General features: G+C 41.1%; 41 protein-coding genes and 1 pseudogene (1 of these 42 running past the window's edge). 21 read left to right on the forward strand and 21 right to left on the reverse strand.

Features of this window, described 5'->3' with window-relative positions; genetic code table 11:
- Nucleotides 1–243: 243 nt before the first annotated feature.
- The 6 genes from V7K67_RS32005 to V7K67_RS32030 all read right to left on the reverse strand — a co-directional run bounded on the left by V7K67_RS32005 (nucleotide 244) and on the right by V7K67_RS32030 (nucleotide 5097).
- On the reverse strand, nucleotides 244–1236 hold the full coding sequence (locus V7K67_RS32005) for a phosphonate dehydrogenase (protein WP_334733234.1): 993 nt from the start codon (nucleotides 1234–1236) through the stop codon (nucleotides 244–246).
- Nucleotides 1237–1345: 109 nt separating this feature from the next.
- On the reverse strand, nucleotides 1346–2158 hold the full coding sequence (gene phnE, locus V7K67_RS32010; protein WP_334733235.1) for a phosphonate ABC transporter, permease protein PhnE: 813 nt from the start codon (nucleotides 2156–2158) through the stop codon (nucleotides 1346–1348).
- A gap of 177 nt (nucleotides 2159–2335) precedes the next feature.
- Entirely contained in the window at nucleotides 2336–3271 is a 936-nt protein-coding gene (gene phnD, locus V7K67_RS32015; RefSeq protein ID WP_334733236.1) for a phosphate/phosphite/phosphonate ABC transporter substrate-binding protein, read from the reverse strand.
- Nucleotides 3272–3318: 47 nt separating this feature from the next.
- The gene (gene phnC, locus V7K67_RS32020) at nucleotides 3319–4092 is read right to left on the reverse strand and encodes a phosphonate ABC transporter ATP-binding protein (protein WP_334733237.1); all 774 of its coding nucleotides are present in this window, start codon (nucleotides 4090–4092) and stop codon (nucleotides 3319–3321) included.
- A 64-nt stretch (nucleotides 4093–4156) separates the two neighbouring features.
- Nucleotides 4157–4783 (reverse strand): class I SAM-dependent methyltransferase, encoded by a 627-nt coding sequence (locus V7K67_RS32025; protein WP_335170028.1) that lies wholly within the window; start codon nucleotides 4781–4783, stop codon nucleotides 4157–4159.
- A gap of 143 nt (nucleotides 4784–4926) precedes the next feature.
- The gene (locus tag V7K67_RS32030) at nucleotides 4927–5097 is read right to left on the reverse strand and encodes a hypothetical protein (RefSeq protein WP_265276613.1); all 171 of its coding nucleotides are present in this window, start codon (nucleotides 5095–5097) and stop codon (nucleotides 4927–4929) included.
- 165 nt (nucleotides 5098–5262) lie between these two features.
- Between V7K67_RS32030 and V7K67_RS32035 the strand changes: the two genes are divergently transcribed.
- Genes V7K67_RS32035 through V7K67_RS32045 form a run of 3 tightly spaced genes read left to right on the forward strand, consistent with a single transcriptional unit; the run spans nucleotide 5263 to nucleotide 10401 of the window.
- Nucleotides 5263–6225, forward strand: coding sequence for a phosphate/phosphite/phosphonate ABC transporter substrate-binding protein (locus tag V7K67_RS32035; RefSeq protein WP_335170030.1), 963 nt, complete (start codon nucleotides 5263–5265; stop codon nucleotides 6223–6225).
- Nucleotides 6226–6238: 13 nt separating this feature from the next.
- On the forward strand, nucleotides 6239–8965 hold the full coding sequence (locus V7K67_RS32040; protein WP_335170032.1) for a response regulator: 2727 nt from the start codon (nucleotides 6239–6241) through the stop codon (nucleotides 8963–8965).
- Complete coding sequence (locus V7K67_RS32045; protein WP_335170034.1) at nucleotides 8962–10401, forward strand: hybrid sensor histidine kinase/response regulator; 1440 nt, start codon at nucleotides 8962–8964, stop codon at nucleotides 10399–10401. Before V7K67_RS32040 ends, V7K67_RS32045 begins: the two co-directional genes overlap by 4 nt.
- Before the next feature lie 158 nt (nucleotides 10402–10559).
- On the opposite strand, the gene V7K67_RS32050 is transcribed toward V7K67_RS32045, so the two are convergent.
- The 6 genes from V7K67_RS32050 to V7K67_RS32075 form a co-directional block, all read right to left on the reverse strand.
- Nucleotides 10560–10883: a hypothetical protein gene (locus V7K67_RS32050; RefSeq protein WP_335170036.1), complete on the reverse strand. Its 324-nt coding sequence runs from the start codon at nucleotides 10881–10883 to the stop codon at nucleotides 10560–10562.
- A gap of 2 nt (nucleotides 10884–10885) precedes the next feature.
- On the reverse strand, nucleotides 10886–11305 hold the full coding sequence (locus tag V7K67_RS32055) for a hypothetical protein (protein WP_334732339.1): 420 nt from the start codon (nucleotides 11303–11305) through the stop codon (nucleotides 10886–10888).
- A 338-nt stretch (nucleotides 11306–11643) separates the two neighbouring features.
- The gene (locus V7K67_RS32060; RefSeq protein WP_334732340.1) at nucleotides 11644–12831 is read right to left on the reverse strand and encodes a glycosyltransferase family 4 protein; all 1188 of its coding nucleotides are present in this window, start codon (nucleotides 12829–12831) and stop codon (nucleotides 11644–11646) included.
- Between the two features lie 6 nt (nucleotides 12832–12837).
- Nucleotides 12838–13926, reverse strand: a complete 1089-nt coding sequence (locus V7K67_RS32065) for a glycosyltransferase (RefSeq protein ID WP_335170038.1) — start codon at nucleotides 13924–13926, stop codon at nucleotides 12838–12840.
- 167 nt (nucleotides 13927–14093) lie between these two features.
- A complete protein-coding gene (locus tag V7K67_RS32070; protein WP_334732342.1) occupies nucleotides 14094–15017 on the reverse strand; it encodes an FkbM family methyltransferase in 924 nt (307 codons plus the stop codon).
- 12 nt (nucleotides 15018–15029) lie between these two features.
- Entirely contained in the window at nucleotides 15030–16172 is a 1143-nt protein-coding gene (locus V7K67_RS32075; protein ID WP_334732343.1) for a glycosyltransferase family 4 protein, read from the reverse strand.
- Between the two features lie 525 nt (nucleotides 16173–16697).
- On the opposite strand from V7K67_RS32075, the gene V7K67_RS32080 reads away from it, so the two are divergent.
- Nucleotides 16698–17798 (forward strand): glycosyltransferase family 1 protein, encoded by a 1101-nt coding sequence (locus tag V7K67_RS32080; protein ID WP_334732344.1) that lies wholly within the window; start codon nucleotides 16698–16700, stop codon nucleotides 17796–17798.
- 99 nt (nucleotides 17799–17897) lie between these two features.
- Here the strand turns inward: V7K67_RS32080 and V7K67_RS32085 are convergent, their stop codons facing one another.
- The 7 genes and pseudogenes from V7K67_RS32085 to V7K67_RS32115 all read right to left on the reverse strand — a co-directional run.
- Nucleotides 17898–18290, reverse strand: a complete 393-nt coding sequence (locus V7K67_RS32085; protein ID WP_334732345.1) for a tyrosine-type recombinase/integrase — start codon at nucleotides 18288–18290, stop codon at nucleotides 17898–17900.
- 107 nt (nucleotides 18291–18397) lie between these two features.
- Nucleotides 18398–20143: an EAL domain-containing response regulator gene (locus V7K67_RS32090; RefSeq protein ID WP_334732346.1), complete on the reverse strand. Its 1746-nt coding sequence runs from the start codon at nucleotides 20141–20143 to the stop codon at nucleotides 18398–18400.
- 329 nt (nucleotides 20144–20472) lie between these two features.
- Entirely contained in the window at nucleotides 20473–21603 is a 1131-nt protein-coding gene (locus V7K67_RS32095; protein WP_334732347.1) for a hybrid sensor histidine kinase/response regulator, read from the reverse strand.
- Nucleotides 21581–23074 carry a sensor histidine kinase gene (locus V7K67_RS32100; RefSeq protein ID WP_335170042.1) on the reverse strand — a complete coding sequence of 498 codons (1494 nt, stop codon included), beginning with the start codon at nucleotides 23072–23074 and terminating at the stop codon, nucleotides 21581–21583. The genes V7K67_RS32095 and V7K67_RS32100 overlap by 23 nt, the downstream gene beginning before the upstream one ends.
- 63 nt (nucleotides 23075–23137) lie before the next feature.
- Entirely contained in the window at nucleotides 23138–23593 is a 456-nt protein-coding gene (locus tag V7K67_RS32105) for a response regulator (RefSeq protein ID WP_335170044.1), read from the reverse strand.
- Nucleotides 23590–24801 (reverse strand): sensor histidine kinase, encoded by a 1212-nt coding sequence (locus V7K67_RS32110; RefSeq protein ID WP_334732350.1) that lies wholly within the window; start codon nucleotides 24799–24801, stop codon nucleotides 23590–23592. Before V7K67_RS32110 ends, V7K67_RS32105 begins: the two co-directional genes overlap by 4 nt.
- 211 nt (nucleotides 24802–25012) lie before the next feature.
- Nucleotides 25013–25543, reverse strand: a pseudogene (locus tag V7K67_RS32115) (IS630 family transposase); the annotation flags it as partial.
- A 257-nt stretch (nucleotides 25544–25800) separates the two neighbouring features.
- On the opposite strand from V7K67_RS32115, the gene V7K67_RS32120 reads away from it, so the two are divergent.
- The 14 genes from V7K67_RS32120 to V7K67_RS32185 all read left to right on the forward strand — a co-directional run bounded on the left by V7K67_RS32120 (nucleotide 25801) and on the right by V7K67_RS32185 (nucleotide 43344).
- Entirely contained in the window at nucleotides 25801–25983 is a 183-nt protein-coding gene (locus tag V7K67_RS32120; protein ID WP_334732351.1) for a hypothetical protein, read from the forward strand.
- 900 nt (nucleotides 25984–26883) lie between these two features.
- On the forward strand, nucleotides 26884–28095 hold the full coding sequence (locus V7K67_RS32125; protein WP_334732352.1) for a glycosyltransferase: 1212 nt from the start codon (nucleotides 26884–26886) through the stop codon (nucleotides 28093–28095).
- Nucleotides 28092–29219, forward strand: coding sequence for a glycosyltransferase (locus V7K67_RS32130; RefSeq protein WP_334732353.1), 1128 nt, complete (start codon nucleotides 28092–28094; stop codon nucleotides 29217–29219). The genes V7K67_RS32125 and V7K67_RS32130 overlap by 4 nt, the downstream gene beginning before the upstream one ends.
- Nucleotides 29216–29911, forward strand: coding sequence for a class I SAM-dependent methyltransferase (locus V7K67_RS32135; RefSeq protein WP_334732354.1), 696 nt, complete (start codon nucleotides 29216–29218; stop codon nucleotides 29909–29911). Before V7K67_RS32130 ends, V7K67_RS32135 begins: the two co-directional genes overlap by 4 nt.
- A 582-nt stretch (nucleotides 29912–30493) precedes the next feature.
- Nucleotides 30494–31867: a hypothetical protein gene (locus V7K67_RS32140; RefSeq protein ID WP_334732355.1), complete on the forward strand. Its 1374-nt coding sequence runs from the start codon at nucleotides 30494–30496 to the stop codon at nucleotides 31865–31867.
- Nucleotides 31864–33003 carry a glycosyltransferase family 4 protein gene (locus tag V7K67_RS32145; protein WP_334732356.1) on the forward strand — a complete coding sequence of 380 codons (1140 nt, stop codon included), beginning with the start codon at nucleotides 31864–31866 and terminating at the stop codon, nucleotides 33001–33003. Before V7K67_RS32140 ends, V7K67_RS32145 begins: the two co-directional genes overlap by 4 nt.
- Nucleotides 33004–33017: 14 nt before the next feature.
- Nucleotides 33018–33800 carry an FkbM family methyltransferase gene (locus tag V7K67_RS32150; protein WP_334732357.1) on the forward strand — a complete coding sequence of 261 codons (783 nt, stop codon included), beginning with the start codon at nucleotides 33018–33020 and terminating at the stop codon, nucleotides 33798–33800.
- Between the two features lie 110 nt (nucleotides 33801–33910).
- The gene (locus V7K67_RS32155) at nucleotides 33911–35080 is read left to right on the forward strand and encodes a glycosyltransferase family 4 protein (RefSeq protein ID WP_334732358.1); all 1170 of its coding nucleotides are present in this window, start codon (nucleotides 33911–33913) and stop codon (nucleotides 35078–35080) included.
- 5 nt (nucleotides 35081–35085) lie between these two features.
- Nucleotides 35086–36324 carry an acyltransferase family protein gene (locus V7K67_RS32160; RefSeq protein ID WP_335170048.1) on the forward strand — a complete coding sequence of 413 codons (1239 nt, stop codon included), beginning with the start codon at nucleotides 35086–35088 and terminating at the stop codon, nucleotides 36322–36324.
- 13 nt (nucleotides 36325–36337) lie between these two features.
- Nucleotides 36338–37462: a glycosyltransferase family 4 protein gene (locus V7K67_RS32165; protein ID WP_335170050.1), complete on the forward strand. Its 1125-nt coding sequence runs from the start codon at nucleotides 36338–36340 to the stop codon at nucleotides 37460–37462.
- A gap of 5 nt (nucleotides 37463–37467) precedes the next feature.
- Nucleotides 37468–38136, forward strand: coding sequence for a class I SAM-dependent methyltransferase (locus V7K67_RS32170; protein ID WP_334732361.1), 669 nt, complete (start codon nucleotides 37468–37470; stop codon nucleotides 38134–38136).
- Between the two features lie 6 nt (nucleotides 38137–38142).
- Entirely contained in the window at nucleotides 38143–38787 is a 645-nt protein-coding gene (locus V7K67_RS32175) for an acyltransferase (protein WP_334732362.1), read from the forward strand.
- 278 nt (nucleotides 38788–39065) lie between these two features.
- A complete protein-coding gene (locus V7K67_RS32180) occupies nucleotides 39066–40589 on the forward strand; it encodes a lipopolysaccharide biosynthesis protein (RefSeq protein WP_335170052.1) in 1524 nt (507 codons plus the stop codon).
- 667 nt (nucleotides 40590–41256) lie between these two features.
- Entirely contained in the window at nucleotides 41257–43344 is a 2088-nt protein-coding gene (locus tag V7K67_RS32185) for a GumC family protein (protein ID WP_334732364.1), read from the forward strand.
- A 134-nt stretch (nucleotides 43345–43478) separates the two neighbouring features.
- Here V7K67_RS32185 and V7K67_RS32190 read toward each other — a convergent pair whose 3' ends face one another.
- Together V7K67_RS32190 and V7K67_RS32195 are read right to left on the reverse strand one after the other, a co-directional pair.
- Entirely contained in the window at nucleotides 43479–44600 is a 1122-nt protein-coding gene (locus tag V7K67_RS32190) for a hybrid sensor histidine kinase/response regulator (protein WP_334732365.1), read from the reverse strand.
- Between the two features lie 585 nt (nucleotides 44601–45185).
- Nucleotides 45186–53204: a PAS domain S-box protein gene (locus V7K67_RS32195; RefSeq protein WP_335170055.1), complete on the reverse strand. Its 8019-nt coding sequence runs from the start codon at nucleotides 53202–53204 to the stop codon at nucleotides 45186–45188.
- Nucleotides 53205–53683: 479 nt separating this feature from the next.
- Here V7K67_RS32195 and V7K67_RS32200 point away from each other — a divergent pair, with 479 nt between their 5' ends.
- The 3 genes in view from V7K67_RS32200 to V7K67_RS32210 are tightly spaced (at most 33 nt apart) and all read left to right on the forward strand, a layout consistent with a single transcriptional unit that may run on beyond the window.
- Complete coding sequence (locus V7K67_RS32200) at nucleotides 53684–55738, forward strand: sensor histidine kinase (protein WP_334732367.1); 2055 nt, start codon at nucleotides 53684–53686, stop codon at nucleotides 55736–55738.
- A 12-nt stretch (nucleotides 55739–55750) separates the two neighbouring features.
- Nucleotides 55751–56890 (forward strand): hybrid sensor histidine kinase/response regulator, encoded by a 1140-nt coding sequence (locus V7K67_RS32205; protein ID WP_335170057.1) that lies wholly within the window; start codon nucleotides 55751–55753, stop codon nucleotides 56888–56890.
- 33 nt (nucleotides 56891–56923) lie between these two features.
- Nucleotides 56924–57671: the beginning of a sensor histidine kinase gene (locus tag V7K67_RS32210; RefSeq protein ID WP_334732369.1), read on the forward strand. The gene runs 887 nt beyond the window's last position; 748 of the gene's 1635 nt are visible here — the first part of the coding sequence; its start codon is at nucleotides 56924–56926; its stop codon lies off the right edge, out of view.

The following is a 57671-nucleotide window of genomic DNA, read 5'->3' on the forward strand; positions in this document are numbered from 1 at the left end:
TTCTGTGCTTCACTTTGTAACATCCTAAGATAACCAAATATAGCGATCGCTATAAGCATCGTCCAGCCAATAATTGTCGGTATTAATACTGAATTACATGAACATTCTTAGTAACTATTTTTGTCTTATTTGTAATACGTTTTGAAGTGCGGAAGATGGGTCGTTTTCATCGCTGTCTGGAACATCAAAACAGTCTGGAACATTGCAGTCTTTATTGCTTAAGGATTCTCCAAGTTACTAATTCTAACTTGGACAATTGATTGCTCCTTGAGGACAATCACCTTGTAAGGCTTGTAAAATATTTTGAGATGCTTCTATAGCTATGTCATATCGTAAATCATCCACTGCCGATCCTAAATGGGGAGTAAAAAAGGTTTGGTCTTGTTTATGTAACAAAGATGGAGGAATTTTCGATGGGCGATCTCTACGGGCCCAATCTTCTAGTTCAAAGACATCAGCTGCATAACCTGCTAAATGTCCAGAGGCTAAAGCATCACTCACCGCTTGTTCATCAACTACTGAGCCGCGACAGGGATTGATTAAAAAACTCCCTGGTTTCATACGTGCTAAAGATTTTTCATTGATCAAATGAAATGTTTCTGGTTGCAGAGGAACCATCAGCACAACAAAATCACTGGTTGCCAATAGCGTATCTAGAGAAACCTGTGACAAGCACCAAGCTGCTGCTTTTTCCTTGGGTAAAGGTATCGCATCGGTGTAAATCAAGTTCATTTCAAAACTAGAAAGCCGTTGAGCCAGAGCTTGTCCCAGACTTCCCATACCAACGATTCCCAGTGTCCGGTTTGCTAATCCCATGCCGTATAGATGGGGTCGCCAACCTGCAAACGTGCCTTGACGAATCAAGCGATCGCCTCGTAACATCTGGCGGGCTAACCCGATAATCAATCCAATGGTCAACTCAGCTGTTGGCACAGCTAATAAGCTAGGCACGATGGTGAACCAAACACCTTGACGAGTGCAAGCATCAACATCAAAGTTATCGTAACCCTTCAATGCTCCGGCAATAATCTTTAATTTTGGACAAGCTTTCAGAAACGCCTCATCGATTCGATCTGGCATAAAAACCATCAAAGCTTCAGCGTCCTGCGCCAACTTGAGAATTTCTTCACGCGGTAAAGTCTCTCTAGTTGGATTTGCAACGACTGAGCAATACTCACTTAAGTTTGTAATAATTTCCGGGTGAACCCAGTGGGTAATAACAACTTTGGGTTTCATCAGCAACCTCCTAGTACCGCAAGGCGGAATTAAAATTTAAAAATTAAAAATGAATACAGCATAAGCCTTTTGTTGATTTGGAATGGGTGGTTTATTTAGCCGTGCTGTACTAAACTAAACGTTTTCTAAGATAACTACTAAAACCATCAACCAGAATTACCATAAGCAAAATTACTAGCAACACTGCTGAAACTTCCCGATAATTGATCAGGCGAAGTGCGCCAATTAGCTCAAACCCTATACCACCAGCCCCTACTGCTCCCATAACCGTTGAGGCACGAAAATTATATTCCCATCGATAAAGGGTTAGATCCATCATTTGTGGTAATACCTGCGGCAAAATTCCGTGATAGATCACTTGCACCTTGTTGGCTCCAGCAGCTCTTGCTGCTTCTAGCGGTGCTTCGTTGACCAGTTCGATATATTCTGCAAAGAATTTGCCGACCATGCCAATGGAGTGAAATCCCACCGCCAAGGTTCCGGGTAATGCCCCAAAGCCAACGGCTGCCACAAAGATAATGCCCATAATTAGCTCTGGCACAGAGCGCAAGCTGTTGAGAATCAGCCGTGAAACTTGAAATAACAAAGGATGGGGAGTTGTATTGCGAGCTGCTAATAAGGATAGAGGCATCGAGAAAACAATAGCGATCGCTGTGCCTGCAACACTCATAGCTAGCGTATCAAATAAAGGTTTGACCCAGTTTCGGGCATCACTAAAATCTGGAGGCAGCATTTGATGCAGCAAGTTTAAGATACTAGGAATCCCATCCGAAAGGCGTTTCTCGTCCCAAAGTCCAACCAGAAAGCAACATATAGCTATAGTCAAAAGTGCGATCGCCCAGGTTACTATCGTTCTATACCATTGCCGCCGTTGTTGTTTCAGTAGCCGATCAAAAGCTGGTTTAGGATTAGGAAGTGTCACGTCGCTTCGCTCCAAATTCAAAATATCAGGAGGTCAGGAGTCAGAATTCAGAATTCAGAATACTCTACTCATAAAGGGATAGAGTTTTAATCAAGAAAACTATTTATAGCAAAGTACTAAGTAAAAACAGAATTCAGACTGAATTCTGATTCCTGAGTTCTGAATTCTTCTTATAAATTACTTTTGCAACTTGGCGATATCAAGATTAAGTATTTTTGCTAAGTCTCTGATGCTATCATAATCTTTATCTTTCGCCACTCCAAAACCATCAGCTTTGAAGGGTTTAAGAACCTCTTTATCTTTCAATGCAAAAAAGGTTGCACGAATTTTTTCTTTTAGTAGCGGTGCTAAATCAGAACGCATTGTCCAGGGATATTCAGGATACTCTTTAGACTCTGCAATCACCTTAACTTTACTAGAATCAATTACTTTGCGTTCAATTAAGGATTCAAAAATGGGTTTACTCAAGCCACCAACTTGAGCATTACCATTTTGAACTGCCAATGCTACAGCATCATGTGAACCTGTGAACGCCTCTTGATAGTCTTTTCCGCCGGGTTGCAATCCGCTATTTGCCAGCATTGATTTAGGAATCAAATGACTGGAAGTAGACGCTTGGTCTCCAAAGGCTACCGTTTTACCCTTGACTTCTGCCAGTGACTTTACACCGCTAGCTGTGTTAGCAACGATTACAGACTGATAAGTAGTTTTACCGTTTTTCTTTAAAGCTGCAAATGGCTCAATATCACTTTTTGTTTTCGCCAAAACGTAAGACAGTGGCCCAAAATAAGCTAAATCAACACGCTTGTTACTTGCTGCCTCAATCATCGAGGAGTAATCAGTTGTAACGACAAGTTCAATATGTTTTTGTAGCTTTGTCTCAAGATACTTTTTAAATCCTTCATTATTTTTGATTACAGTGGAAGGGGATTCATCAGGTAATAAAGCCACTTTCAAGGTTTGAGGGTCAGCCGACTCTGATGCGACTGCTGGACTATTGCCAGAACCTGATTGCTCATTTGCAGATTGGTTGCTAGGACTTTGACAACCGATTAAGGTAGCCATGATTAATGTCATTGAGATAAGTGATCGCTTGTTTAGTAAAACAGTCATTGAGGTTATCCTAAATTAATATAAAAACAGTACAGTAAATTTAGCCATTAGGAATTAATAGTTTCCTGAAAGCCTTCATCATAAGGACTATTTTTGTCACTATAAAGTTGCTTTAATTCGTAGGCACTGATATCTGCTGGCTTACCATCTAAGACAACCGTTCCCTGAGATAATCCAATAATTCTATCCGCGTAAATTCTTGCGAGATCGATCTGGTGCAGACTGAGGATTGCGGAAATTCCATCTTCTTGACAAGTCTGGCGCAGAAATGAGAGGATTTTGTGAGCGCTAGTGGGATCGAGACTAGCAACAGGCTCATCGGCCAAAATCAATTGTGGTTTTTGTGCTAAGGCGCGTGCGATACCAACCCGTTGCTGTTGACCTCCGCTAAGAGCATCCACTCGTGTTAAAGCTTTATGCAAAAGTCCAACCCGATCTAAACATTCTAAAGCAATATACTGATCTGCTTTGGGCAAAGGAAAGAAACTTCGGAGTGTTGAATGGTAAGCTAAACGACCCACTAATACGTTTCCAAGAGCCGTTTGCCGACTAATAAGTTGATGCTGCTGAAAAATCATTCCTGTGCGCTTACGATGTTCATACAACACCTTACGGTTATGTAGATTTCCCAATCCTTCAACTATCACAGTACCAGTTGTGGGGCGATTAAGATAGTTAAGACAACGCAGTAAAGTTGATTTACCAGAACCAGATGCTCCCAAAATAACAGTAAATTGCCCTTTTATAAAGCTCAGAGAAATAGGTTTAATCCCTATTACTCCGCCTTTATAAGTCATACTTAGATCATCAAGTTGAATCATATTTACTAATCATTTTAGGGACAAAATGCCAATTTTTATGGTAATTTTTTTGTAAAAATTTTGTTTAAGTTTTGAGTTTTGCTGTAGCTATCATTAATCCCCACACAACACCAAAGCGAATTTTGGTTGCACGACAGACCACAAAATTTTCATCTTGAAGAAAGCGGTGAAATTCATTTTGGGTATAACACTGCTTATGAGCCGGATCAAAAATCTTAAGTACTAAATCAAATATTTTACAAATTAAATAATCTTTACACCAATCTAAAATAACTACTTTACCATCAGGCTTCAAAACACGTCTCATCTCTTTTAATACAGCAAGTGGCTCATCAAAGTAATGAAACGAATTAGCAGACACAATCACATCAAAACTATTGCTGTCAAATGGCAACCTTGATGCACTTGCCATCTGAAATGAGACTTGAGGATAAGAACTACATTTGAGTTTAGCGATTGCCAGCATTTCCTCTGAAATATCTATACCGACAATTTGTTGCGATGAATACTCAGCTAGTAGTAAACGTTCAAACTCACCAGTACCACACGCAATATCAAGTACAGTATCTGTTGGTGATATTTCTACCCAAGTTTTAAGGAAAGACAGTGTGTTAACTATATAATTTCTCCAGCGTAGATCGTAAACGGCAGCTAATTGGTTGTACTGTTTGCGAACTGTGGTTTCAGTCATGCTGGTTTTTGTAATCAGGGTTTCAAATTGGCTGATCTTTTTAAGAATTGTATTGTAATATACATTGTATTGACTTAACAGAAGTAATTCCTATTAGGTAGGCAATCTCAATTTAATTGAAGCAAAATTCAGCAATCTTGACTTTACGCTTGCTTTGAGATGGTAACAATAATTAATGCCTTTAGAGGAAAGGAATTAAGATGATTTTCCGGCAGAATCGCATAACGCTTCTCCATTTGCCAGTAGTGTGAAAAACACTGAGCGATCGCTAATTTAATTTGGGTACTGAATGCTGTGGAATGTTTAGCCAGCACTGAGTAAAAATACTAGTCTATAATTCCTAATCCCTCTTTCATGTGTTCTGGTATATACAGTTCATAATGGCTATTTACTTATCAAGTTGAGAGAATGTACATCATTTTGGGATTAATAAATGTGAAACCTCTCTGAAGAGAACAGGCTCCAAAAGGATAAAAACCATGCACCAGCAACTTTTTTGTAAAGTTGTAACCAATATTCTTGGTAGAAAGACTGCTTTTTTTACCTCAGTATTAGCGATCGCCATATTTGGCATGGCCTGTACTCCAACTCGTGAAAGTTCATCTGCAACTCAGCCAAACACTGTTCAGTCGCCTGCTAGCACGACCACTGGAGAAGAACAAGCAACCATTACAATGGCGGTGATTCCCTGGCAGGTTTCAGCCGAACAAGAAAAGAGACTCCAACCTTTGTCTGACTATTTGTCTAAAGCACTAAAACGACCCTTTAAATTTGAAATTACCAAAGATTACGAAACAGCAATTGATTTATTGGTTAAAAAAAAGGTAGACATTGCCTACCTTGCACCCACCAGTTACATCGAAGCTCATCGCCGCGATCCGAAGGTTGAGCCATTGGTTGCTCAGATTAATAAAGAAACAAAGCGACCTTGGTACACAGCTGTAATTATTGCCAACAAGGAAAGTGGGATCAAAACCCTTAAGGATTTGAAGGGTAAGCGATTTGCTTTTGTCACCAAGTTATCGACATCTGGATATGTCGTACCAACAGTTCATTTTCAGGAGATAGGTATTAATCCTGAACGAGACTTTAGCTCGGTAATCTTCGCTGGCAGCCATGATAAAGCAAAACAAGCTTTAGTCAAGGGGGAAGTAGATGCGATCGCAGACGATCGTCGCTCTTATACCGATCAAGTCAATGAAAAGAAGATTGACCCCAAAAAATACACAATTATCTGGGAATCTGTTCCGCTTCCTAGCGTACCTCTTGTTGCATCTAGTAAAGTCTCCGTCGAGTTGAAAGATAACTTGAAAAAGGCATTGATTGACGCTCCAGCAGGTCTTGTAGACCCTACAGGCGGTATTGGAGTTGGCTACACTTTGGTGCAAGACGGAGATTACGACATCGTTAGAGAGTTGCAAAAACGAGTTTCCAGCAAATGAGGCTAACCAAGATATGCGGATAACGACCAAATGTATTGGATCGTCTGTGATCGTTCTGGGACTGGTTGCCTCTACCCAAATTGGAGGCGACCTCTTCATCAGGCAAGCAGAACAAAAATCACAGGATACCCAGGCAAAAACTACTCAGGCTTTGACGACTATTCTGCAAATAAACGTCTCTTTGAATAACGAAGTAGCCGCGCTGAAAGACATGATCTTGCTCAGACGCGATGCTTCCAATCTGGTGAAATACCAGGAAGCTCTATCTGGATTCACTAAAAATCTGGCTGAGTTAAAAAATTTAAAGCCAGAGCTAAATTCAGAGTTAGTCAAGATTAGCGATCGCCATAGCTTGCTTGCTAATCTAATAATCGAATTAACCAATCAATCTAACACAGATAAGCCCTTAGAATTAGCTGAATCCCAACAGGATTTTCGAGTAATCAACGCTTTTTCTCGCGATATTGAACTCTACTTAAAATTATTAACTCAAAAGCTTCAGCAACAAGATAGCTTCGCAAAGCAAGAATTTAATAACTTTAAACAGACTACTCAACTTGCCAGACAAATTCTGCTGTTGTCCATTCTGCTAGTTTTTGTCGGTCAGTTATTGCTAATCCTCTTACCAGTAATCCGCTCGATTCAAAAGCTACAACAGGGAGCAGCAAAAATTGGAGATGGAAATTTAGAATACCGCCTGAATATTCAAACCGAAGACGAAATTCAAGAACTCGCAGAAGCTTTTAACCGAATGGCAGGAACTCTAGCTGAGTCCTATCGCTCCCTAGAGTTAAAAAAAGAACTTGCCGATACAGCAAATCGTGCTAAAAGTGAATTCTTAGCTAACATGAGCCATGAGTTAAGAACTCCTCTTAACGGTATTCTAGGTTATGCTCAAATTCTCCAACGAGATAAAACTTTAGCTGATAAACAGCAAGATGGCTTAAGAATTATTCACCAATGTGGTTCACACCTATTAACATTAATTAACGACATTCTAGATTTATCCAAAATAGAAGCCCAGAGAATGGAACTTTACAAAAGTGACTTTCATTTTCCAGCGTTTCTCCAGAGTGTAGTAGAAATTTGTCGGATTCGTGCTGACCAAAAAGGCATTTCATTCATTTACCAACCAACTTCAGAACTACCTATTGGCATTTGGGCAGATGAAAAACGATTGCGACAAGTCTTAATTAATCTACTAGGTAATGCCATTAAATTTACCGAAAAAGGAGGAGTGAAATTTACTATTAGCTTTGTAGACCAATTCTTAATAGATGAAAGTAACCAAAAACCAATTCATAGAATTCGATTTCAAATCATCGATACGGGAATCGGTATGAGTCAAGAACAGGCTGAGAAAATATTCTTGCCATTTGAGCAAGTCGGAGAAGTTAAAAAGCAATCAGAAGGTACTGGGTTAGGTTTAGCTATTAGTCAGCGAATTGTGCAATTAATGGATAGTACAATCCAAGTAAAAAGTGAAATAGGTCAGGGCAGCACTTTTTGGATTGACTTGAATTTACAAGAATCAGTGGATTGGATGCAATCAGGTAGAGTGCTGCCTGCTGGCAAAATTATCGGAATTGCTACTGGAAAGAGGAAAATCCTAATTGTGGATGATAAGTGGGAAAACCGTTCTGTTGTTATCAATCTATTAGAGGAGATTGGATTTGAAATTATAGAGGCAAGTGACGGTCAGGAAGGTTTAGATAAAGCTATGCAATTTTTGCCGGACTTAATCATAACAGACTTAACAATGCCTGTCATGGATGGTTTTGAATTAACACGTCGCCTCCGCCAGCAAGATGAGTTTCAGGAGTTGACCATCATAGTTTCATCTGCTAGCGTGTTTGAATCTGACCAACACAAAAGTTTAGGAGTTGGTGCAGATGATTTTCTACCTAAACCTGTACATGCTGATGATTTAATTCAGAAGTTAGAAAAATATTTACAAATTGAATGGGTTTATGAAACTGTACCAGAAAAATCTGGAAATGGGACACTAAGCACTATCCATAACCAAAATAGTTCTGTTGTAACTCCTGAAAGCGTAATTGTTGGCATTACTGGCAATAAGCGGAAAATTTTGCTCGTAGATGATAATGGGGAAAACCGTTCTATTATTGTCAATTTATTAAGTGATATCGGTTTTGAAATAACGGAGGCAACTAATGGTCAAGACGGCTTAGATAAAGCAGTTGAGTTGAAACCTGATTTAATTATCACTGACTTGTCGATGCCAGTCATGAATGGCTTAGAAATGATTCGTCAGTTGCGTGTGTTGCCATTTGAGAATTTACCAATAATTGTTTCATCTGCGAGTGTATTTGAATCTGACCAGCATGAGAGTTTAGAAGTAGGTGGTAACGATTTTCTGCCTAAACCTGTACAAGCAGATGAATTGTTTCAGAAGTTACAAAAACATTTACAAGTTGAATGGATTTATGATGTTCCCCAGAGTCAAGAAGGAATCAAGGAAAACCAAAATCTAAAAGTTACTTCTGCTGATTTGGTATCAGACACTTGCTTAATTTCTCCACCACCTGAAGAAATCGAGAAACTATTTGAATTGGCGATGAGAGGTAATATCAAAGGCATTCGAGAGCAAGCCCAAAAATTGAAAGTTTTGGATGAGAAGTTTATACTATTTGCCGAACAATTAGAGCAACTTGCTAAAAGCTTTCAAATTGAAAAAATTAGGGAATTTATCCAACCATATCGAGGAGAACAACAATGAATATACCTGTTATGGAGACAGGGGTAATTTTGATTGTGGATGATAATCCCAATAATTTGGAAGTACTATCTGAAACATTAATGGATACAGGTTGGGAGATATTGATTGCTGTGAATGGTGAAGGAGCGATCGCTCAAGCTGAATACGCTTGTCCTGATATCATACTTTTAGATGTAATGATGCCTGGAATTGACGGATTTACAGCCTGCCAGCGTTTAAAGTTAAATCCTGCAACCTGTGATATTCCCATAATTTTCATGACAGCTCTTTCTGAAACTGTCGATAAAGTAAAGGGTTTGAGTTTGGGAGCAGTAGATTACATTACTAAACCGTTTGAGCATGAAGAAGTACTGGCTCGTATCAAGACACATCTACAAATCCGTAATCTAACTAAGCAACTCCAAATTCATAATCAGCAACTTCAACAAGAAATAGCCGACCGTCTTGCAGTCGAAACCAAGTTAAAAAAGCTGACTCAGGAGTTAGAGCAAAGGGTAGAAGAACGTACTTTTGAACTATCTCAAGCACTTGATAATTTTCAGCAAGCTCAGGTTCGTCTGGTACAACAAGAAAAGATGTCTACCCTTGGTGAGTTGGTTGCTGGAATTGCTCATGAAATTAACAATCCAGTCAACTTCATTTTAGGAAATCTTAATCACGCCTCAGAATACACCCAAAATTTTATTGATTTGTTTAAACTTTATCAACAATATTATCCAAATCCTGAAGGAGAAATTCAGCAAAAAATAGATGAAATTGATATTGTTTTTTTAATGCAAGATTCTCCGCAAATTATGTCGTCTATGTACAAAGGAACAAAGCGCCTAGCACAGATGATTCATTCTCTTAGGCATTTTTCACGTCGAGATGATTCAGTAGTACAACCTATAGATATTCATGAAGGTATTGATAGCACGCTATTGATTTTACAATATCGCTTAAAAGCAAACTCAGAACGTTCCGAAATTCAGATTATTAAAGATTATGGAACTTTGCCACCTGTAGAATGTTTTCCAGGCCCACTGAATCAAGTTTTCATGAATCTCTTTGCTAATGCAATAGATGCTATAGAGGAGTCATTTGTGACTAGGAGCAATTCTATTGCAAATTTTCCCAAAATTGCAGCAAGTAACATTCATTTGTTATCGGTAGAAAATAAAGGACAAATCACGATTCGTACTGCTCTACATCAACAAAGCTCAGTTGTAGTAATTAAAATTGCCGATAATGGCATCGGTATGACAGAAGAAGTCAAACAACGGTTATCTGAACCAATGTTTACTACCAAACCTGTAGGGAAGGGCACAGGGTTGGGTTTATCTATAAGTCGGCAAATTATTGAGGAGAAACATGGTGGGACTCTCTCTTTTGTCTCTGAGCCGAGGCAAGGCACAGAATTTTGTATTGAAATTCCTTTACTAAGTCAAAAAGCATAAATAACTACGCAGTTACAAAACAGTATAATCTACGTCGAAATACGGCGCGATCGCGAATCTCTACTTGGAGGGTTTCTATGATCGCTAAAAGGTCAGTTCCTCTCAAGTAAAAAGAACTAACTCTTATCCAGCATCCAGGGATTATTAACTATAGCGCCCTAACTATCTAATTGGTATTTAAGAGGTTGAGAATCAAGCACAGAAAGAAGTTTGGTATGTTGATTGACCAGAACTTGTATTGCGCTAATTGGGTCATGGTGAAGGCGATGTTTGCGTTGGCGAGGAGCTTCTGCCATTGCTAATCTAAGACGTTGAGTTTTGTACTCAGCTATGGGAACTTCCTGAATTTGCTCAAGTAAGTGTTTTTCGCTTTCGGCTACGAATAAAACTTGATATTGACCAAAATAGCGCAATGCGGTAGTTGACTTGCGGCCACTGATTCGCCGTTGATGACAACGCAAATGGCTGAACATCGCTTCCATTTTCAAGTTATCTGGCGGCAAGCCTGGGATATCATAGCAGTGCAATAAGTTAGCCCCGTATTTATCCCATAAAGACCCTCTGGCTGTAAGGCATCTATTGCCCAAATCAAGCCACCATGTTCAACTGCTGTAGCAGCTAATTTCTCCTGGGTATGTGCCATCGTTCCACCCAATAGTGCCAGAAATTGACGATATAACTTACCGACATTACTCTCATTAATTTCAACACCACGCTCGTTTAATGAACGTTGAATTTCTACCAACTGTTGATGCTCATGTTCATGTTGCCAACCGATAAATGCCAGTACATCTAATCCGTAAGTGCTTTGAGGCAAACTATATTTTAGTACCCCATAGGCTAAGTAGTGTTGACCAAAATATTCACATTCAGCGTTGGCACATTCTTTCCCCTTGCCTGCCACAAACACTGCCCCGCTTAGAGTTTGAATGGTTTTACGCATGTGCCAAGATGGAAGGCTAACTAATGTAGTGTCGCAATGTATACACGAATTTAGCTCACATTTTACAATTATTCGTTTGGCATCCGGGAAATGTCTTTGTGGGCGGTGGCTAGGTAACTTTACTATCACGGAGGAATGCCTGCTGGTAGGTGTTTTTCAGTTTACCTGCAAACAACACCAATTAGATAGCTAGGGAAATCAGACCATAATTCCATAAATATATTCCGCCCCTTCCATTGAGTTCGGTCAAGTTTCCTTCACTCAAACTTTCCAAGAGAGAAACGCAAAAAAGAATGTCTTTATTTGTAATTAAATTTGTTATAAACTGCCATAATTTGGCGACTTAAACGTTCGTGATTGAAATTTTCTGTCACTGTACCCCTAGCCTTTTCTGATATGACTTTGCGTTTTTCAGGGTTGTCATGCAAATCTAGGATAGCTGCTGCTAGAGCAATAGGTTCTCCTGGTGGTACAGCAATAGCATCATAGTTATGAGTAAATAGCTCGGCTGCGCCACCTGCTTTAGATACTATCACTGGTCTGCCACAAGCCATAGCTTCTACTATTGCTAGTCCAAATGGTTCTGGTTGGGTGCTGGCATGAACTACAATGTCTAACCAACGGTAAATCTCTGCTATTTCCTGCTGAAAACTAAGAAAAGAAACTTTGCTCGCAATCCCAAGATATGAGGCTTTGTTTTTTAACTCTTGCTGTGAAAATTGGGAACCGCGAGTTTTATAAATGGGTTCACCCACAATCCAGAAATGAAGGTTTAAGTTGGGATGCGCTTTCACTATGTGAGATGCTGCCTCTAGAAAAATGTCATGACCTTTCCAACGAGCAAAAGTAGCTACTAGTCCCACTCGCAGAGGAAGATGGGAAGATTGAGGAGCAGGAGAAAAGTAATCTATATCTATGGCATTGTAAATTACTTCTATCGGCAAACCAGGTAGTGTAGTTCTAGCATCTTGTGCTACAGCTTGGGAAACAGCAATTCCAAACGTGGCGCGATTATTCATCAATTTTAAAGCTTGTGCTATTAATGGTCGTGAGCCGTAGAAATCATGAATGTGCCAAACAATAGGTATACCTTTAACTCCAACTAATGCAGTTAGTAAATGGGTCTTAATACCGTTGGAGTGAATTAAGTCTGGGTTGAGTTCATACAGCAATTGATTAAATTCCCTTAGATATTTCCCTATGCTGGGCAAAATTTTGACTATTTGTGCTAATAAGATAAATATTGCGATCGCTTTACTATTACCTTTAAAGGCACTGTCACCCAGTTGATTAAATTCTTCTGGTATTTCCAGTAATGTTACCTGTACGCCTAATTTTTTAGCTTGCTCTCTTAATGGCCCATCCGTGCCTATTATTAAGTGTAGTTGCATATTTGGCTGTGCAATCAAGAGTGCAGCTAAGATAGTCAGCAAAACTCTCTCTGCACCGCCAATTACCCCTACCGGGTTAACAAATACTATTTTCATATAGTTTTAATCACTGGCTAATTTTGTATAAGATTCAGCAATAATTTGGGCATGAGCAGACCAAGAATATTTCTTCGCCTGACTCAGGCGAAGATTAATCACAGGGGCGCTAGTTGGGTTTAGCAATAGCTGTTCTAACTTCTTTACCCAAGCTGACACATCCGCAGTTGGGCAGTATACCGCCGCTTCTCCACCCACCTCACGGAGTACAGGAATATCGCTGATAATCGCGATGGCCCCGCAGGCTAAGGCTTCAATAACAGGTAATCCAAAGCCTTCTGCTTCACTTGTTAATAACACTGCTGATGCTCGTCGATAAAGGGCTGCTATAATTGGACGCTGTAAACCCTGTAGATGAATTATTGAATTGCCGATATTCAACTGAGCAATTTGTTGCTGTTGGCTTTGTGTCCACTCACCACCGACTTTGACAAGTTGCAATTTTGGATAAATAGCTTGTATCTGTGCGAACACTTCTAAAAGAATGTCAATACGCTTGCGGGGAATGCAACTACCGACATGTAGTAAAAAAGGGACTTCACCTATTTTTCCTAATATTTGTTGGTCATTATTAGTTTCGTTCTCAAGAACAATACCAAATTCTGGGGCAATACCATAGGGCGCGTACACTAGACGCGATGGTTTTACCAGTTGATAATGCTCAATTTGTTTTTTGACTTCTGTTGTGGAATAAAATACAACAGCGCATGATTGTAAACCGCGCAGAATTCTGAGAGACATTGCTTTATACCACCTAGACCGAGGTTCTTGCTCTGGCTCTACCAAAGAACGAAAGGCATCAATATCGTGACAGTATACACCTGTGCGGTCTGGAGGCAAGACATGAACTAAATGAGCATAGCTATGGTCAGCAATGTGAAATAAATCAAAATCTGTTAACCGTTGGTTGAGATAATGGGGATAGTCCCAAAATCGGTTAATCAGGCGATCGGTATTGTAGGCAAAATGCTTTTTACCGAGTCGAGGAATTTGTTTACAACGCCAGTTAAATGTTGGACAAACTTCTATAGCTTGAATAGATGCAAGATGTTCAGCTTGCAGTTCTTGGAGTAGCATCTGAGCACAGAGATCCATGCTCTGCCATTTTTCTTCAAGGTAATCGCAAATAACTGCGAGTTGTATTTGAGCCATCTTATCTATTTTGTATTGTAATTGTTAAGCTAGATAAAAAACTATATTTTTTAAACATATTTTTTAAATGTCTAACTTATATTATTAATGTGTAGGTAGACATATTTAAACTATTGAAGTGTATTTAATTTTACTAGTAGGTCAGGCAATTTCTCCTTGGGAACCATTAGTACGTCTGAAATCCCCGCTTTTACTTCCTTAATTTCAATAAAATGTTTACGCCCTACTTGTTGGTACAACTTATATTCCCAAGGAATTACTAACTCTGCTATCTCTACAAAAGAATATCCAAAATGCTGTACCCAATATGGATTAAACTCACCATAAATTATTGGGCGAGTTTTCTTAATAAAATTCAATCCTCCTAATAGAAAATCCATTTCAGCACCTTCAATATCTACTTTGATAATGTCGCATTTTGAAATATTATTTTTTTCAACAAAGTTATCTAACTTAGTGATAGGTGATGAACAAGTAGGCTTCTCTTTATTAACTAGATCTTTTTTTAATAAAAAAGCATTGCCAGTTGATGAATTATTCTGTTCATCTACCATACAAAGTTGTATTTCTCCCTCTTGGTTTCCAAGGGCAGTATTGACTGGATAAATGATATTCGTTAATTGGTTGATTTCAACTAAGTTAGCTAGACGGTTAAAATTAGATGCAACTGGTTCAAAAGCCCATATTTGAGATTTAATGGCTTTTTTTTTGAGTTTTTCTCCTAAAGATATGGAGTAAAGTCCAATATTTGCACCAACATCAAAAATTACTACTCCTGGATGGAAAAGTCTAGATAGTATCTGAATAATGCCACCATCATATTCCCCTGAAAAAAAGACTTTTTGCTCTAAAAGACTACGCAAGTCAAGACACATTATACTACCTTGCTGCATTTTAATTTTTACAAAACACTCTTCATCAGATTGATAATTTGTCATTAAAGGTATAAGTACTTTACTTAACCTATACTTGCCTTTAAAGTAAGGTAAAGAGCGTAAAATATAAGCAATGGAATTACGTAAAGCTAGTTTCATAAATCCTTGTTTTTATTTATTCAAAAGTTCGGTAAAAAATTCTAAATGCTGTTTGGCAACAGATGTCCAAGCGTACAATGTGTGTACTCGCTCTAAACCTTTAGTAGCCAGTTCTTGACGACCTGATGGGCTGTTAAGTAATTCAGAAATAGCTGCAACCCAACCCAACTCATCCTTTTCACCAACTACTAAACCAGCATCTTGAATAACATAAGGAATTTCGCCGCTATCACTGCCAATTACAGGAACACCACAGGCAAATGCCTCAATGAGCATTCGCCCAAATTGTTCTCGCCAGTTAGAGATGGTTTGACTAGGAGCGACAAGTATATCCATAGCATTGAGGTATTGGGGAACTTCACTATGTTTTACATCTGTGCAAATTCGCACCTGTTCAGGATAATGCTTTGCCCACGTTCGTAGTGATGATTCCATTGCTCCATTACCGACAAACAAAGCTCGCCAAGGAGTTTGTAAACTATCTATAACTTGCATGAGTAAATCTAATCCTTTTTCAGGAACAAAGCGCCCCAGAAAACCGATAACAGGTGTCCCTTTCTCTTCCCAAGCAAGAAATCGACGAATCTGGTGCTTGGAATCAACTGATGGGTAGAAATGGTTAACATCTACACCGAGGGGAATAAGTCGCATAGGGAGTGAATATCCTTTTCGAGGTTTTAAAGTTTCTACGACGGTCTGCCCACCAGTAATCCATCCTGTTGCTCGATTCATGGCATACTGCTCAATCCAATTAAATGGAGGTGGATATCGCTTAGATTTATTTTGAAAGCTAGAAAAAACCAGTGGAATTTTTCTCTCTGTCCACCAAGCAATCTGTCCACCAGAAAAAATATAAGGCTCTTCCCAACAATGCACCAAATCCCAGCTTTGCTCCATAATCACCTTAAGTCGGCAACCATAAGTCAAAATGTGAGCAGGCTTGCTGAAATAAACTGGTACTGCTTCTAGGTGACAGATTTCGTTAGGATCAGCCTCCAAATGTATTGATCGTAAATCTCCATGTATAAACGAAGGAGCAACCGCAGTGACTTCCCATTCTCCTTTTCCCAAAAAGGCTATTTCATTGACAAGTCGGCGGTTCAGTTTTACCACATAGGAGTGACTAATAGAAAGAAGTTTTCGTGGATGAGGCATACATCAAATTTACGTTTGTATATTGGCTTTTCATCATCACTCACTGCGGCAATTTCAATAATAGGGTTGAAGTCTAACTGACAAATTTCATCTGCATTATTTTGTATGGTTATCCAAAGTATTCTGGAGATAGCACTTTTGTCAACATTTTGCTGAACCGTAAGAAAATTGATCGGAAATTAAGGGGGTTAAGACCCGCAACATGAACATTTAGCTCAGAGTTCTGGTGACTCGACTACATTCAGTTTTTGTCAGGTGTTTTTGAAAGTTCTGAGTGGTTGGAGCCGCCGCTCAACGCCAGTTATCCCAAGTTGGGAAACCTGCCTAAGTAACTGGCTGGAATTTCTGCTAAATCACCCTTTGAAACTGTCTTAAATTTTGAATTTGGCGGAAAGTGAGCGGTTGTACTGTCACCCTCAAATTTCCCGGCTAAATTTTGAATTGTTAAGATATTTTTAATTATACTAACACCAGTATTGCAAATCACAGTATAAAATATTGACCACTGTCAATAAATATTTTCTAATGCAACCTATTGCTCCCATCATTGCAATTGTTCCCCGTCTAATGCCTGCTATTGATGGAGTAGGAGACTATGGGTTAAATATAGCAAAGCAACTGCGTCAAGATTTTGGCTGGATGACCAGCTTTGTAATTGGAGATCCTAATTGGTCTGGTGAAGCTTTTGTGGAGGGGTTTGCAGTTCATCAAGTGGCGGAATGCTCTAGTACAGCTCTTTTAAAATTATTAACCAATGAACAGCACCCAATAACTACTGTTCTTTTGCATTATGTAGGCTATGGTTATGCAAAACGAGGCTGTCCAGTTTGGTTAGTGGAAGGCTTGGAACGTTGGCGAAAAGCTACTAATTCTCGACATTTGGTAACGATGTTTCATGAAATGTATGCTTTTGGTTCAATTTGGACAAGTCAGTTTTGGACATCACCACTGCAAAGAAATTTAGCTGCGCGTCTGGTTCGCTTGAGCGATCACTGTCTTACCAACAATCAAATATATGCTGAAATTATCAGTAAATTAGGTCAAGGAAAACACTCTACAATTCCGACTTTGCCAGTTTTTTCTAATATAGGTGAACCAGAGCATCTCACCTCTTTATTAGAACGTCCTAAACGTTTAGTAGTACTCGGCAGCTGCGGACCGCGTTCTCGTGTATATCAAAACTCGCGATTGGCATTGCAACGGACTTGTTTGGAGTTAGAAATTGAGGAAATTTTAGATATTGGTTCTGCTTTAGATTTTAAAATTGAACCAGTAAATGATATTCCTATCGTCTGTTTGGGAATTAAATCTGCTCCTGATATCAGCAGTTTACTATCAAATTCAGTAACAGGTTTTTTGAATTACCCTACTGGATTACTGACCAAATCAGGAATTTTTGCTGCTTACTGCGCTCACAGATTATTACCTATATGTACATGGGATCAAGTACAAGACGTAGATAGTCTGCAAGCAGGGAAACACTACTGGCTGGGGAACAAGTATCAGCACAGGATGAATTTATCAGCAGGGCAGGTAGTAGCAGACAACGCTTATGCTTGGTATCAAAAGCACCAATTATCAGTTCAAGCTCATACTTTTGTTACTTTGATATCGTCCCGGCAGTAGGCACTATCCCCACGTACTACAATCTCGACGTTCTTCCATTGTTGCGAGAGCGATTTTTTTCGGGGGAGATGGGCAAGAATTAACCAAGGGGTTTAAACATTAATCATGCCAAAGACCTTGAAACTTGGTAGATGCAAGTTCGGTGTAACGAACAGTATGCTGAATATTTTTATGCCCCAAATAACTCTGAATTGTTCGGGTATCAATACCTCGATTCGCTAGATAATAACCTGTTCCATGCCGCAGCATATGAGCATGAATAGGGAAAGGCAAACCAGCTAATTCACCAGCCCGCTCAACAATGCCAGCGATCGTATCATGTGCCAACGGGCCAAGTCGAGACGACTGGAAAATATAGGGACTAGCAGGATAATCTCGTTGCAACTGACGGAGAGAGCGAATCTCCAAACCTGAAAGTGGATAAACTCCCCCAAACCGCTTAGATGTACCATCTGCTTTTATACTCTTACCTTTTACCTCTTTGTCTTGCACCTGAATATACTTCTAGAGTCTAATAACTTAGATACTGTCATCTTTTCTTTATTTTTCAGCAAGCCCTAACTAGATAAAATTTTTCTGGCTGGCTTTTTTCAAAAATATCAATAATGTGAGTCACATCTGCGGAATGTGGGTTCAAAGATCTCATCGGCGAGCAGTTGAGTGGCTGCTTGGCTGGGCAACGGTTTAGAGAATAAGTAACCCTGTCCCAACTTACAGTTCAATTCTTTTAATTTTTCCAGTTGAACTGAGGTTTCTATTCCTTCTGCCACGATGTTAATATCCAGGCTGTCAGCCAGAGCAATAATAGCTTTAATCACGGCATTTTGCCCATCTGCATCAATCTGGCTAATAAAAGAGCGATCGACTTTCAGCGTATCAATTGGAAACTGATGCAAACGGCTCAAGCAGGAGTAACCTGTGCCGAAGTCATCAATACATAACTTAATTTGCAACGATTTCAGCGATTGGAGGATGTTATTTTTATCCTCTGTCATTTCTAAGAGATAACTTTCAGTTACTTCTAGTTTTAAGTACTCACCAGACAAATCATAGTGATGCAATATTTCTGCCAGCTGCTGACTAAAGTCAATTTGATTCAATTGCAGCGCGCTGATATTAACGTTCACGATCAAGTCAGAGTATTGAGGAAACTGCTGTTGCCAGCTTCGCAGTTGATTACAGGCTTCTTGGAGAATCCACCAGCCTAACTCGTCAATTAGCCCCTTTGCTTCCGCGATCAAAATAAACTGAATCGGTGGAATCATTCCTCGTTCGGGATGATTCCAGCGAATCAATGCTTCAAAACCGATTAACTGATTTGTAAACAAATGAACAATGGGTTGATAATGTAAGCAAAATTCTTGCTGTTTATTAGAATATGTGATTTCGAGAATCGCTCGTCTCAAGTCTGTTTCTAACTGGAACTGCTCAGAAAGATTAACTCGCATTGCGGGATCGAACACAGTATATCCATTCTTACTTGCTGTTCTGGCATGATGCATTGTTAGGGAAGCATCGGCGAGCAGATCGATGGCGTTGCTATAGCAAAACTGGCTATGTGTAATTCCGATACTTATGCTGCTGAATACTTCACAGCCGCCTAAATCGAATGCCTGTTTCAGACTCCGTTGATGAAGTTGCTCGGCTAGCTGGGTTGCTGTCGATAGATCCGAGATGTTTTCCAGAATAATAATAAATTCGTCACCGCCAAAATAGGCGAGGAACTGCTCAGGCGCAAGGATTTGCCGCAGTTGAGTGGCTACAGTTTGCAGCAAGCGATCGCTCATCAGTTGCCCAAATGCATCGTTGATTTCCTTAAAGCTATCTAAGCCCACAAATAGCACGGCATACTGAGAGGTTGTATTTGTGGGTGTCTGTTGAATTAACCGATTGAGTTGCTGGATTAAGTACGGTTTGTTGGGTAAGTGGGTCAACGAATCCCAGAGTGCAGAGTTATGCTGCGCCTGTGATGCTGTTTTCTGCTTGGCGAGTCGGGCGGCGATCGCTGCTAATAATTCATCGACACTAAAGGGTTTTGTCAAATAATCGTCTGCACCTAGGTTCATACCCTGACGAATATTTTCACGGGTGCTTTTAGCACTCAAAAAAATAAAGGGGACTAATGCAGTATCTAGACTCTGCCTTAATGTCGATAGCACCTCGTAGCCATCTGCACCTGACATCATCACATCGCACAGAATCAGTTGGGGATGCTGGGACTGAGCCAAACAGATTCCAGTTTGACCGTCTTCGGCTTCCACGACCTCAAAGCCTTCAGCTCCTAAAATGTCAAGAATCTCTTCGCGCAGTGAAACTTCATCTTCAATCACTAATATTTTGCACATATAAGTAAGTTGACACAATAAAACAAAACTATGTTGAGAAAGATAAATTTAACTAAGGCGTTGCTGAATCATGGGATAATTTCGCCTAATCCGGAATGAATTATCAATGGTTTCAAGCGCCGATTCATCCCGCATTTATGCAACGCGTCGATTAAATTTCTCTTCCCTTCTGCCCCCTACCCCCTACTCTCTGCCCCCTGCCGACGCTCGCGGACTCGCTCTAAGCGAAGCCATGCCGTTGGCGGAGCCTCTCGTAGAGAAGGCTTTACGCTGCGCTATCCTGCCTTCTTCAACCCGACCTACTTATCTCTGCTATGAATTCCTCTCATTTAGTTAGGAGCCAAGGCAACAGGCTCCTTAGTCTCAATAGGCAGTTGAAGCGTAAACTGAGTCCAACCCGCTTTGCTACTGATTTGAACTTTACCGTTTAGTCGTTCAGCCAATTTCTCAACCAGTGTTAAGCCTAGACCATTGCCGCCTTGCTGCCATCGATCAACCTCTGGTGCCCGGTAAAACGGTTGGAACAGATTGGGAATGAACTCATCTGGAATCTCTGCTTCGTTGCTAACAATGAACATAATCATCTGACCATCGGATGCAGTCAAATCACAACGAGCTTCCAAAACAATCTTGCCGCCGGGAGCCGTGAACTTACAAGCATTGTTGAGCAGTTCGCTCAAGATGCGCTTGAAATCTGCGGCATCGATTATGGGCATTGGCAAATAGGGTGGAATGTTGCTCCAGAGGGTTTGTTGGCGTTGTCGAGCCTGGGTTTTAAATGGTTCGACGATCGCTGGAATCCAGGTTTGTAAATTCACCGTTTCCGGTTGTAAGGGACGTTCGTTTGCACCCAAATAATGCAAATCGAGTAAGTCATTGATCAGATTAATTTCGCGGGAACACTCCTGTTGCAAGCGATCGATATAGCGTTGCGTTTGCTCTGGGTTGGAAGCTTGTCGCAGGAGTTTCAACGCCATCATAATATTGGTCGCAGGTCTTCGTAATTCCTGTGATGCAGTCTCGATAAATTCGTCTTTGAGTAAATTGGAGTGCTGAAGGTGGGTAACTTTCTGATGGATCTGGACGATCGCTGCTTGCTTAGTCAATCGACTTGTAATAGCGTTAAGCAACTCATCCGTCCTAAAGGGTTTTGTTAAATAATCATCTGCGCCTAAGTCCATCCCCTGCCGAACATTTTCGCGGGTCACTTTAGCGGTGAGAAAAATGAAAGGAATCAGCGCTGTGTCTGGGTGTTGTCGTAAGCTAGATAACACTGCATACCCATCAGCCTCGGGTAGCATCACATCGCAGAGGATCAGGCCAAGGGGGGTTGTTTGAGCCAAATGAAGCCCCTGTACCCCGTCTTCTGCTCCGATCGCATCAAACCCCTCAGATTCTAAAATATCGAGGATTTCTTCGCGTAGGGATGGCTCATCTTCAATTACCAGGATCTTGGTCATGAATCTGCTCTACTAAAGCAATAGGCAAGGTTACTATGATTAGAGTACCCTGATTCACCTGACTAGTAACATTGATTACACCTTGACACCGTTCCACACATTGCTTAACAATTGCTAGCCCGATGCCCGTCCCAGCCAGATTGCCAACATTGCTACCGCGATAAAACGGGATGAATAATTTGTCCTGGTCTTCTAGGGGAATGCCAATGCCCTCATCTCGAATTGAGAAAGTTACCTGTTCAGGAGCAAAAATCAGGACAAACATCACCCTTCCACCGTCCATAGAATATTTAATTGCATTGCAGAGCAAGTGGGTGAGTATGAGTTGCAAGACGGTTGGATCGAGGCAAATTTGCCGATTGTTGCCCTGACTCTCAAAGATAATTGGGTGTTCGCTGGTCGTTAATGTCGCAATTAATTCTTGACAGAACTTTTCTAAGTTCAGTGGTACAGGGTTGAATTTGGTCTGATGTTCCCCCGATCGGTTCATAACCAGCATATCGTTGAGCAACTCAGTCATCCGCTGCACTCCACCGATGATGTGATTGTAGCGAATCTGGTTTTTTTCTGGAGTCCATTGATGAGCATAGCGTTTTAACGACTCTGTTGCTACCAAAATCACACTCAGCGGTGTCCGAAATTCATGGGAAACCATCGTGATGAATTGAGACTTGAGTCGGTGTAATTCTCTGGCTTGTTGCAAAGCTTCTTGCATGGCAGCTTCTGTTCGTTTGCGATCGCTAATATCTCGCAGAATACAGACTGTTCCCCCATCCGGTAACAATGTGATTGAGAGTTCTTGGTCAAAAGATTGACTATTACATTTATGACCAACAGCCTCTCCTCGCCAAAATCTCCGTTGCTGTAGGCTTTGCTCAATTTCGGCGTTCAAGCGGGCTTGTTGAATCGGGTCATAATGAATTTTCCAATTGGTCTGTAGCAGTAGACTCGAATCTTTGTAACCGTAGATTTTGGCATAGGCTTCGTTGACATACACGTAGTTCCATTGGGTGTCTAAAATAGCAATTCCTTCACTCGATGCGGCGATCGCTACTGACTGTTGATGCATTACCTGTTGCATTCGCGATCGCTCAATCGCATGGCGAATGGCTCGAATTAAGGCATGGGTGTTAATTTGCCCTTTGACGAGATAATCTTGTGCGCCTTGCCGCATTGCCTCTAAAGCGATCGCTTCGTCTTTGAGGCTGGTGAGTACGACAATCGGCAAGGTTGGAGCCACCGCATGGAGTTGGGTAATTGTCTCCAAGCCATGAGAATCGGGCAGGGAGAGATCGGATAGAATCACATCAAAGCTGTGGCGATGCAGTTGTTCGAGGGCTAGTGTCAGTTTTTCTACGACTGTAACTTTCCAGCTAGTTTGATCTGCGTTTTCCAGAAATTCTTGTAAGAGATCCGCATCTTCTAGGCTATCTTCAATTAACAGAATTTGTAGAGAATCATTCTTCATCATGAGTTCTACCTAAAAGTGATGCCAAAACCAATCCTCAAATCAACGCTAGATATTAACTATAGCCTACGATGGAGGTTTAGGAAGCTTCACAGCCACCAACCAAAAAAATTCAATCGAACGAATCACCTTAGCAAATTCTTCTAAGCTCACAGGTTTGGTAACATAGCAATTGGCATTCAGTGCATAAGTTCGCAAAATATCTTCATTAGCCCCAGAGGTTGTTAAAACCACAACCGGAATCAACTTCAGATCGGGATCGGCTTTGAGTTCGGCTAAGACTTCTCGACCATCTTTTCTAGGTAGATTCAAATCCAGTAAAATCAAATCTGGACGAGGTGCATTGGCATAATCGCCCTGCTGCCGTAAAAATTTTAAGGCTTCAACCCCATCCTCCACCACATGAATTCGGTTGAGAACTTTGGCATCGCCCAGAATTTCAACCGTTAAATCGGCATCCTCTGGTGAATCCTCGACTAAAAGAATTTCAATGGGTTCAATCGGGTGATAGTCTTTGCTCATTGGGAGGTTTCTTGATCTACTGGCATTGTAAACCAGAAAACAGATCCTTTCCCTAGCTCTGATTCCACCCAGATGTTTCCCTTGTGACGCTGAACAATTTTCTTGCAAATGGCTAAACCCAGTCCTGTGCCAGAATATTGGCGGCGGGTATGTAAGCGCTGAAAGATGATAAAGATCCGCTCTGCATATTGGGCTTCAATCCCAATCCCATTATCGCGCACTGCAAATTGCCATTGGTTGTCTTGTTGGGTCGCAGTGATGTGAATTTGAGGAGGCTCTTCTTGACGATATTTAATCGCGTTGCCAATTAAATTTTGTAACAAGCGGCTGAATTGTTCTTTGTCGGCTTTGATCGTCGGGAGGCGATCGCGCGTAATGGTGGCGTTGCTTTCGGCGATCGCAATATGGAGTGCGTGAATCACTTGGTCAACTACCTGATTGCAATCGGTCGAAACTAATCGAAAATCGCAACGACCAACTCTAGAATATGATAGCAAGTCTTCAATAAGTGCCTGCATTCGAGATGCAGCATTCACAATATAGGTGATGTATTTATCGGCTTTCTCATCTAACTGTTTTTGATATTTCTGTGCCAATAGTTCGGTATAGCTGACAATCACCCGCAAGGGTTCCTGTAGATCATGAGAAGCGACGTAGGCAAACTGCTCTAACTCTTGATTAGATCGTTGCAGTTCGGTTTCGGCTTGCTGGCGCTGCTCCACTTCGTTTTGCAGTTGTCGAATCGTTTTCGTTAGCTCTTCAGTGCGTTGAGCCACTCTTGTTTCTAGTGCTTGATTGACTTGTTCAAGGGTCTGATTTGCAATCTCTAATTGAGCCTGACTAGGTAATGCCAAAGCCTTAGGAGTTAACTGAATTAGTGCCAGCGCTGTATAGAGAGAGATGATCGCTGTCACTGCTTTCATTCCTCCTGTGAGCCAGTATGTTGGATGCCACAGCGTCCAGATTTCTAACAGATGAGTGGTTCCACAACAAACAATGAAGGCTCCGAAAAGCCAAAAAGCTCCACGAAAAGGGATATCTGAGCGTTTATAAGACAAGTAAATCAGAAAAATGGGAATGGAATAGTAAGCCAAGGCAATTAACGCATCTGACATTCCATGTAGCCAAACTAACCCTGACTGCCAAAGGTAGCAATGTCCATGCGGTATATAGTCGGATGAAAAAAATGCTTGTAAAAATGCTTTCATCTCTTTTTGAGCTATTCGCTCAAGTTAGGGATTTTCAAGGAATAAAATCACCAGTTATCAGAATGATAATCATTGTTAGGGGAGGTAAGGAGAAGTAGCTGACGGCTGCTTCTCCTTACCCTTTTTGTAGTAAATTTAATTGGCACTTTAATTTTTGGGTGTTTGGAGTGTTGATAGAATTAACTGATATTGTATAGCAATCCTAAATCATTCATGAGAAAACACCATACTCATTCAGCTTTGGAAAGTCAAAAATTTGACAATGAGTTACTAGCTCAAATAACGCCTTGATTACAGTAAAAGAGTGACAGAAAAAATAAAACTCTCTAATAAATCGTTTTGCTTGTAGCCAAATATCTTCTACAGGATTCTGTTGTGGTGCATTCGGAGCAAATCTTAAGCAGGTGAGCAGCCATTGCTCTTTTGTAAGTTCACGATTTAATGAATCTAGGTAATCCTGAATTTCTTGTGAACGGTGATAACTTGCACCATCCCAAATTATTAAAAGTTTAGCTCCTGGACGTTGTTGACGTAGATATTCTAAAAAATTAATGGTGTTTTTAGAGTTACCTTTTTGGGCTGCATAAGTGATAAATTCTTTTGTTTTATAATCTAATGCCCCAAAATATGTTTGTTTCTCACGAGCATTTACAACTGGTATTGATACTCGTTCACTAGTTTTTCCCCAAACATATCCAATTACGTCTCCCCACAGTAAATGACATTCATCAACCATAAATAAGCTGTCGCGCATTTAAGTACTCTTGATCAAGACCAAGATTAAGACCCAACGAAAAAGAGAGCAACGCAAAAAAGTGAGATCCTCGTGAAATAGGCAGGGGAGGCAGGGGGAGTAAAAAGGCATTTTTAGTACTTTTTACGAGCGTTACAGATTGCTTATACACTTATTTCTTTCTCTTCCCCTGCCTCTCCTGCCTCCCCTGCTTACCCATATTAAACTCAACGAATCTGTCACCAGCCCTGCTGGTCTTCAAAACCGTGCTTGATACTTTCACATCACACGGCTCCTCAGTTAGAGATTTAGTGTTCAAGCGATCGCCTTCGGCAGGGCGGAGCATCGTCGCACTCATCCAGATATGTTTTGCTGTTAGCAACTGCAATGGCAACGCTACCCAAAGACGGGCAGGCGTTAAAATTTTTGAGCTAAATTCCCTGCTGTAGCTAAGTTTTAGGTTTTTTCAACTCGAATTAGAGGTTTGAACTATATCTTGTCCACTTGGATTGTGAACTATATCATGTCCTCTTTGTCCAAGTTTTGGGTAAAAGCACAGACACTCAGTATCAATTACTGTGGCTTAACCATCATAAAACGTCTGTAATTGCTCATCTTTTCACCCACTCTGACGATTTCTACTGAGACTACTAATAGCACCCTAGAAAAATTACTGAGTTCGAGATGGGTAAGTTCAGTAAAAGGGTAGAGCTACAGATGACACCCTTTTTTGAGGTCATTGATTGCTAAAAGGATTACTGAGTTCAGGATGAGCGAGTTCATTAAACGCGTAGAGCTACGAATTACAAAGTAACTTGGTGTCATTAAATTAGAGAAACGAGCGTGACTGAAAAGCAAAAAGGTTGAGAGAGAGCATCGCCCTCAATTCATCTCGTGCATCAGCCATCTCTGCAACACCATTAAACACGCATTCCATTATACTCAAAACGGCTAAACTAGACTGAAAAAATAGGCTTTAAGCTTTGATAAATAAGGCTTTTAAGTTATTCACAAGTAAAGCTAAAAAACGTTTTGAAAATAAAAATCAACTTTTATGATTCATAAATTTATGTTGGACAAAATACCTACCACGATTGCGTAGAACTGATACCATGCTTGAGTCGATTGATATGAATTGTGCCACTAGAAAAGTTTTTTGAAACAAATTTCAGGAGTTATGAGCCAAAATTCATTCTGAATTTTGAACGAAAAAGGTGTATGAATCAAGAGCTTCAAGACACTCGCTAAACGAAGGCTTAGTGATCTGCAATCAGTAGCGGATCTGAATCCACCACTAATTGATTCTGAATTCTTCTTCAATAAATATAGCTAAAACACATTTAATTTAGATGCTGAAAACACTAAACTACCGGATAATTCATTTGTCTAAATATTATCCTCCAGACCGAGGAGGTATTGAAACACACGTTCAAACTCTGGCTCGATCTCAAGCGGCTTTGGGTGCAGAAGTCCATGTAGTTTGTGTAAATGGGTTTGACAAGCAAAGACCTTTATTTACTAAAACTAAGACAGTTAATGAGATGGATTGCGGTGTACACGTTACACGACTTGGTCGCCTTTTATCATTTGCGCGATTTGATTTCTGTCCAGAAATTCTCAACAAACTTTCCCAATTGCTTAACGAACCAAATACCTTACTTCATCTTCATACCCCTAATCCAACAATGCTCTTAGCTTTAACTATGATACGTAGGCACGTACCTTTAGTAATTACACACCATAGTGATGTTATTAAGCAAAAATTTTTAAAGTATGGATTACGTCCTTTTGAATATCTAATTTATAGTGAAAGTTCCCGAATCTTAACAACTAGCTTGCAATATATTCAAGGCTCAAAGTTTTTGCAGTTGTATCGCCATAAGTTGAATAATCTACCTCTTGGAATAGACTTTAAAAATTACAGTAAACCCAACAAGAAAGCAGTGAATTTTACTTGTTATTTAAAGGAGAAGTATGGAGAGTTAATCTGGCTAGCAGTTGGCAGACTAGTCTATTACAAAGCATTGCATATAGCAATTGAAGCCTTAACTCTGGTATCAGGGATACTGATTATAGTTGGTGTTGGTCCTCTAGAGCAAGAACTGAAGACTCTAGCGGAAAAACTGGGAGTAAGCGATCGCATTGTCTGGTTAGGTCATGTGAGTGAAGATGAGCTTATAGGTGCTTATCATGCTGCGACAGCTCTTTGGTTTCCTTCTAACGTACGCAGTGAAGGATTTGGGTTAGTTCAAGTCGAATCTATGGCGAGTAGTTGTCCTGTCATCAATGCCAATATTCCTGGTAGTGGTGTCCCTTGGGTCAGCCGACATGAACAGGAAGGACTGACTATACCAATTAACAACCCAGTTGCTTTAGCTAAAGCAGCGAAACGTCTGCTCTACGAGCCTGGTCTACGTAACCGATTGGCAACGGCTTGCCGCAAACGGTCTGAGTATTTTAACCATCTAACTATGGCTCAACGAAGTTTTAAATTCTATGAAGAAGTTTTGAGCGAACAGTGGAACTATACAGGTATACAAAAACCAGTAAATTTGCTATGAAACTTTTGCATATTTATGCGGGAAACCTATTTGGCGGGATAGAAACGCTATTGGTAACACTGGCAAAAGAGCGAAGTTTATGTGTCCAGATGCAGCCCCACTTCGCTTTGTGTTTTGAGGGTAGATTAGCAAATGAACTGCGAAGCTTGAATGTAAACGTTCATCTGCTGGGCAACGTGCGAGTTAGTCGTCCTTGGACGGTATGGAAAGCTAGGTTGCAACTCGAGCAACTATTGAGGCAAGAGCAATTTGACGTTGTGATTTGTCATTCTTGCTGGCCGCAAGTGGTTTTTGGTTCAGTTGTCAGAGCTAACCGTCTACCACTCGTCTTTTGGTGTCACGATCTGCCTAATAGCAAGCATCCTTTAGAGGAATGGGCTAAACAGGTTCCACCAGACTTGGTAATTGCCAATAGCCGTTACACTCAAGCTGGCATACCAAAACTCTATCCTAAAATTGACAGCGAAACTCTTTATCTGCCAGTAGCCTGTGCAAATATTGGCAATAATACCTCGATTCGCCACGTTGTGAGAGCCGAACTCAATACACCTGATGATGCGATAGTTATTGTCCAGGCATCTCGCCTAGAGCGGTGGAAGGGACAAAGTATGTTACTCTCTGCTTTGGCACAGTTGCGCCACATACCAGGTTGGATATATTGGTTAGCTGGGGGAGTGCAACGCTCTCATGAGGCTCTATATCTGCAAGAGCTGGAGGTACAAGTGCAACAACTCGGTATTACCGAACAAGTGCGCTTTTTAGGACAACGGGCTGATGTGCCGCGTCTGTTTGCTGCTGCTGATATTCACTGTCAACCTAATACTGGCGCAGAACCATTTGGGATCGCTTTTGTAGAAGCCCTTTATGCTGGCTTACCAATAGTGACGACAGCCATAGGGGGAGTAGTGGAAATCGTTGATGATTCTTGCGGGCGCTTGGTTGCACCAAATGATATTGATGCCTTGAGTAAAATTTTAGGGTCGCTAATCAGCAATCCTAGTGAAAGAGTAACTCTGGCGGCTGGGGGAAAATTACGTGCGGAGCATTTCTGCAATCCTCTAAACCAACTAACTCGGCTTTACAATATTCTCTCTAAAGTTGTTGAAAATAAGGCTGTGGCATGATTTTATCTACTGATAGTAAAAAAATAGCACAAGTTGATGTTGAAAACCGAGCGCGACAAAGCCTCGGTACTAGTAGCGAGCTTGTTTACCAAATGGTATCTCGAATGTTAGTACAACCACATCTTGGTGGTGTACTCGTAGATGTTGGTTGTGGTAATGGTAAGCTCTGGTCATTTGTGGGCGATCGCTTCGACTACTATGTTGGTGTAGATGCTGTGCATTATGCTGATTTACCAATACAGACAGAATTTATTCCCTTTAATTTAGATATTGGTAAAGTACCTTTGCCAGAAGGATATGCTGATGTGGTGTGTGCAGTTGAAATTATTGAACACTTAGAAAACCCACGGGCTTTTATACGAGAACTAGTCAAGTTAACCAAGCCCGGAGGATTAGTGATTGTCACCACGCCTAATCAGTTGAGTTTACTCAGTAAGTTAACTTTAATACTAAAAAATCAGTTCAACGCCTTTCAGGAAGCAGCAGGTCTTTATCCCACACATATAACTGCATTGTTGGAAGTTGATTTAATCCGAATATTTACGGAGTGCGGTTTAACTGAAGTTCAAATAGAATACAGCCGTTGTGGTCGTATACCCTTTACATCGTGGCACTGGCCCAAAAGTCTAGGTTTTCATGGACGGGCATTTAGCGACAATATCCTCTGCATAGGGCAAAAACTGAAGATGTAACCATATATAGGAATCGTATTTGATTTTTGAAATTATCTACGTAGGCGGGGAGTGGAGAGTAGGGAATAGGGAATAGGGAATTAGGCTTTCCGAGTTGTACTGAGCTTTTCAGAAATCAAATATTAGTCCTATATTGTCTAGATAAAGGTTAATATTATGGAACTTTTTAAAAGTTTTAAGCCGTAATCCTTTTATTAACAAAACTTGCTTATAAAGGATAACAAAACAACCCGAATACACACATTTATTATCACAATGTTGCCCTGCATAAATGACTACTATTAAATCCTTTCACGTTAATTGATGGCTTGCTGTTATTGTACAGATAGTGCCTTTAAAGAAACTAAATTATAAGCTTTGATTTAAAAAAAATAATTTAGTTTATTTATGATTTTCAATTATGTAAGTAAGTGAGAAAAATTCAATGTATATGAATAAATATAAATTAGCTGTAGGGTGTGTTATGCCTTATAGCAACGCACCTGAGATTGTTGACGGTGCGGCGCTTGGCGACAACACACTCTACATTAAAATTCCTTAACATAGCTGGAAATATTAGCACCGACTTACTTAGATAGATTCATGATTATAAAAACAAGCCAGACCTTATCAACTTCTTCTATATGGACAAAACTCAACTGGACATGGGCACACACTTTTATCCTGCTACAGTTTACTATTCAGATATTGCAGTTATTTCCACAAATCAATGTTATTCGAGTGCCGATGCGAATTATCTCCTTCGCCTTCGGAATATTTTTGTTAATGTGGTTAGGTTCAAAAGGTTCCAAACATCCCGCTACTAATTCAGCAATTGTAGTACTGGCAATCATGCTGTTACAGCTTTGCTTGCATCCCTACATGAATTCCATAACGGCAGGAATAGCTCAATGCGCCATGTATCTTGCTATTCTTAGTCCTCTCTTTTGGGCAAGAAGTTTAAAAATTACCCCTATTGGTTTTCAGAGCTTAATGTTTCTCATTTGGGGTATTCACACCCTGAGTGCCAGTTTTGGAGTCTTACAAGTATATTATCCAGGGAAATTTCAACCATTTCTGTCCACATTTATTCAGAACAGTATTTACGAGGGAGACAACTTATTGATCACTTTAGCTAATGGTGAACAGATTTATAGACCGATGGGGTTAACTGATACACCCGGAGGGGCAGCAACTGCTGGGTTTTATGCTCTCTTGTTTGGTATTGTGATTGCACTCAAACACAAAAGCCCAATTTTACGGATTGTTAGTATCGGTAGCGCTGCCCTTGGTCTGTTTTGCATTTATCTGACTCAAATCCGTTCTGTTTTAGTATTAGCTGCTGTTTCTATAGTTTTTTTAGCAATAGTGTTAATGAGGACGGGTCAAATTGCGCGTTTGACAGTGATGGTATCGGGTGTGACATCCTTATTTGCAGCTACATTTTTTTGGGCAATTGCGATTGGTGGAAAGTCAACACAGCAAAGATTATCTAGCTTGTTTACTGCTTCTCCTCAAGAAGTTTACCAACAAAGCCGGGGGAATTTTTTGCAGACTACTATTGAAACCCTTCTGCCTCAGTATCCTTTGGGAGCAGGTCTGGGGCGTTGGGGAATGATAAATAATTATTTTGGCGATAATACTGACATGATGTCCCAGCCTATTTGGGTAGAAATTCAGTGGACAGGATGGCTGCTTGATGGGGGAGTACCATTGATATTTGCTTATATTGCTGCACTTTACTTGGCGTGTAAAACTGCTTGGAATATTGCCACCGATCGCCAATTGGGTGACTTTGCACTCTGGGGTGGGTTGATTTTTGCCTATAATATTGGTGCTGTGGCGATTACTTTCAACTACCCTCTATTTATGAGTCAGGGCGGGATGGAATTTTGGTTATTGAATGCCTTACTGTTTGTGGCTGCTCGAAATAGCAAAATTGTGGATAACAAACTCTTAAAAACTATTCAAGTATGAAGTCTTATCTGTTGGTAACAGGTGATTTCGCCAGAACAGGTGGAATGGACAGAGCCAATTTTGCTTTAGCTGACTACTTAGCAAGGCAAGGGCAAGAGGTACATCTACTAGCCCATCACGTAGCGAATGAGTTGTTAGCTTATCCCAATGTTAAATTTCATCAAGTACCCAAGATAGCCAAATCTTATTTATTTAGCAGTCCCTTAGTGAATAGAATGGGGTGTATTTTAGCGCAACGTCTGGCAAATGTAGAAGGAAGAGTGCTAGTAAATGGAGGTAACTGCCAATGGAAAGATATCAACTGGGTGCATTATGTTCATGCAGCTTACCGACCTCACAATTCAACTGGCTGGCTACATTGGTTGAAAGGTTCAGTCTCTCATCGACTCTTTTTGAAAACTGAACGACAAGCTTTAGAATCCGCGCGGATAATTATCGTTAATTCAGATAGGACAAAAAGAGATTTGATGGAGAGATTGGGGATTCCTTGGCAACGCCTCCATAAAGTTTACTATGGCATCGATCCACAAGTCTTTTATCCAGCTACACAAAAAGAGCGTCTAGCACTGCGTCAGCAGCTAGGATGGCCTACTGACAAAGCAATCGTAGTATTTATTGGTGCTTTAGGTGATCGCCGTAAAGGATTCGATACGCTTTTTGGAGCTTGGCAACAGTTGTGTGCTTCACCAGATTGGGATGCTGAGTTGGTAGTAATTGGGGTTGGCGCAGAACTTACACTATGGCAACACCGTGCTGCTGTTGCAGGCATCAGTTCCAGCATTCATTTCCTGGGCTTTCGTACTGATGTTCCGAATTTATTACAGGCAGCTGATTGCTTGGTTGCCCCTAGTCGTTATGAAGCTTATGGCTTGGGAGTACATGAAGCTCTCTGTTGTGGTTTACCAAGCATAATCAGTATCATGGCTGGAGTTGCGGAACGCTATCCATTGCAGTTGAGAGAGTTGTTAATTCCTAATCCTGAGAACGCTGTTGATTTGGCAATGCGACTTCAAAATTGGCGGTGGAATAAAGAACATTACAGCCAATTAGTATCTTCCCTTTCACAAGAATTACGAAGCTATAGTTGGGACGATATGGCAAAGTCTATTTTACAAAAAATTGAAATAATATACTAGGTTGCTAAAAAATTATGAAAATAGAAGAAACATTAATTAAAATTTTTCCCAGAAGATATAGGCTCCCAATTAAATATCAATATCATAAAATTAGAAACCGATTGGAAAAAGAAATCTTTTACCTTGAACAGCTAGGGGGTACTCACAAACGTGCAATTGATATAGGGGCAAATGTAGGTATATATAGTTATGCACTTGCTCAAATATATGATAGTGTTGAAGTTTTTGAACCTCAATCTTGGTGTACTGAAAATATACTATTTTATAGTCAAACATCTGCTTGTAATATTAGTGTCCACAACGTTGGTTTAGCTAATTTTAATGGTTCATTAACTTTACACGTTCCTACCAGTCTGGGTGATTACTCACAGTTAGTTAGGGGATTAGGCAGCTTAACTACTGGATTAGGTAGCTTCAGAGAGATAAAAGGTGAACAGATAAGTATCGATGTTCCAGTTCGCAAGCTTGATGACTATAAGTTTAAAGATGTTTCTTTTATGAAAATTGATGTTGAAGGTTATGAAACTAAAGTAATTGAAGGCGCTCGTAATACCATTCTTACAGAAAAGCCTATAATTCTCATGGAAGTTGAGCAAAAACATCTGAATGGTAAATCTATAGAAGATGTCTTTGAACAAATGTTTGATTTGGGATATGAATGCAGCTTTATATACAAAGCTTCTTTGACACCAATAGTTGATTTCTATCAGAGTATAAAAACTAAACAAAATAACTTTTTGGAAATAGATTCTCAAGAAAATTACATAAATAATTTTATTTTTAAGCCAACTTCCTAAATATAAAATACCTATACTCTACTTGTTTTATGACCTAAGTAATTTCACTAACAACTAGCGTGAGTTACCACAAAAAAATAAACTTGACTTATATACTAAATAGGTAAGAAATGAAATTATTACGGATTCTGCTAGTTATGCCTGTACCACCGTTACCATTTGGTAGCGCGGTAGCTCGATGGTTTTATGTCTTATTTAAAGGTTTAGTTGAACATGGACATAGCGTGACTGCATTTGTTGCTTGTAAAAAATTAGAAGAGATTGCTGAAGTCAATACTCTCTTTCCGAAAACTGATTATGATTTGCGCTGCTATCTCATCCTAAATAGGCAAGGAATAATAGCAAAAGCTGAGACTTTACAGCGTCCTTATTCCTATGTATTCAGTTCGGAATTACAACAAGATTTAACTATAGAACTTACTAAACCTTACGACATTCTTCATTTAGAAGATATTTGGAGTGGTTGGCTAGGAATTAAACATTTGAAACGAGCAGTAATTAATATTCATTATTTATTTTCGTTAGACTGCGCCTTTGAATATAACAACTCTCTAGAAACTCGCTTTAGACGGTTTCTCACCTATCGGGCAGAGCAGAAATTACTGAAGGCGTTTCCCAGAATAATTACATTATCAGAACGTTTAGCAAAGCATATTGTACAAATTAACTCTAAAGCTCAGATTCATACAGTTCCATTAGGAATTGAGTTGTCGTTCTATCCATTTGTTGAACAAAAGCAGATAAACCAGCAACCCGTAGTCGGGTTAATTGGTGGATTTAACTGGGCACCATCTTATTCTGCTGCTGAGAGACTTCTAACTCAGTTATGGCCAGAAATTAAACGCCGCGTTCCTAATGCTAGAGTGCAAATTGTTGGGCGGTTTGCTAAAGATGCCCTTTCAGGATTTGCCCAGATAGAAGACTTAGAAATTTACCAGGATGTACCAGATACTTTACCCTACTTTGCTAATACAGATGTGATGTTATATGCACCTGTTGCAGGCAGCGGAATGAAAGTTAAAGTGATGGAAGCTTTTGCATTAGGTACACCAGTTGTAACTACATCTAATGGTATAGAAGGTATCCCAGCTTATGATGGGGTTCACGCTGGTATTTGCGAGGATAACCAAGGTCTGATTGAACGGACCGTAGAATTACTGAATAACCCATCTTTGCAGCAGGAACGGCGATTAAAATCTAGAAAGTTGCTTGAAAGTTATTGTAGTCCACAAATAACAGTCGCGCAAATTGAACAAGTTTATCAGGCAATGGAGAAGTAACTTATATGGAAAACCCTTCAATATTTCAAGCATTAGGAAAACAAAGGATTGAACAGCTAGATGGATTAAGAGCTATTTGTGCTTTAGTAGTTCTAATGACTCATTTAATTAATGGAGCCTATTGGTTTACACATAATATTGATTTTTCTCCATCATTATTTTTTAAGTCCATTGCTTCCTTTGGGCATATTGCAGTGTTGATATTTTTTGTTCTATCTGGTTTTGTAATTGGTTATACTACTCCCCAAAAATTTACATGGAAAGAAGCAAAAAACTATGTTATTAGAAGGTTAATTCGTCTCTATCCGATTTATTTATTTGCTCTATTTTTAACATTCATTTTTACAGAAAGTACCTATAATTTATTAGATATTGTAGGTCATTTATTCTTCCTGCAAGGGTGGTTAGTACCTGTGATTAATAACAATCTTGCTTTGTGGTCACTTCACTATGAATTTATATTTTATCTATTATTTTTAATAATTTGGAGTTTAAATATAAAAATTGATATAGTAATAGTTGTATGTATTATATCAGGCATATTTTCAGCTATTTTTAGATTTCATCCATTTGAAATATTAGGATATTTTACACTTTGGCTCAGTGGTCTTTGGTTAGCTCAAAACATAGAAAATTTAAAATTAATATCTAAACGTTTTATATCATATAGTTTTTTTTCTTCATGCCTTCTTCTGGGTGCTTTTTCCTCTCAAAATATATTGAAAATGGCTATTGATAAATATGGAACATCATCTTCTGTTCTTCCTGATATCCTTTTGACAACGCTGGTTACTTCAATAGTAGCTGCATTAATAGTAGAGAGGAAACTCTATTGGTATAACTTATCTTTTTTTGTAGTTTTTTTAATTGAAGTTTTTACTGTCGCTTATGCTTGGCAACAACATACATTTGATTCTTTAGAAGGATTACAATTTGGTTATCAATCAGTGGGCTTTTTTATTTTGCTTTTACCATTTACCTTACTGCTTAGAAAAATTCCAATTAATTGGTTCAAAAAATTGACAAATATTGCTTCTTTTTCCTATGCTCTATATGTCATACATCATCCACTTATAATTATTGTTTATCGCTTATTAAAATTGAATGATGTTCACGCCATGTTTTTAGTCTGGGCTATTAATATAGTTGCTGCCGTACTTTCATTATTACTTGCTTGGTTTTTAGAATGCTATCTACATGTAAAAATTGCTAAAAAATTGAAGATTCAGTTTCAGTTAAATTAATTTTATAAGGATTATGAAAGTTGCTTTCAACGCTAGACTCTTAAGCTCCCCTACACTTAGAGGTTGGAATCGTTATACTGTTAATCTTTTGCTTGAGTTATCTTCATTGCATATAAAGCTTTTTCTATATTCAGATCAGCCGTTGCATAAAAGCCATTTGGCAAAGTTACCAAAAGACAGTTACCAAATACGTATTGCTCCCGTTATGCCCTATGTTTACTGGGAGCAATATTGGTTGCCAAAGCAATGTGAAAAAGACAAGGTAGATATCCTACACTGTCCAATAAACTTTGGTCTTCCTTGGTCAAGTCCTTGTCCCCGTATACTAACGTTACATGATGTGATAGACCAAGTTTATTCTTGTCAAGATAGACCTTGGTATAAACAGTTTAGTTTGGCAAATATACAGACTAAAGCCTATCATTGGGTTGCCAGAAATAAGGCTGAGCATATTATTACTGTCAGTCAGCACTCAAAACAAGATATTATTAAATATTTACAGATTCCAGAAGGCAAAATTACAGTTATTTATGAAGCTGCCAGTTCAGGTTTTGAGCAGGCTTTAATTAAGGTAGAACGCTTACGAGTTCGTAGTAAATATCAATTACAACTTCCTTATATTTTCTATGTTGGTGGCTGGGAAGAACGTAAAAATATTCCCTTTTTGATTAATGCTTTTGCACAAGCTAATTTAGATAATGTAGATTTAGTACTTGCTGGTGGAAAAGACGAGCAGCATGATACATTATCGGAATTGGGTAAATCACTAGGTATTGCAGACAGATTAAAACTCTTAGGCTGGGTAAATGATGCAGATATTCCAGCACTTTATGCTGAGGCACTTTGTTTTGTGTATCCCAGTAAATACGAAGGATTTGGTCTGCAACTTTGTGAAGCAATGGTGGTTGGTTGTCCAGTTTTTGCAGCAAAAGCTACTTGCTTGCCAGAAGTTTTAGGCGATGGTGGCGAGACTTTTTCCATTTATGAGATTAAAGAATTAGTGAATTTGTTAAAACGATTAACAGGCGATAAATCTTATTACGATCATTTAGTGAATCAAGCCAAAAACCGCAGCCAGCATTTTAATTGGCAAATCACCGCTCGACAAACTGAACAAGTATATAAACAACTATTATAAGTAATATGCAACCGGATCTAGTTTATTTGAATTATTGGAAAAGAAAAGAATTACTACAATCAAAAACACCAAAATTTCCTCTACTTAGGTGGTGTTTTTCACAAGATCTTTGTGAAGTGGAGAAAGTTATTTTCAGTAAAATAAAAAACCAAAACACTGTTCTTGATATAGGAGCAGGAGACTTAAGAATCATGCAAAAAATTAAGCAAGCAGGTTATTCAAAGATTTATCATACACAAGATATAGGAGAAGAATTTAAATATACATATACAACTTTAGATGAAATAACATATCAATACTCAGCTATCTTATGTCTAGATGTGATCGAACACTTACAACTCAAAGAAGGTTTAAGTCTTATTCATAAACTGATTGATTTACTAGCTCCAGATGGTGTCTTATTTATACAAACTCCTAATGGACGTTGTATAAGAAGTCCATTGGCTTCAGACATGACTCATCTTCATTGTTACAATATCAATGATTTATGGGCTTATTTAACTTGTATAGGCTTGCAAGTTGAAGGATACAGAGTTGTTTTTGAAGCAGAAAGACAAACCTGGAAACAGCAATTTTTAAACTTGGTAACGAGATATATGATTACTCGTATTCTAGGTCTTGATTACGCTGATAATATAATTTTGATTGCTTATAAGCTAAATCTTACCCAATAGACTTCTATGGTATACCGTTTGATTTGTAGAGCCTCGGATGTTAATTGGATAGCACAATGGCATCTAAACCGTTGTGCAGGAAAAGCAGGTATGTTTATATGTCGAGGTAGAATTCAACTAAGTTTATCTTCAGATATTATTGTTCAGCCTTCTGACGAAGTTTGCTCTATCGGAATACCCTTATTAGGTGCATCGACTCCCAGAAATGATACCACTGTAATTGCTTGCCATTCTAACGCAATAATTGTCTTAAATGGAGCCATTATAGGACGGGGTGTAAAATTGAGTGTTGGACATTCCGCCAAACTGACAATAGGAAGTAATTCTTATATCACTGATGGCAGTAAAATAGCTGCCCAAAATTCAATTTATATTGGGAAAAACTGTGCCATATCCTTTGGAGTAAGCGTAATTGATGATGATGGGCATGGATTTGGCTTACCACCTTATTCAGACCCAATAGTAATTGCAGATAATGTATGGATTGGGTGTAATGTAACTGTTTTAAAGGGCGTGACAATTGGCGAGGGTTCAGTTGTTGCTGCTGGAGCAATTGTCAATAAATCTTGTCCACCTCATTCTTTGTTAGCTGGAGTTCCTGCACGAGTAGTTCGAGAAAATGTGTGGTGGACTGATAAATCTAGAATTTAAAATTTAATAATTTAGGCATTATAACAAGCCATTTTCTAACCCTCTCCTAAGAAACAAGGCAGGAGGCAGGAGGCAGAAGGGAAGAGGATTTGACTTGTTTCTTAGGAGAGGGCTAAGTAGGTAGGCACAATTCAACTTAACTGCGTAAAATTATGTAAAGCACCAAAAACACTTTGAATATAAGCTTTTAAGCGATTTACATCTCTTAATTTAGTTGTGTTTTTTAACGTCTACCTACTTAATTATTCCTAATATTCAATGGATTTAGTACAAGCCAAATGTATAGAACTCAACGCTCAGTAGTTAACTTTTTGACTGGACTTATGTTACAGGTGATAACACTGGGTGTAGGTTTAGTCAGCACACCCCTACTACTGAGTTGGCTAAAGGACGAGCGCTATGGAGCGTTTCGCGCTGCTAGTGATTGGGGAAATTATCTTCATCTCCTAGAACTGGGCATTAGTGGCTCATTGCTGGCACTGTTGGCTAAAGCAGTGAGTTTTGGCGATCGCCAACAAATCCGCCTGACACTAGCTACCGGTATCAGCACTTATCTACGAATTATGGGAATCATGGGGCTGCTAGGAGTTGTGCTGGGCTGTTTCATCACTCATCTAGTACCCGTCAAAGGAGTCTTAGTAGGCGAACTTCAAAAGGGCTATTGGTTGGGATTGATGAGTATTTTTTTACTGCCCTTGACCCCCTTTCGCTTCTTAGCAGATGCCAGCCAACGCAGTTATTTTGCCAACGCCTTCTTAGGATTTCAAAACCTCCTAATCACTGGTGTAGCATTACTCTTGGCAAGGGCTGGATTTGGCATTCCTGGGCAATATTTGGCTATTTTTTGGGGCAATATTTCTTTTCAATTATTAATGTGTTGGGAAGGACTGCGCCGCTATCCAGATGTTTTTACAGTTGTTGGCGATCGCAAATCTCAATTTCCGATTGAGAAACAACTTTGGCAATTGAACTGGCCTACATTGGTTTTAAATATTTCAGGCCAGTTTGGCTTGTTTACTGATAATATTATCATTTCCTACACTCTTGGTCCAGCAACCATTGTGCCGTTTTTTATTACCCAACGTCTGGCGATGCTGGCACAAACACAAATACAAGGCATTGGTAACGCTACTTGGGCTGCTCTTGCCGATCTCTATGCTAAAGGAGAACGAGAAAAGTTTAACGCCCGTTTGATTGAATTAACGCAGTTAGTAGCAGTGATGGGACTAGCTTTTATGGTGGCGATCGCGGCTTATAATTCTTACTTTATTCAGTTATGGGTTGGACAAGACCGTTTTGGTGGTACTGGCGTTACCTTGCTTGCTACCAGCAATGGATTTCTGCTAGGGCTTTTGTCCCTCTGGGGGTGGTGTTTTAGCGGTACTGGAAATGTGGCAAAAGTGATACCGCCTACTACACTTTCAGCATTAATAAATGTAGTCATCAGTATTGTCTGCACTTACTTGTTTGGGATGATAGGCCCTCTCCTAGGTACTTTTGTTGCTTTTGTGACTGTTAGCCTATGGTGGTTTCCCCTTTTACTTCGATCTGTTTTTGGTACATCATTGAGACAACTTTTTTTAGCAGTTGCTCGACCATTGGCAGTTGCTATTCCTTATGGTTTAGCAGTCTGGTGGATTGCCAGAAGCCACACCCCTTGGGGATGGTTTGGATTGGCTGCTGAAATAGGGTTGACTGAGCTCGTTTACATTGTCATGGTATGGTTACTAGTGTTCAATACATCAGAACGCTGCCAGTGGAACACTCGATTACGTATATTGTTTTCAATTATTCGTAGATAACTCTCCACCTCCTCCAATAATCTTCTTTTTCAAGATAAGGATAAGTCTGCTAAGGAATAAACATTGCGGGTCAGTAATATTCGCTACAAGGTCAAGATTACAGGATTTCCGCTCTTCTCTAGTAAGTTTTGCCACGCTAGGTTTTGGGCGAATATAATGACTCTGTTGGCGAATTGCGATCGCTATCCTCTAACTGTATATTTTATTTCTTGGAAGTCCCTTAGCAGATGAAAATAAGGTCAGAGAGGTATACACAGTGTCATATTTTACGACACATAACACAAACATTTTTTTCAGTGAAAATTCAGTATACGAGTTACTACAAGCCATCTACCCTTCAGGTATTGTAGACAAATAAATCCTTATACTCAGTATTTAAATTACTACTATTCAGTATTTTTACTAAATGTTTTTATTTATTATTCATGTAATATTGTTCTAGCTCCAACACTTGCTAAGTAATATAGTCTGTCTTACAGGCTGAAAGGGGGTGTGTTTGATTTTTTGTGATTACTTAATTCCAGCTTTTTAGGTTAGAAAGCGAAAACCTAGATATAGATTAGGTTAGAGGCGTGTAGTCCTAATGTAGCATTACGTTTTTTTAAAAGAGCTGCACCCAATTGATTTAGAAAAAGGAAAAGATTCAAACTAGTAACTAGTAAAAGACATGGAAGAACATTTACAATATTGGGCTATTCTTAAACGTCGGTGGTTACCTACCTCTATAGTTTTTACACTGCTTTTGGCATTGAGTATAGGTAAAACTGTAATAGAAACGCCAATTTATCAAGCAACAGGCCAGCTAGTCTTAAAAAAGAATTCTACCTCTTCGCTAACAGGAGTAGGCAACCAATTAGGACAGTTAGAGAGTTCTGTAAGTGGTAGACCTCTGGGAAATGAGGTTGCAGTTCTGCATTCTCTACCGATAGCAGAAAGGACTATAAATTTCCTCCACCTATCTCAAAATCCTTTGGCTTTCTTAAATGCTTTACAAGTGAAAAATATTGAAGCAACCGATATTTTAGAACTTTCATACGCAGATATAGACCCAAAAAAGGCTGCTTCTATTGTTAATACTTTAATGAAGATCTATATAGAAAATGATATCAATGCTAACCGCGCTCAAACTAGGTCTGCTAGAGACTTTATTGCCCAACAACTGCCACTGAGAAAAGCTAAATTACAAGCAGCTGAACAAACGCTGCAATACTTTAAACAGCAAAATAGAGTTTTAGATCTTAAAGCAGAAGCTGCATCAAGTGTTGGAATTCTTACCGATTTAGACAGACAAGTAGCTGCAACTAGATCAGATCTAGCATCTCAAACTGCACGGATGGAATCAATCAAGCAGTTGTTTGGTGTGAATTCGCAGCAAGCTGTAGTTGCTGGTTTTGTGGGTGAGTCTCCATCAACAACTTTGGTTCTTGGCCAATTGCAAGATATCCAACAAAAAATTGAAATTTTAAAGCTGCGTTTGACAGATAGCCACCCCACAGTGATTAACCTTAAGGAACAGGAAGTAGTTCTCAAAAAACAACTTCAGCAGAGGATAGAACAAAGTTTTATTGGTGGAGCAGGGCGTTTTAATCAGGGTAAAAGTCCCGAAAATATTGTACAACTTAGACCCCAGGGTTTACAACAAGGAATTCTTGGAAACTATGCCAACGCTGAGGCAGAACGTCTTAGCTTGCAAGTGCGACTAAAAGCTTTAAGTCAAGTTATCACGTCTTACAGACAAAGGGCTAATACCTTACCAAAGCTAGAGTTACAGCAGCGCCAGCTAGAGCGTGAGATAGCTGCAACTGAAGCTAGCTATCAAAATCTTCTAGCTCGTTATCAGGAACTTCTGGTGGCAGAAAATCTACAAGTAAGTAACGCTTTGATTGTGACACCTGCATTAATCCCAGGAGTGCCGATTAAGAATCGTCAATATATAAACTTGCTACAAGGTTTGATTGGTGGAATTTTCTTAAGTGGATCCACTGCTTTTATTTTGGAGAAATTTGACAAAACTGTCAAAAACTCGAAATCAGCTAAAGACTTATTGGGGTATAACTTACTGGGTTATATTCCACCATTTAACAATAGTAATCTCATTCCAGAAGTAATTGTAAAGAACAAGCCTGATTCCCCAGTCAGCGAAGCTTTTCGGATGTTACAAACTAATCTGAGAGTTTTTAATTCAGAGCAACTGATAAAAGTTATTGTGGTATCGAGTGCTGTACCTAAAGAAGGTAAATCAACAATTGCTGCCAACCTAGCTGTTTCAATATCTCAACTAGGACGTAAGGTATTGCTGGTAGATGCAGATTTGCGTAATCCTAGTCAACACAAAATCTGGGAGATCCAAAATGAAGTTGGCTTAAGCCATGTTCTCAAAAGCCAGTCGAATTTAGAGCGGGCTGTTATTGAAGTTGCACCTAGCTTAGACGTTTTAACTGCTGGTGAACTAAATCATAACCCAGCTGGGCTGCTCGATTCTAGCCAAATGGCTATATTTGTGGCACAAATCGCGCAAAAATATGATTTTACTATCATTGATAGTCCTCCTTTAACATTAGCTGCTGATGCGACGATTTTAGGCAAACTTGCAAATGGAATTTTGTTTGTAGTTCGTCCAGGAATAGCTGATTCCAATAGTGTTTCTTTATCTAAAGAACTATTGGACAAGGCTGACCAAAATGTTTTAGGTATAGTGATTAATGGTGTCAAGGCTAGCCAGCAATACTCAAGTTACACAATGAGTAGCGTTTGAGTATGGCAATATTTGTATTTACAAATATGTAGTACATTCGCCAACAGTATCCGTATCTCGGCTCAATACCTAATATTAATTTTATTGCTTGGACTATGGAAAAATCTAATCTTAAACTGAGGGACCGGCCAGTTTCAAAAATAAGGGTGTTTTGCTCCCGGAGGGAGGCTGCTGATTTTTATTAAGATGACTGACCCTTGGGGCTGATTATCTTCCACTGAGATCCTACCGCCATGAGCTTCGATCGCCATCTGACAAAATGCCAACCCTAAGCCAACTTGATGAATGTCTTCCATCAGAGTACCAATTTCATACTTTTCAAAGACTCGTTGCTTCAGGTCGTCAGCGATTCCAACACCCATATCAATCACTCGAATCTGGGTTATTAGGTCGTCTAAATAATTGATTTGCACTGTAACTTGACTTTTTGACGGAGAAAATTTAATCGCATTTAACAATAAATTGTCTAAAACTCGACGCATCACAAGCTTATCGGCGCAAATGGGTCTTTCGAGTTCTGGGAGGTCGGGAATCATCTGAATCATTTTCTGCCCTGCGATCGCTTGCATATCACTGATACAAGTATTAACAAGGCGACTCAGCTCAATTTCCTCAAGATTCAGGATCATTTTTCCTGACTCTATTTTTGCCATTAGCAGTAGGCTTTCGGTGAGTGATCGCAACTGTTGTTCCGCTATTTTTATGCGATTGATCCGAGTTTGATATTGATCGGGCAACTTTGCTCGATCCAGCATTTCACAGGACAGAAGAATGCTGGACAGCGGATTACGCAAATCATGCACAATCATATTTGCCATGTCCGATCGCAGTTGCAGAGAGGCTTTGAGGGCATCATACTGTTGCTTAATGCGGAGCATCGAGCCAATTCTGGCGCGTAACTCTACTGCACTTACAGGCTTACTCAGAAAATCATCGGCTCCAGCTTGGAGGCAACGAGCTAAATCTTCTTTCGCATTCAATGCAGTGACCATAACGATCGGAATATGCTTCCAATTTGGATTAGCCTTGATGCGACAGCACACCTCAATGCCATCTAACTCTGGCATCATCACATCAAGCAAAATCACATCAGGCTGACTCTTTTTTAGCCGTTCTAAGGCACTAATACCACTGGATGCATATCCCAAACGATAGCCACAATTGTACAGAATGCCGCTGATGACTTCAAAGTTATCGGGTTCGTCATCCACTAACAGAATCGTCAGTTCTTGATTGACTATTTCAAATTCACTCATGATACTGTTGGCGAATGCAACACATACTTGTATTTTGAAGTATTACGTAAGTTTACACCTTTATCTATAGTTGCGGCTTCTAGTTGTAACACTTTTGTTTATCGATTTGTAACACTTCTTACCGAGCTATCCGCGCCGAGAAAGCCCCTAAATTCTATGTGCGTCGTGCAGATGGTTATTATTGCCAGTTTTGCATTGATTCTGACCGAATAGAAAATCGATTTCCAACCAATAAAACAGTTGGCTTGGATGGTGGTGAGATTGTCAAAAAATCTCTTAGCACTAGAACTCATTCATGTCCCCATTGCGGAACAGTGTTACCTGGATTTCTCACCACATCTCATTAATTAAATAAGTAATGAGTAATAAGTAACAAGTAATGAGTAATAAGTAAGATTCATTACTCATTACTCATTACTCATTACTCATTACTTCACCCGCGAAGGGAGCAGGGGAGCTTGTGAGAAATGCGGGTTTAGGGATGGGGTAGATGTCAAAACAGTATCCACTCATCTACGAACAACCGTCAAACACACCGAGCAAAGATAACTTTTAAACTCTCCCCTCACTATCAGACATATTCAGTTACGATAGATGGAGATATTTCTTCATCACGTTGACGAGATGGATGGGACTGATGGGTTTGGTCAAATAATCATTCGCTCCAGCAGCTAAACACTGTTCTTTATCCCCTGACATAGCTAAAGCCGTTACCGCCAGGATGGGAATGGGCTTGTCTTGCTCCTGCAATCGAATTTGGCGAATCGCTTCTAGTCCATTCATATCTGGCATTTGAATATCCATCAAAATCAAGTTGAAGGATTGCGTCTGGGTGAGATTAATCGCTTGCAAACCATTGTGGGCAACTACAATATTAAACCCTTTCAATTCTAAATAGGCTTTTAGCGTCTCAATGTTATCCAGGTTATCGTCTACCAGTAGAACGACAGGTTTCTCTGCTATATTCTTTGTTTCTACAGGTAAGAATTCTGAAGCAATTTGGGCAACAGCAGGGGTGCGATCGAGAGGCTTGTCTGAGTTGGGCGGGTTGACGTGTTTCCAGGGAAGCACCACTGTAAATTGGCTGCCCTGACCGATAGTGCTGCGAACCGTCACGGAACCTTTGTGTAGCTCGATAATGCGTCGGACTAAGGCTAAACCTAACCCCGTACCAGCATAACGCCGAGACAAATTGCTATCGATTTGAACAAACGGCTGAAACAGCTTATCAATGTTTTCTGGAGCAATCCCAATGCCAGTATCGATCGCACTGAAGCTCAATGTTTGTTCTGCTGCATTGCCTTGCACTTTTAATATGACAGCACCACCGTTGGGTGTAAACTTGACGGCATTGGCGAGCAGGTTGATCAATACCTGCCGGATAAGTCGTTCATCTAACTCGATGTAAGTCAGATCGGGAGACAGTTCAAGGGTAAAACTAATTTGCTTTTTGAAGGCTTGCTGTTGAATAAAAGGAATTGTGCTTCGACAAAGTTGCTGAACTGAAACGGTTGTCATTTGTAGATATAGCTTGCCGGATTCGATTTTGGCTAGATCGAGAATGTCATTAATTAGCTCTAATAAATGCTGACCGTTGGTTTGAATTGTGGTTAAGGCGTGGTGTTGTTGCTCGGTTAAATTGCCATAGGTTCTTTCTTGCAAGACTTCAGACAGTCCCAGGATGGAGTTCAGAGGGGTACGAAGTTCGTGGCTCATGTTTGCCAGAAATTCGTCTTTCAGGCGGGTCGCTCGTGCGAGTTCCGCATTGGCAATAGTCAGTCGTTCATTAATCTTCCGAAGTTTTTCCTCAGTCTGTTTGATTTCTGTGACATCAAAAATAATGCCAACAATATGCAACGCTTGTCCAATGTCGTCGGTTACGGTGCTGCCTTGCTCAAGCAAATATCGTTTTTCTTGGGTTGCGGGGATCTGAATGCAATATTCGACCTGAAAGGGCTGTTGATTGACGATCGCGGCTTGAATTACTTCGATAACGCGATCGCGGTCTTCTGGCACAATTAGCGAGTTGACTGGGCAGAGAGTGCCTTGATTGGCGATATCTATCGGTTCAAGCTGGAATAACGTCGTTAAGGGATCGTTAAAAAAGACAAATGTATTATGTTGATCGGGATACAGCTTGTAGACAATTCCCGGTAGGTTTTCAGCTAAGGTGCGATAGGAAAGCTCGCTTGCTTGCAGATCGATCTCAGTTTGCTTGCGGTAGCTGATATCTCGGATCGCGGCTAGAAAGGCTTTATGATCCTGCCAGGTAATTTCCTCAACGCGCACTTCAACTGTAGTCATCCTGCCAGTGGGATGCGGAATCTCCATTTCAAACGTCTTTTGGAGCGTAATGGAAATTCCCAAATCTGCACTCTGGTAATCTGGCTTTTGGCAATTGAAAATTCGATCGGCAGCCGGATTGCTGAAAAGAATCTGTCCTTGGGAATTCAGAATCAGGATGCCATCAACTGTCTTAGAAATGATTTCTTTGAGGCGCTTTTCGCTGTTTTGCAGTTGTTGCTCAATATGCTTGCGATCGCTAATGTCTTCCACCACCGCCAAGTCACCAATGAGTGTACCCGCAGCATTATACAGCATCGATACTGTAAGACTAACCCATTGTAGCCGACGATCTTTGCGGATATAGCGGATTTCAGGGGTTATCGATGCCAACTCACCGTGATGTAAATGAGCCAACTCACCTTGGATTACTTCCAGATATTCTAGATGGATCAAGTCTTGCCAAGACATATCCAGTAGCTCAGATTGAGTGTAGCCAGTCAGTTCACAAAAGCGTTGATTGACTTGGATATAGCGTCCTGATAAGTCACATTGGCTAATGCCGACAGCTGCCTGTTCAAACAAAGCCCGATAGCGCACCTCACTCTCACTCAATGCTGCTGTGCGTCGAGCAATTCTGGCTTCTAGCTCCTGGTTAAGCTCTTGTAGTGCCAGCTCTGCCTGTTTGCGATCACTCTCATCTGTGCCAATTGCCGTTACAACCCAGCAGCCATCGCTTTCGTTCCAGCGAGATGTCAGCGTATCTAAAACCCATCGAGTTGAGCCATCTCGATGATGAAAGCGATACTCAAACGTGGTTTCTATCTCTGCTTTAATCGCCGCCAGCATCGGCTCCTGGATGATTGCCCAATCTTCTGCGACAATTCCCGATAACCAGAGTTCCGCCAGAAATTCGTCTGGTTTATAGCCAAAGATTCGTTCCGATCCCCTAGAATGATACTCAGTTTCCCAAACACCATTTGGATAATATCGAAAATGCCCAATTGACGCGCCTGCACTGTTCAACATATCGTTCAGTTTTGCCTCTGAAGCTTGCAGAGCCAGTTCGGCTTGTTTGCGATCTTGTATATCTTGAATTACACCAATGCAATAATTTATGTTTCCATCGGCATCACGAACTGAAGCCACCGTAATGTTGCACCAGCGTAACTCTCCGTTTTTGTGAAGCACACATTTTTCCAGCGAAAAGGAATCAATCTTTTTGGTGAAAAGCTGTTGCCAGTAGTCTAAATAGAACTTTAAAACATCTGGTCTGGGTATGAGGCTCTGGAAGTTTAGCCCCAGCATTTCTGCTTCCGTATAGCCTAATTGGTCGCAAATACGGCGATTAGCCTGCAAAAATCGACCTGCCACATCCATTTCCACAATTCCCACTGCTGCCTGCTCAAACACAGCACGGAAACGGGCTTCGCTTTGTTTCCGTGCGATTTCTGCGCGTTTAAAGTCATCGATATCGGTAATTGTGCCGACCCAGCCTGTAATTGCTCCTGCTAAGTTTTGGATTGGCACTCCCCGTGCCAGAAACCAGTGGTATAGTCCTTGATGATCGCGGACACGATATTCGATCTGAAATAACTGGCCTGTTGTAATAGCTTGTCCCCATTGCTGGAGGGTGCGATCGCGCTCATCGGGATGAATTGCTGCGGCTCCACCCAATCCCATTGCCTCAGCTTCACTTTGCCCCGTGTAGTCATACCAGCGTTGGTTGAAGTAGTGAACGGCACCTGTTTCATCTGCCAACCAGACCATCTGGGGCATTGCTTCTGTCAGATCGCGGTAGCGTTGTTCGCTCTCTTGCAGGGCTTGTTCAGAGTATTTGCGCTCGGTGATGTCAGTGATGGTGCCGATATAGCCAGTCAGGTTGCCAGCGATATTAGTTTCTGCGATCGCCAAACCGATCAGCCAGTACACCTTTCCATCTGGTCGCTGAAAGCGATACTCCATTAAAAAGGGAGTATGGGACTGGGTAGCTCTTTGCCAGTTGACAAAGACCCAATGGTGGTCTTCAGGGTGCAGCGCTCGCGTCCACCCCATGCCCATTGCCTCCTGGAAAGACAGTCCTGCTAGTTGACACCAGCGCGAATTCACATAGTTACATTCTCCGCTCGGATCGGTGTGGAAAATGCCAACTGGCGATAGTTCCGCCAAGTTTAGATAACGCCGTTCGCTTGCTTGCAGCGCTAGCTCGGCTTGTTTGCGATCGCTTATATCTGTGAGGATGCCAAACCAAATAATACTGCCATCTTCTTCCTGAGAGGGAATAGAATGTCCTAAAATCCACTTCAAAACGCCGCTAGGAGTTCTGATGCGAAACTCCACCTCCCATGCTTCGAGGGTTACAGCCGAGCGATCGACGGAAGCACTGATTTGTGCTATATCTTCTGGTAAAATCAGATCCCACACGATTTGCGTATCGTTAAGGATTTCCTCTGCCGTATATTCATACAAATCCACAATACGTTCGCTCATAAATATGAAGCCTTCTGACCCATCCGGCAAGCGGCGATATTTATGGACGGCTCCAGGCACAGTATTAGTAACCTGACGCAGCATTTGCTCGCTTGTTTGCAAAGCAACTTCGGCTTGTTTTTGTTCAGTAATGTCTGTATTGGTGCCAAACCAGCGCAACACCCTACCCTGTTCATCTCGGATGGGAATAGCACGAGAGAGAAACCAGCGGTACTGCCCATCTCGACCGCGTAAGGGAAAGGTATCTTCCCAGATTTCGCCTGTTTCAAAGCAGCGGCTAATTTTCTTGACTACCCGATCAACATAATCGGGGTGATGTACCTGCTGCCATCCCCAGCCCTGCATTTCTGCCAGTGTTGTGCCTGTGTAGTCAAACCAGCGCTGGTTATACCATTCAATCGAACCGTGTTCGTCGGTTATCCAGGCAAACTGAGAAATGTTGTCTGCCAAGGTACGGAATCGGGCTTCGCTTTCCCTCAGTTCTTGTTGTGCCTGGACGAGTTCGGTTACGTCCATCACGGATACGCCAACGCCGATTACTTCCCCATTGGGTAAACAAACGGGATAATGATTGGAGATGGCGCTGCGAAATGCACCCGGTCTGACCTCACCGCTAAACTCCAGATTCAAAACTGGCACTTGGGTTTCCATAACCTGGAGCAGCATGGGAGCAAACTGAGATGCCATTTCCGGCAAAACTTCCCATAAGGTGCGTCCCAAATGCTCACTTAACGGCAGGTCGTTGATTTTGGCTAAGGCCTCGTTACCATAGAGGTAGCGCAGTTCCCGATCGAACAGGGTTAGCCCAACTGGAGAGGCTGCGATAAATGCCTGAAGCAGAGCTTCGCTGCGCTGGCGTTCTAGCTCGGCTTGTTTGCGATCGCTAATATCGGTGAGAATGCCACACCAGACAATACTGCCATCCTCTTCCTGAGAGGGGATAGAATGTCCTAAAATCCACTTCAAGACGCCGCTGGCAGTTCGGATGCGAAACTCCGCCGTCCAAGGGGTAAGCATTGCAGCAGATTGGTCAATCAAATCCCGCACCCTCTCTCCATCCTCTGGAACGAGCAGATGCCAAAGCACTTGGGAGTCGTTGAGGATTTCCTCTGGGGTGCGATCGCAAAGCTTAATAATACCTTGGCTAATAAATCGAAAACTTTTCGTTCCATCCACAGAACGGCAATAGGTATAAACCACTCCTGGAACTGTATTGACCACCTGGCGCAAGGTTTCTTCACTAGCTTGTAGAGCAGTTGCCATTGCTTTCCGTTCTGTGATATCTGCGATCGCTCCCACCATGCGAATCGGCTTGCCAGTTTGATCGCGGATTGCCTCTCCACGAGAACGACACCAAATATACTCACCTGATTGCTTACGTCTACGAAATTCTACTTCATAGGGCAAATGGTCTTCTAGGTGGCCTTTTAGGGCTAATTGCATCAGATCGCGATCGTCGGGATGGATCTCTTCCCTAAGCACCTTATAAGCAAACTTGGAGGCGTTTTCAGCTGGGAGTGGGTAGCCTAAAAATTCCCAATAGCGATCGCTGGCAATGATGCGATCGCTGACAAGATCCCAATCCCACACTCCTTCGCCGATACCCCGAATAGCGAGTTGATAGCGTTCTTGGACTGCGCTTAATTCCAGCTCCAGTTTTTTTTGCTCAGTAATATCGATGTTGACCCCAGCAAGACGGTAAATCTCTCCGGCTTCGTTGCGAATCGGAAAGCTGCGGTTCCAGATCCAGCGAATGGAGTTATCGGGACGGATAATCCGATAGGCAAAGGAGCAAACCTTTTTCCCTTCACAAGTTTGCTGGTTAAACGCGACTACGCCATCGCGATCGTCTGGATGAATAAAATCGAGCCAAGCTTGAGGATTGTCATAGGTTTGCGGCAACGGCGTTTGGTAAAGATATTCCCAGGCTAGGCTGGCATAAATCATCTGCTTACCATCGAGGGATTTGAGAAAAAACACATCCTGACTGTGGTCAAAAATTTGTCGGAGTTGGGCTTCGCTTTCTCTGAGGGCAGTTTCTAGCTGCGTGCGTTCGGCTTCTAACCTTTTCCTCTCGTTAATATCAGTGACATACCCGATAATCTGAGTTAAGTTGCCGTTAGCATCTGCAAAAAACTGTGCCTGAGCTTCAATCCAGATGTAATGGCCAGCCTGATGTTGCCACCGATATTGCAAGTAGAGATGTCCCTGATGTTCAAAATACTCTGCGGCGGCCGTTTGCACCCGCTTCTCATCCTCTGGATGAATGCTGGCAAACCAATCGGCTGATGTCTGGGGCATTTCAGAGGCGCTATAGCCAAACACTTGATCGGCATTGATGCCCCACCTCACGCGATCGGAGGATGTATCCCATTCATACAGCACTTGCTTAGTGGCTAGCTGGGCAGCATGATGGCGGTTTTGCCACTCTAGCAAGACGTTGATATAGGCGGCTTGTCTAGCTTCAGCTTGCTTCTTTTGGGTGATATTGCGCGCCACGCACAAAAACGACGTGACGGTTTCATCCATATCATATTCTGGAACGACACGGGTTTGAAACCAGATGGAGCGCGAGTGAAGGCAAAGTTGATATTCAATCGTTTGTTCTTCGCGGGTTGCTGCTACTCGTTGAGTGAGAGTTTGCCACTCAGCAAAGTGTTCTAGGGCAAAGGTGGCAGCGAGCAGTGGTTGACCAATCAGCGCTTCCGGCGCGTAGCCCAACTCCACCTCAACAGCGGCGTTGAGATAGAGGTAGTGTAAGTCTCGATCGAGCCGAAAAATCACGTCAGGGGAACGATCTAGCAATGCGGTAAGCTCTTGTCGCTGTTGCTGGAATTGGGTCGCCGTTTCGCTGTGTTGAATGGCGATCGCTACCTGAATGGCAAGTTGTTCTAAAAATGTGACCTCGGTCGGTTGCCAATCACGCGGCACAGCCGATTCACTGGCGCTAACCAGTCCCCAAAATTGGTTGTTAACGATCGCCGGCACTAGAATTTTGGCTCTAATCTGCAAATGCTCCAATAACTCAACATGGCAGGGGGTCATCTCTGCTGTATAAATATCGGGAACCACTCGCACTCGTCCTTGGCCATATCGATCTGCCCAATCTGAAGCAAAGCAAGGATCGTAAATCGCTTCACTGACAAAGGAGCGTTGACCAGCGGCGAGGGACTCTGCTACTACCTGGAACTGCCCATTTTCCAAAAAGTGATAAATCGACACGCGATCGCAGCCCAAAAACTGCCGCACTTCAGACACCGTGGCATCAAGTGTTTCCGCCAAACTCAGCGAAGCCCGAATCCGCGTTGAGACTGCCATTAAAAGCTGCGATCGCTCTGTCTGAAGTTTCAAAGCGGCGATTGATGCCTCATCTGGCCGATCGGGTTCTACAGGTTGCAGCAAACGGCATAAACTTTCGTAGGTCAGCAGCCCTAGCAACTGCCCATTGTCGTCTAATATCGGCAAGTGCTGAATCTGGTGTTTTTGTAAGAGGTTCAGGGCAACCTCAGGATTAGTTAACTCAGATTGCCGTAAAGCGATCGCTGGTGGTTCAATCACCTCTGCTAAAGTGACTCCAGCGAGCGATCGCCCACTGGCAACTAGGCGTGTCACCACTCGTTCGCTGAACAGTCCCACCAGTTGGTTTTCACTGATTACAGCTAAACAGCCTGTGCAGTCGTTAGCGCCCATACCGGGATCAAAGTTGCCAGAACTGGAGTTCAAAAGTGCGATCGCCTCTGTCACCAGCACATCTGGCGTAACGGTGATGGGGGATGGTGCGATCGTGTTTTCTAAGGCTTGCCTTAGCAGAAATGAGTGGGGCAAGAACATAAACCTTTCCAGCCGCAATAGTGGGATCGGAAACATTGAGTGATTCAGGGTAAAACCAGAACACCACTCAGAGATTGCTCTAACAATTAAGTCTAGTCTATTCTCCAAAAGTACTTTCTTGACTTATACTGAAAACATCTGATTGCTTGACGTTTGCTGAGGCAAAGAAAACTTTGGTTGTTAATTTTTTACCGGGTTTAAAAGTCAAGCTACAAGCTGCTTTTAGTATAGGACAATTTATTTTTCAGGTTGCTTTTGGGTCAGTTTCTCAGTACTTCTACGAAAACAGTATTTAGCATTTAGTAATTTCCCCATTGCTAGTAAAAACTTCCTGTTGATGCACTTAAGTAAACAAGGCAGTAAAAGCCAAATCCATTAGAGATTAAGGGATTATTCTCTTTTACAAGCAATCGTCTGGGCCTAACTTTAAAGAGTAGAGTTTTAAATTCAACTCCACTCTCATTGTTCAGGCTTTAACTATGACGGCAACCTACGATATTCGCCTTGTAATCCTTTCATTCTGCATTTCTGTCTTTGCTGCTTATACAGCACTCGACCTAGCAGGACGAATCGTGGCAGCTCGTAATCTGGCACGTCTTTTTTGGCTGGCTGGAGGTGCGGCGGCAATGGGCATTGGAATTTGGTCAATGCACTTTATTGCGATGCTGGCTTACCAGCTTCCTACACCAGTTTTTTACGATCTGCCTGTGGTGCTTTCGTCCCTGATGGTGGCGATCGTCGCATCAGGAGGGGCATTGTTTATTACCAGTTACCGAGATACAACCTTCAATCTGGTCATAGGTGGAATTTTCCTGGGAAGTGGAGTTGGGGCAATGCACTACAGTGGTATGGCAGCCATGAGACTTGAGGCAACAGCTCACTATAATTTGCTGTTTATTATTGCTTCGATTCTCTTTGCCCTATGTGCTTCGATCATCGCTCTCTGGCTGACATTCCGAATTAAAGGGGAAACAAATCCAATTGGCAAATTGCGAAAAACCAGTAGTAGCCTCATTATGGGGACTGCAATCTGCGGAATGCACTATACGGCAATGAAGGCTGTCTGCTTTCATCCAACGGCTGAGACATCGATCGAGAGTTCTAGCAACCTAATAGATGTATCTAGTCTGGCTACTGCAATTGGTGCTGCAACGATAGTCATCTTAATCCTGGCATTAATTGCGTCATTTGTCGCCCAACAAGTCAGTATCAAAATGGCAACGATAGAGAAAAGCGAAGAACGATTTCGCTCTCTGTTCCAAAATGTTTCTAATATCATTGCCACACTTGAAGGCAATGGACAAGTTACCTATGTTAGTCCCTCTATCACCAACATCCTGGGATGCAGTCCAGAGGGTTGGATGGCAGAAAACCTTACCACACTGGTGCATCCTGACGACCAATTTGTAGTCGAAAATCTCTTCTGCTACACCTTTGACAATCCAGCCCTTGATGTTACCGCAGAATTTCGTTTGCATCATGCAGATGGCTGCTGGCGAGACTTTGAGGTAATTGTCAAAAACCTTTTAGATGAGCCAAATGTAGCGGGCATTGTGCTTACCTGTCGAGATATCACCGAGCGAAAACAAGCAGAAGCCGATATGCGTAAAGCACTGGAGAAAGAGCGAGAACTAAATGAATTGAAGTCGCGCTTTATCTCAATGGCTTCTCACGAGTTTCGTACCCCCCTGGCGGTTGTGTCGTCTTCCATTGGTATCCTAGAAGATTATGGACACCGCCTCAATCCAGCCCAAAGCCAAAAGCAGTTTCAGCATGTCCAAAAGTCGATCAATCATATCACCCAACTACTAGACGATGTGTTGATGATCAATCGAGCAGACCTTAACGGGCTGGAGTTTCAGCCAGCACCCGTCAATATCGTGCAATTTTGTCACAATTTAGTGGAGGAAATGCAGATCAGCGCCCCTCAACACATAATTAATCTGTCCATTATCGATGAGCGTAAATCAGTTAGTCGTAGCTGGTTCTATCTGACTTTGTGTTTGGCTCTGAAAATAGCGAGGCATTCGAGTCAAGCTCTCTGCGCTCCTGGGCTACTCTTTAATCCCTATGCTCCCCTCTCTAAAGATCCGCTACTTCGACATAAAATCCGTCAGCATCAAAATCGTAATAACCCTCAACTGGATGAGAAATTACTTCAAAGAATTCTGTCTAACTTGCTAACGAATGCAGTCAAGTATTCCGAGCCAGGAAGCACAATCTACTTCAAATTGGTTTTGCAATCAGAAAGTGTTGCCTTTCATATTCAAGATCGAGGCATTGGCATTCCCGTTGAAGACCAAGCCCTTTTATTTGAGTCGTTTCACCGCGCCAAGAATGTAGGACGTATACCCGGTACTGGTTTGGGGCTGGCGATCGTCCGCAAATGTGTCGATATACATGGTGGTGAGATCAAGGTAGATAGTCATGTAGGAATTGGCACAACTTTCACGGTTACGCTTCCCCTGAAGCAAACCAGAAAGAGTTATGAAACCGAGAACGAACCGATCAAACACCTTGTTTTAGCAGCATAAGGAGAAATAATCGTGCAATCTACTATCAAAAAGATTCTAGTTGTGGAAGATGAACCTCAAGTTCGGGAGAATATTCTCTCAATTTTGGGGTTTGAAGGGTTTTATCGAACTGCGGCTGAGAATGGCTTGATTGGCTTACAAAGAGCAAAAGAAGAGATGCCAGATTTGATTATTTGCGATGTCATGATGCCTGAATTGAATGGCTATGAGTTTATCGAATCGCTCCGTCAAGACCCGCAAATGGCAAGCATTCCCGTCATTTTTCTCACCGCCAAAGCCGATAGAACTGACTTCCGGCAGGGAATGGAATTGGGTGCGGATGACTATCTAACCAAACCCTTTACTCCCTCTGAACTCCGGCGGGCAATTGAGGTTCAGTTCAAAAAGCAAACGATCATTGCTCAAAAGAATCAGGTGAAATTTCAGCAGCTTTGCAACACGATTACAGTGTCATTACCCCATGAACTGCATACGCCTTTGCAAAGTATTATTGCATTACCACAGTTATTAATGGAAGAATGGGACTTTACACCGGATACTGAGAAATTAGAAATGATGGAGACAGTTTATACATGTGGCAAACGGCTTTATGGCTTGACCCAAAACTTTTTGCTCTATGCCAAACTGGAAGTAACCATATCCGATGCAGAAAAAGTTGCTGGTATCCGAGAATATGCGCCTCATACCTTTCTTAAAATGATGGTTGAAGAGACTGCATATCAGGAAGCCGAGAATGCACAGCGAACACTAGATTTAGAGATCGATCTACAAGATGAAGCTGTACAGATTTCATCTGCGAGTCTCAAGAAAGTTATCCAAGAATTGATTAACAATGCTTTCAGATTTTCTCAGTTTGGTTCTAAAGTCAGTGTCATTGGCGTTCCTAGCAATAACCTTTATTCGCTCTATGTGATCGATTACGGTCGTGGTATGACCTCTGAGCAAATTGCGAATCTAGGTGCTTATATGCAGTTTAATCATAAGTCGTATGAACAGAATGGTGCTGGGTTAGGGCTAATTACTTCTAAGCGCTTAATTGAATTGTATGGAGGAGAGTTCACCATCGAGAGTATACCTGGCAAACAGACTATTGTTCGGATTGCATTGCCAAGGCCAGTCACTTCTCAAGATGATGAGCCAGGCAAAAATTGAATCACATTCAAGAAGTTGAGAAGAGGCTTCAAGATGCTAAATTTACTTCATCCCCTTTTGAATTCAAACGGCTTTATTCCACATGGACATTGCTATCTTTGGAAACCAGCATTGGTCTGGCTGCATATACTTGCTGATAGTGTAATTGCATTGTCCTACTTCTCTATTCCCTGCTTGCTTGTCTACTTTGTCTCTAAACGACGCGACATTCCATTTAACTGGATATTTCTGATGTTTGGTGCTTTCATTATTGCCTGTGGCACCGGACACCTGATGGATATCTGGACATTATGGTATCCGACTTACTGGTTGTCAGGTTTAGTTAAAGCCTTGACAGCCCTTATTTCAATGTATACAGCTTTGGAACTCATTCCTTTGATTCCTAAGGCGCTAGCGTTACCTAGTCCGGCTCAGTTAGAAGCAGCAAACCGAGATCTGGAACAAGCTCTCAAACAGTTGCAGCAGACACAATCTCAACTGATTCAAACTGAGATTAAACTGGCTAAAACCGAGATATTACAGCAAAGCGAAGAGCGATTTCGCTCGTTGCTACAAAATGCATCGAATATCATCGCCACATTAGGAACAGGTGGACGAGTCGTTTATGTTAGCCCTTCTTTGACGCATATTCTGGGATATCAGCCAGAAAGTTGGATTGCGAAAAATCTTCCTGAGTTAGTCCACCCAGACGATGGCCTTTATGCAGAAGCTCTGCTTTGTCAAGCCTTTGATAATCCATCTCAAAAAACAATAGTAGAATTTCGTTTGCATCATGCGGATG

The organism is Nostoc sp. (assembly GCF_036917155.1).
In the GTDB taxonomy this organism is placed as follows: domain Bacteria; phylum Cyanobacteriota; class Cyanobacteriia; order Cyanobacteriales; family Nostocaceae; genus Nostoc.

Excerpts from the sequence above, each read along its gene's own strand:
- V7K67_RS32005 (WP_334733234.1), bottom strand. The coding sequence starts at position 1,236 with ATGAAACCCAAAGTTGTTATTACCCACTGGGTTCACCCGGAAATTATT.
- phnD (WP_334733236.1), bottom strand. The coding sequence starts at position 3,271 with ATGACTGTTTTACTAAACAAGCGATCACTTATCTCAATGACATTAATC.
- phnC (WP_334733237.1), bottom strand. The coding sequence starts at position 4,092 with ATGATTCAACTTGATGATCTAAGTATGACTTATAAAGGCGGAGTAATA.
- V7K67_RS32025 (WP_335170028.1), bottom strand. The coding sequence starts at position 4,783 with ATGACTGAAACCACAGTTCGCAAACAGTACAACCAATTAGCTGCCGTT.
- V7K67_RS32035 (WP_335170030.1), top strand. The coding sequence starts at position 5,263 with ATGCACCAGCAACTTTTTTGTAAAGTTGTAACCAATATTCTTGGTAGA.
- V7K67_RS32040 (WP_335170032.1), top strand. The coding sequence starts at position 6,239 with ATGCGGATAACGACCAAATGTATTGGATCGTCTGTGATCGTTCTGGGA.
- V7K67_RS32045 (WP_335170034.1), top strand. The coding sequence starts at position 8,962 with ATGAATATACCTGTTATGGAGACAGGGGTAATTTTGATTGTGGATGAT.
- V7K67_RS32050 (WP_335170036.1), bottom strand. The coding sequence starts at position 10,883 with ATGGAAGCGATGTTCAGCCATTTGCGTTGTCATCAACGGCGAATCAGT.
- V7K67_RS32060 (WP_334732340.1), bottom strand. The coding sequence starts at position 12,831 with ATGAAAATAGTATTTGTTAACCCGGTAGGGGTAATTGGCGGTGCAGAG.
- V7K67_RS32065 (WP_335170038.1), bottom strand. The coding sequence starts at position 13,926 with ATGGATCTCTGTGCTCAGATGCTACTCCAAGAACTGCAAGCTGAACAT.
- V7K67_RS32070 (WP_334732342.1), bottom strand. The coding sequence starts at position 15,017 with ATGAAACTAGCTTTACGTAATTCCATTGCTTATATTTTACGCTCTTTA.
- V7K67_RS32075 (WP_334732343.1), bottom strand. The coding sequence starts at position 16,172 with ATGCCTCATCCACGAAAACTTCTTTCTATTAGTCACTCCTATGTGGTA.
- V7K67_RS32080 (WP_334732344.1), top strand. The coding sequence starts at position 16,698 with ATGCAACCTATTGCTCCCATCATTGCAATTGTTCCCCGTCTAATGCCT.
- V7K67_RS32090 (WP_334732346.1), bottom strand. The coding sequence starts at position 20,143 with ATGTGCAAAATATTAGTGATTGAAGATGAAGTTTCACTGCGCGAAGAG.
- V7K67_RS32095 (WP_334732347.1), bottom strand. The coding sequence starts at position 21,603 with ATGACCAAGATCCTGGTAATTGAAGATGAGCCATCCCTACGCGAAGAA.
- V7K67_RS32100 (WP_335170042.1), bottom strand. The coding sequence starts at position 23,074 with ATGATGAAGAATGATTCTCTACAAATTCTGTTAATTGAAGATAGCCTA.
- V7K67_RS32105 (WP_335170044.1), bottom strand. The coding sequence starts at position 23,593 with ATGAGCAAAGACTATCACCCGATTGAACCCATTGAAATTCTTTTAGTC.
- V7K67_RS32110 (WP_334732350.1), bottom strand. The coding sequence starts at position 24,801 with ATGAAAGCATTTTTACAAGCATTTTTTTCATCCGACTATATACCGCAT.
- V7K67_RS32125 (WP_334732352.1), top strand. The coding sequence starts at position 26,884 with ATGCTGAAAACACTAAACTACCGGATAATTCATTTGTCTAAATATTAT.
- V7K67_RS32130 (WP_334732353.1), top strand. The coding sequence starts at position 28,092 with ATGAAACTTTTGCATATTTATGCGGGAAACCTATTTGGCGGGATAGAA.
- V7K67_RS32135 (WP_334732354.1), top strand. The coding sequence starts at position 29,216 with ATGATTTTATCTACTGATAGTAAAAAAATAGCACAAGTTGATGTTGAA.
- V7K67_RS32140 (WP_334732355.1), top strand. The coding sequence starts at position 30,494 with ATGATTATAAAAACAAGCCAGACCTTATCAACTTCTTCTATATGGACA.
- V7K67_RS32145 (WP_334732356.1), top strand. The coding sequence starts at position 31,864 with ATGAAGTCTTATCTGTTGGTAACAGGTGATTTCGCCAGAACAGGTGGA.
- V7K67_RS32150 (WP_334732357.1), top strand. The coding sequence starts at position 33,018 with ATGAAAATAGAAGAAACATTAATTAAAATTTTTCCCAGAAGATATAGG.
- V7K67_RS32155 (WP_334732358.1), top strand. The coding sequence starts at position 33,911 with ATGAAATTATTACGGATTCTGCTAGTTATGCCTGTACCACCGTTACCA.
- V7K67_RS32160 (WP_335170048.1), top strand. The coding sequence starts at position 35,086 with ATGGAAAACCCTTCAATATTTCAAGCATTAGGAAAACAAAGGATTGAA.
- V7K67_RS32165 (WP_335170050.1), top strand. The coding sequence starts at position 36,338 with ATGAAAGTTGCTTTCAACGCTAGACTCTTAAGCTCCCCTACACTTAGA.
- V7K67_RS32170 (WP_334732361.1), top strand. The coding sequence starts at position 37,468 with ATGCAACCGGATCTAGTTTATTTGAATTATTGGAAAAGAAAAGAATTA.
- V7K67_RS32175 (WP_334732362.1), top strand. The coding sequence starts at position 38,143 with ATGGTATACCGTTTGATTTGTAGAGCCTCGGATGTTAATTGGATAGCA.
- V7K67_RS32180 (WP_335170052.1), top strand. The coding sequence starts at position 39,066 with ATGTATAGAACTCAACGCTCAGTAGTTAACTTTTTGACTGGACTTATG.
- V7K67_RS32185 (WP_334732364.1), top strand. The coding sequence starts at position 41,257 with ATGGAAGAACATTTACAATATTGGGCTATTCTTAAACGTCGGTGGTTA.
- V7K67_RS32190 (WP_334732365.1), bottom strand. The coding sequence starts at position 44,600 with ATGAGTGAATTTGAAATAGTCAATCAAGAACTGACGATTCTGTTAGTG.
- V7K67_RS32195 (WP_335170055.1), bottom strand. The coding sequence starts at position 53,204 with ATGTTCTTGCCCCACTCATTTCTGCTAAGGCAAGCCTTAGAAAACACG.
- V7K67_RS32200 (WP_334732367.1), top strand. The coding sequence starts at position 53,684 with ATGACGGCAACCTACGATATTCGCCTTGTAATCCTTTCATTCTGCATT.